Annotated in this window: 54 protein-coding genes (1 of these 54 running past the window's edge); 30 read left to right on the top strand and 24 right to left on the bottom strand. The window is 53.1% G+C overall.

Annotated elements, in window-relative coordinates; genetic code table 11:
* Positions 1–244, bottom strand: the 5' end (the start) of a protein-coding gene (locus tag PSCS_RS02710) for an SLC13 family permease (RefSeq protein ID WP_068810269.1). The gene continues 2,108 nt to the left of window position 1, outside the view; 244 of the gene's 2,352 nt are visible here — the first part of the coding sequence; it begins with the start codon at positions 242–244; the stop codon falls past the left edge of the window.
* A 148-nt stretch (positions 245–392) separates the two neighbouring features.
* Between PSCS_RS02710 and PSCS_RS02705 the strand changes: the two genes are divergently transcribed.
* The 10 genes from PSCS_RS02705 (at position 393) to PSCS_RS02660 (ending at position 13,385) form a co-directional block, all read left to right on the top strand.
* On the top strand, positions 393–1,097 hold the full coding sequence (locus tag PSCS_RS02705) for a hypothetical protein (protein WP_068810268.1): 705 nt from the start codon (positions 393–395) through the stop codon (positions 1,095–1,097).
* Positions 1,094–1,630 carry a FlgO family outer membrane protein gene (locus PSCS_RS02700; protein WP_068810267.1) on the top strand — a complete coding sequence of 179 codons (537 nt, stop codon included), beginning with the start codon at positions 1,094–1,096 and terminating at the stop codon, positions 1,628–1,630. The genes PSCS_RS02705 and PSCS_RS02700 overlap by 4 nt, the downstream gene beginning before the upstream one ends.
* A 145-nt stretch (positions 1,631–1,775) precedes the next feature.
* Complete coding sequence (locus PSCS_RS02695; protein WP_068810266.1) at positions 1,776–2,834, top strand: TAXI family TRAP transporter solute-binding subunit; 1,059 nt, start codon at positions 1,776–1,778, stop codon at positions 2,832–2,834.
* A gap of 8 nt (positions 2,835–2,842) precedes the next feature.
* Entirely contained in the window at positions 2,843–4,879 is a 2,037-nt protein-coding gene (locus PSCS_RS02690) for a TRAP transporter permease (RefSeq protein ID WP_068810265.1), read from the top strand.
* A gap of 42 nt (positions 4,880–4,921) precedes the next feature.
* Positions 4,922–5,350: a hypothetical protein gene (locus tag PSCS_RS02685; RefSeq protein ID WP_068810264.1), complete on the top strand. Its 429-nt coding sequence runs from the start codon at positions 4,922–4,924 to the stop codon at positions 5,348–5,350.
* Positions 5,347–6,645: a DUF58 domain-containing protein gene (locus PSCS_RS02680; protein ID WP_068893765.1), complete on the top strand. Its 1,299-nt coding sequence runs from the start codon at positions 5,347–5,349 to the stop codon at positions 6,643–6,645. Before PSCS_RS02685 ends, PSCS_RS02680 begins: the two co-directional genes overlap by 4 nt.
* A gap of 11 nt (positions 6,646–6,656) precedes the next feature.
* Positions 6,657–8,867, top strand: a complete 2,211-nt coding sequence (locus PSCS_RS02675) for a transglutaminase-like domain-containing protein (RefSeq protein ID WP_068810262.1) — start codon at positions 6,657–6,659, stop codon at positions 8,865–8,867.
* Between the two features lie 75 nt (positions 8,868–8,942).
* Positions 8,943–9,989 carry an AAA family ATPase gene (locus PSCS_RS02670; protein ID WP_082866475.1) on the top strand — a complete coding sequence of 349 codons (1,047 nt, stop codon included), beginning with the start codon at positions 8,943–8,945 and terminating at the stop codon, positions 9,987–9,989.
* Positions 9,989–12,127, top strand: coding sequence for a tetratricopeptide repeat protein (locus tag PSCS_RS02665; protein WP_068810261.1), 2,139 nt, complete (start codon positions 9,989–9,991; stop codon positions 12,125–12,127). Before PSCS_RS02670 ends, PSCS_RS02665 begins: the two co-directional genes overlap by 1 nt.
* Positions 12,128–12,179: 52 nt before the next feature.
* Positions 12,180–13,385: a multidrug effflux MFS transporter gene (locus tag PSCS_RS02660; protein WP_068810260.1), complete on the top strand. Its 1,206-nt coding sequence runs from the start codon at positions 12,180–12,182 to the stop codon at positions 13,383–13,385.
* A 124-nt stretch (positions 13,386–13,509) separates the two neighbouring features.
* Here PSCS_RS02660 and PSCS_RS02655 read toward each other — a convergent pair whose 3' ends face one another.
* From PSCS_RS02655 to PSCS_RS02645, 3 genes are all read right to left on the bottom strand, one after another.
* On the bottom strand, positions 13,510–15,177 hold the full coding sequence (locus tag PSCS_RS02655) for a Na/Pi cotransporter family protein (protein WP_068810259.1): 1,668 nt from the start codon (positions 15,175–15,177) through the stop codon (positions 13,510–13,512).
* Positions 15,178–15,302: 125 nt separating this feature from the next.
* Positions 15,303–16,241, bottom strand: coding sequence for a copper resistance D family protein (locus tag PSCS_RS02650; RefSeq protein WP_068810258.1), 939 nt, complete (start codon positions 16,239–16,241; stop codon positions 15,303–15,305).
* A 35-nt stretch (positions 16,242–16,276) separates the two neighbouring features.
* Positions 16,277–16,774, bottom strand: coding sequence for a copper resistance CopC family protein (locus tag PSCS_RS02645; RefSeq protein WP_068810257.1), 498 nt, complete (start codon positions 16,772–16,774; stop codon positions 16,277–16,279).
* A 249-nt stretch (positions 16,775–17,023) separates the two neighbouring features.
* Here PSCS_RS02645 and PSCS_RS02640 point away from each other — a divergent pair, with 249 nt between their 5' ends.
* Positions 17,024–18,127: a PQQ-dependent sugar dehydrogenase gene (locus PSCS_RS02640; protein ID WP_082866474.1), complete on the top strand. Its 1,104-nt coding sequence runs from the start codon at positions 17,024–17,026 to the stop codon at positions 18,125–18,127.
* 368 nt (positions 18,128–18,495) lie between these two features.
* Here PSCS_RS02640 and PSCS_RS02635 read toward each other — a convergent pair whose 3' ends face one another.
* Complete coding sequence (locus PSCS_RS02635) at positions 18,496–21,687, bottom strand: efflux RND transporter permease subunit (protein WP_068810256.1); 3,192 nt, start codon at positions 21,685–21,687, stop codon at positions 18,496–18,498.
* Between the two features lie 20 nt (positions 21,688–21,707).
* Positions 21,708–23,024 carry an efflux RND transporter periplasmic adaptor subunit gene (locus PSCS_RS02630; RefSeq protein ID WP_068810255.1) on the bottom strand — a complete coding sequence of 439 codons (1,317 nt, stop codon included), beginning with the start codon at positions 23,022–23,024 and terminating at the stop codon, positions 21,708–21,710.
* 474 nt (positions 23,025–23,498) lie between these two features.
* On the opposite strand from PSCS_RS02630, the gene speB reads away from it, so the two are divergent.
* On the top strand, positions 23,499–24,452 hold the full coding sequence (gene speB, locus PSCS_RS02625; protein ID WP_397387145.1) for an agmatinase: 954 nt from the start codon (positions 23,499–23,501) through the stop codon (positions 24,450–24,452).
* A gap of 159 nt (positions 24,453–24,611) precedes the next feature.
* Positions 24,612–26,570, top strand: a complete 1,959-nt coding sequence (speA, locus tag PSCS_RS02620; protein ID WP_068810254.1) for a biosynthetic arginine decarboxylase — start codon at positions 24,612–24,614, stop codon at positions 26,568–26,570.
* Between the two features lie 8 nt (positions 26,571–26,578).
* Here the strand turns inward: speA and PSCS_RS02615 are convergent, their stop codons facing one another.
* Together PSCS_RS02615 and lrp are read right to left on the bottom strand one after the other, a co-directional pair.
* Complete coding sequence (locus PSCS_RS02615) at positions 26,579–27,007, bottom strand: YqaA family protein (RefSeq protein ID WP_068810253.1); 429 nt, start codon at positions 27,005–27,007, stop codon at positions 26,579–26,581.
* A gap of 8 nt (positions 27,008–27,015) precedes the next feature.
* Positions 27,016–27,519 carry a leucine-responsive transcriptional regulator Lrp gene (lrp, locus tag PSCS_RS02610; RefSeq protein WP_068810252.1) on the bottom strand — a complete coding sequence of 168 codons (504 nt, stop codon included), beginning with the start codon at positions 27,517–27,519 and terminating at the stop codon, positions 27,016–27,018.
* A 221-nt stretch (positions 27,520–27,740) separates the two neighbouring features.
* Here lrp and PSCS_RS02605 point away from each other — a divergent pair, with 221 nt between their 5' ends.
* A complete protein-coding gene (locus PSCS_RS02605) occupies positions 27,741–29,063 on the top strand; it encodes a D-amino acid dehydrogenase (protein WP_068810251.1) in 1,323 nt (440 codons plus the stop codon).
* Positions 29,064–29,080: 17 nt separating this feature from the next.
* Here the strand turns inward: PSCS_RS02605 and PSCS_RS02600 are convergent, their stop codons facing one another.
* The 3 genes from PSCS_RS02600 to PSCS_RS02590 all read right to left on the bottom strand — a co-directional run bounded on the left by PSCS_RS02600 (position 29,081) and on the right by PSCS_RS02590 (position 33,981).
* A complete protein-coding gene (locus PSCS_RS02600) occupies positions 29,081–29,896 on the bottom strand; it encodes a sulfite exporter TauE/SafE family protein (RefSeq protein ID WP_317621776.1) in 816 nt (271 codons plus the stop codon).
* A 31-nt stretch (positions 29,897–29,927) separates the two neighbouring features.
* Complete coding sequence (locus tag PSCS_RS02595) at positions 29,928–32,924, bottom strand: DUF6701 domain-containing protein (RefSeq protein WP_068810249.1); 2,997 nt, start codon at positions 32,922–32,924, stop codon at positions 29,928–29,930.
* A 253-nt stretch (positions 32,925–33,177) separates the two neighbouring features.
* The gene (locus tag PSCS_RS02590) at positions 33,178–33,981 is read right to left on the bottom strand and encodes a hypothetical protein (protein WP_068810248.1); all 804 of its coding nucleotides are present in this window, start codon (positions 33,979–33,981) and stop codon (positions 33,178–33,180) included.
* A gap of 146 nt (positions 33,982–34,127) precedes the next feature.
* Here PSCS_RS02590 and PSCS_RS02585 point away from each other — a divergent pair, with 146 nt between their 5' ends.
* The gene (locus PSCS_RS02585; protein ID WP_068810247.1) at positions 34,128–34,790 is read left to right on the top strand and encodes a Fe2+-dependent dioxygenase; all 663 of its coding nucleotides are present in this window, start codon (positions 34,128–34,130) and stop codon (positions 34,788–34,790) included.
* Between the two features lie 34 nt (positions 34,791–34,824).
* Here the strand turns inward: PSCS_RS02585 and PSCS_RS02580 are convergent, their stop codons facing one another.
* From PSCS_RS02580 to yfbR, 3 genes are read right to left on the bottom strand one after another with little or no spacing between them, the layout of a single operon-like run.
* On the bottom strand, positions 34,825–37,410 hold the full coding sequence (locus PSCS_RS02580) for a phosphoenolpyruvate carboxylase (RefSeq protein ID WP_068810246.1): 2,586 nt from the start codon (positions 37,408–37,410) through the stop codon (positions 34,825–34,827).
* A gap of 18 nt (positions 37,411–37,428) precedes the next feature.
* Positions 37,429–38,673 carry an MFS transporter gene (locus PSCS_RS02575; RefSeq protein ID WP_106387067.1) on the bottom strand — a complete coding sequence of 415 codons (1,245 nt, stop codon included), beginning with the start codon at positions 38,671–38,673 and terminating at the stop codon, positions 37,429–37,431.
* Between the two features lie 33 nt (positions 38,674–38,706).
* Positions 38,707–39,303 (bottom strand): 5'-deoxynucleotidase, encoded by a 597-nt coding sequence (gene yfbR / locus PSCS_RS02570; RefSeq protein WP_068810245.1) that lies wholly within the window; start codon positions 39,301–39,303, stop codon positions 38,707–38,709.
* Positions 39,304–39,516: 213 nt separating this feature from the next.
* Here yfbR and PSCS_RS02565 point away from each other — a divergent pair, with 213 nt between their 5' ends.
* Positions 39,517–39,849 carry a hypothetical protein gene (locus PSCS_RS02565; RefSeq protein WP_068810244.1) on the top strand — a complete coding sequence of 111 codons (333 nt, stop codon included), beginning with the start codon at positions 39,517–39,519 and terminating at the stop codon, positions 39,847–39,849.
* A 53-nt stretch (positions 39,850–39,902) separates the two neighbouring features.
* Here PSCS_RS02565 and PSCS_RS02560 read toward each other — a convergent pair whose 3' ends face one another.
* Positions 39,903–40,232: a helix-turn-helix domain-containing protein gene (locus tag PSCS_RS02560; RefSeq protein ID WP_232790077.1), complete on the bottom strand. Its 330-nt coding sequence runs from the start codon at positions 40,230–40,232 to the stop codon at positions 39,903–39,905.
* A gap of 312 nt (positions 40,233–40,544) precedes the next feature.
* On the opposite strand from PSCS_RS02560, the gene PSCS_RS02555 reads away from it, so the two are divergent.
* Together PSCS_RS02555 and PSCS_RS02550 are read left to right on the top strand one after the other, a co-directional pair.
* A complete protein-coding gene (locus PSCS_RS02555) occupies positions 40,545–42,131 on the top strand; it encodes an AbgT family transporter (protein ID WP_068810242.1) in 1,587 nt (528 codons plus the stop codon).
* A 162-nt stretch (positions 42,132–42,293) separates the two neighbouring features.
* On the top strand, positions 42,294–43,475 hold the full coding sequence (locus tag PSCS_RS02550) for an acetyl-CoA C-acyltransferase (protein ID WP_068810241.1): 1,182 nt from the start codon (positions 42,294–42,296) through the stop codon (positions 43,473–43,475).
* 103 nt (positions 43,476–43,578) lie between these two features.
* On the opposite strand, the gene PSCS_RS02545 is transcribed toward PSCS_RS02550, so the two are convergent.
* The 3 genes from PSCS_RS02545 to PSCS_RS02535 all read right to left on the bottom strand — a co-directional run bounded on the left by PSCS_RS02545 (position 43,579) and on the right by PSCS_RS02535 (position 46,450).
* A complete protein-coding gene (locus tag PSCS_RS02545; RefSeq protein ID WP_068810240.1) occupies positions 43,579–44,289 on the bottom strand; it encodes a response regulator in 711 nt (236 codons plus the stop codon).
* An 81-nt stretch (positions 44,290–44,370) separates the two neighbouring features.
* Positions 44,371–45,774, bottom strand: a complete 1,404-nt coding sequence (locus PSCS_RS02540) for an ATP-binding protein (protein ID WP_068810239.1) — start codon at positions 45,772–45,774, stop codon at positions 44,371–44,373.
* A gap of 223 nt (positions 45,775–45,997) precedes the next feature.
* The gene (locus PSCS_RS02535) at positions 45,998–46,450 is read right to left on the bottom strand and encodes a VOC family protein (protein WP_068810238.1); all 453 of its coding nucleotides are present in this window, start codon (positions 46,448–46,450) and stop codon (positions 45,998–46,000) included.
* A gap of 490 nt (positions 46,451–46,940) precedes the next feature.
* Here PSCS_RS02535 and PSCS_RS02530 point away from each other — a divergent pair, with 490 nt between their 5' ends.
* On the top strand, positions 46,941–47,996 hold the full coding sequence (locus PSCS_RS02530; protein ID WP_082866470.1) for a S1/P1 nuclease: 1,056 nt from the start codon (positions 46,941–46,943) through the stop codon (positions 47,994–47,996).
* A gap of 40 nt (positions 47,997–48,036) precedes the next feature.
* Here PSCS_RS02530 and PSCS_RS02525 read toward each other — a convergent pair whose 3' ends face one another.
* On the bottom strand, positions 48,037–49,170 hold the full coding sequence (locus PSCS_RS02525; protein WP_068810236.1) for an FAD-dependent oxidoreductase: 1,134 nt from the start codon (positions 49,168–49,170) through the stop codon (positions 48,037–48,039).
* A 137-nt stretch (positions 49,171–49,307) separates the two neighbouring features.
* On the opposite strand from PSCS_RS02525, the gene ltaE reads away from it, so the two are divergent.
* The 3 genes from ltaE (at position 49,308) to PSCS_RS02515 (ending at position 50,765) form a co-directional block, all read left to right on the top strand.
* Complete coding sequence (gene ltaE / locus PSCS_RS02520; RefSeq protein WP_068810235.1) at positions 49,308–50,336, top strand: low-specificity L-threonine aldolase; 1,029 nt, start codon at positions 49,308–49,310, stop codon at positions 50,334–50,336.
* Positions 50,337–50,440: 104 nt separating this feature from the next.
* The gene (locus PSCS_RS15965) at positions 50,441–50,587 is read left to right on the top strand and encodes a hypothetical protein (protein WP_158662869.1); all 147 of its coding nucleotides are present in this window, start codon (positions 50,441–50,443) and stop codon (positions 50,585–50,587) included.
* Positions 50,550–50,765, top strand: a complete 216-nt coding sequence (locus tag PSCS_RS02515) for a hypothetical protein (protein ID WP_068810234.1) — start codon at positions 50,550–50,552, stop codon at positions 50,763–50,765. The genes PSCS_RS15965 and PSCS_RS02515 overlap by 38 nt, the downstream gene beginning before the upstream one ends.
* Before the next feature lie 94 nt (positions 50,766–50,859).
* Here PSCS_RS02515 and PSCS_RS02510 read toward each other — a convergent pair whose 3' ends face one another.
* From PSCS_RS02510 to PSCS_RS02500, 3 genes are all read right to left on the bottom strand, one after another.
* Positions 50,860–51,135: a site-specific integrase gene (locus PSCS_RS02510; RefSeq protein ID WP_068810233.1), complete on the bottom strand. Its 276-nt coding sequence runs from the start codon at positions 51,133–51,135 to the stop codon at positions 50,860–50,862.
* A 210-nt stretch (positions 51,136–51,345) separates the two neighbouring features.
* Complete coding sequence (locus tag PSCS_RS02505) at positions 51,346–51,756, bottom strand: type II toxin-antitoxin system VapC family toxin (RefSeq protein ID WP_068810232.1); 411 nt, start codon at positions 51,754–51,756, stop codon at positions 51,346–51,348.
* Positions 51,753–51,995: a FitA-like ribbon-helix-helix domain-containing protein gene (locus tag PSCS_RS02500; RefSeq protein ID WP_068810231.1), complete on the bottom strand. Its 243-nt coding sequence runs from the start codon at positions 51,993–51,995 to the stop codon at positions 51,753–51,755. The genes PSCS_RS02505 and PSCS_RS02500 overlap by 4 nt, the downstream gene beginning before the upstream one ends.
* A gap of 191 nt (positions 51,996–52,186) precedes the next feature.
* On the opposite strand from PSCS_RS02500, the gene PSCS_RS02495 reads away from it, so the two are divergent.
* The 3 genes from PSCS_RS02495 to PSCS_RS02485 all read left to right on the top strand — a co-directional run bounded on the left by PSCS_RS02495 (position 52,187) and on the right by PSCS_RS02485 (position 53,781).
* Positions 52,187–52,891, top strand: a complete 705-nt coding sequence (locus tag PSCS_RS02495; RefSeq protein WP_082866469.1) for a YoaK family protein — start codon at positions 52,187–52,189, stop codon at positions 52,889–52,891.
* A gap of 448 nt (positions 52,892–53,339) precedes the next feature.
* Positions 53,340–53,483, top strand: coding sequence for a type II toxin-antitoxin system RelE/ParE family toxin (locus PSCS_RS02490; protein ID WP_082866468.1), 144 nt, complete (start codon positions 53,340–53,342; stop codon positions 53,481–53,483).
* An 82-nt stretch (positions 53,484–53,565) separates the two neighbouring features.
* Positions 53,566–53,781, top strand: coding sequence for a HigA family addiction module antitoxin (locus PSCS_RS02485; protein ID WP_397387144.1), 216 nt, complete (start codon positions 53,566–53,568; stop codon positions 53,779–53,781).
* Here PSCS_RS02485 and PSCS_RS16400 read toward each other — a convergent pair.
* Positions 53,754–53,906: a helix-turn-helix domain-containing protein gene (locus tag PSCS_RS16400; protein ID WP_267890013.1), complete on the bottom strand. Its 153-nt coding sequence runs from the start codon at positions 53,904–53,906 to the stop codon at positions 53,754–53,756. The two genes, PSCS_RS02485 and PSCS_RS16400, sit on opposite strands and share 28 nt — an antisense overlap.
* Positions 53,907–54,087: 181 nt before the next feature.
* Here PSCS_RS16400 and PSCS_RS02480 point away from each other — a divergent pair, with 181 nt between their 5' ends.
* The 5 genes from PSCS_RS02480 (at position 54,088) to PSCS_RS15460 (ending at position 56,900) form a co-directional block, all read left to right on the top strand.
* Positions 54,088–54,327, top strand: coding sequence for a hypothetical protein (locus PSCS_RS02480; protein WP_068810230.1), 240 nt, complete (start codon positions 54,088–54,090; stop codon positions 54,325–54,327).
* A complete protein-coding gene (locus PSCS_RS02475; protein WP_068810229.1) occupies positions 54,324–55,115 on the top strand; it encodes an NAD(P)H-binding protein in 792 nt (263 codons plus the stop codon). Before PSCS_RS02480 ends, PSCS_RS02475 begins: the two co-directional genes overlap by 4 nt.
* A 96-nt stretch (positions 55,116–55,211) precedes the next feature.
* A complete protein-coding gene (locus PSCS_RS02470; protein ID WP_068810228.1) occupies positions 55,212–56,120 on the top strand; it encodes a lipid kinase in 909 nt (302 codons plus the stop codon).
* A 54-nt stretch (positions 56,121–56,174) separates the two neighbouring features.
* A complete protein-coding gene (locus PSCS_RS02465; protein WP_068810227.1) occupies positions 56,175–56,621 on the top strand; it encodes a hypothetical protein in 447 nt (148 codons plus the stop codon).
* Between the two features lie 102 nt (positions 56,622–56,723).
* Complete coding sequence (locus PSCS_RS15460) at positions 56,724–56,900, top strand: helix-turn-helix domain-containing protein (protein ID WP_082866467.1); 177 nt, start codon at positions 56,724–56,726, stop codon at positions 56,898–56,900.
* A gap of 11 nt (positions 56,901–56,911) precedes the next feature.
* Here PSCS_RS15460 and PSCS_RS02460 read toward each other — a convergent pair.
* The coding region (locus tag PSCS_RS02460) for an IS3 family transposase (RefSeq protein WP_068810216.1) at positions 56,912–57,671 on the bottom strand (760 nt) is incomplete at its 5' end.

Genomic DNA, 57,671 nt, shown 5'->3' with positions numbered 1-57,671 from the left:
GTTGCCCAAGCACATCGGCAATGCCGGCGCGTGTCAGGCCATCACTGAGAATGAACATCGCCCAGATCGTGACCACGGCGGGATGGCTAAAGCCGGAAATAGCCTCCTCCGGCGTCACCAGGCCGGTCACCGCCAATGAACAAAGCACTAACAAAGCGACAACATCCATGCGCAAGGCATCGGTGGCAAACAGCACAATTGCCACCAGAAGAATCCCCAACACCAACGCTATTTCCAGTGTCACGCCATATCCTTGTCATCCATGGACTTTCATCTGTCAGCATACTCCGGAAGCTCGCATTTTGCATCCCGTGATAGCTGCATCAGGGTCATACAACTTAAGTCTTTGCCTTTGCGCCCGATAACTCTAATAACAAGCAAGGAATCAATGCATGACCGGGATGAAACAAATCGCAATATTGCTGGCTGCCAGCCTGGCACTCGTCGCCTGTAATAGTGGTTATCCACCACATCCGCGTGCCATTAATTTTCCGGCCGTGCAACAGAACCATATCCGCTCGGCTGCGCACTGGCAGTTAATGGCAGACAATGAAGTACAGAGCCTCTCCGAAGCCCTGCCACCACAGGCAAGCGTGGCGATACGCCAGGCTGGACAGGAAAGCAGCCCGTTTGAGCAGGCATACCGGCGCATGCTCACTGCCGCGCTGGTCGACTCTGGCATACAGGTTGCTTTGTCACCCGCAGCTGCCTCGCATTACCTGGATTACAATCTGCAGATGATCCAGCACAGTGAAACGGATCGCGACTGGTTACCCAGGCCCGGCACGGCATCAGCCTGGATTGCCATCGCTACCGCTTCCGCCAATGTCCGCAACTGGACGAACCAGGAATATGCGCTGATCCCCCTGGCACTGGGACTGGACGTTTTTGCGGCACTCTGGCGGGACACCGACAGCAGCATCGCAGAAGTGATCATTCACAGTCAGCTTCAGGATGCTGAGCATATTGTCGCAGCAAATTCGCATGTGTATTACTTTAACGGCGACGATATGCAGCAATATCAGAATCAGGGCAGAACCTTCCCGGTCGTCTCGCAATCACCAGCGTCACCACACTATGCGGTGAGCGCCCCATGATTCACCTGTCATTACGCTTGAAGCCAACCTGCCTGCTGCTGGCAGTCATCGCGCTGACTGCCTGCGGCGGCGTGAAAACCTCAAATAATCGTGTCATTGCCTCTCACCATGACGCAGCACGATACCTGATCACCATGGCCGGGCAGGAGCTGCAACCGGGAGCTCGCATGATTGCAGCCTCTTTTGCTGACATAAACCATCTGGAGCAATCCTCCAATTTCGGGCGCATGGCAACACAGCACCTGGTGTCGCAGTTTACGCTGCAGGGTTATGACTTTGTCGAGATGCTGTTACGCAAGAGTGTCTACATCGATGCCAGCGAGGGTGAATTTCTGCTTTCCCGCGAACTTAACGAGATCTCCCAGACCCACAATGCTCCTATCGTACTGGTAGGTACCTACGCTGTGGCCGGAAATAACGTGTTTGTTACTGCCAAACTGGTACGCAGCAACAGCAGCGTTATTGTCGCCTCTTATGATTATGCCATTCCAATCACGCGGGACATGCGTGACCTGCTGCGACCGCCGTTCTGAATCGAACGGGCGTACTCTTCGACAAGCCCCCAATATCAACAAAGCCAGTATTTGCGCCGCACCCAGCCAGACACCCCGTCTGACGGGCTGTTCAATCTATCCCGGAGTGATTGAGGTTTATCAGCAAATATGATTATATCGCGCCATGATAAAACAACGATTGATAAGAATATTCATACTTTGTGCGCTGCTGGCCGGCTGTTCTGAACAGCTCTCCCAGCAGCGTCCCTATATTCTGACTACCGCTACCACCGGCGGTGCTTACTACCCAATCGGCGTGGCCATCGCCACGATTACCAAGTCTCAGTTGGCCCCGCGTGAAGGCGTCAGCCTCTCCGCCATCAGTTCCGCCGGATCGCTGGAAAACATCAAACTGTTACGCGACAACCAGGCCCAGTTTGCTTTATTGCAGGGACCGTTTGCGGCCTGGGGCTGGAACGGTGAAGGTCCGATCAGTCGCCCGCAAACCGAACTGCGCTCGGTGGCTGCGGTATGGCATAACGTCGAACATTTTGTGCTGATGTCAGAGCTGGCAGAAAGCGGCACCATGTCAGACCTGAACAACCTCGATGGCGAGCGGTTCGTATTGGGGGCCAGAAACTCCGGTGCAGAACAGACCGGTCGTTATATTCTCGATCAGTTGGGAGTCGACTATCAGGAAAAGATGTCACTGGCCTGGATGGGCTATGGTGGTACTGCCAACGCCATTCAGGACGGCAATATCGTTGGCATGAACATCCCCGCTGGTGCCCCGGTCAGCGCAATCACCCAGGCCTATGCGCAAATGGGTGACCAGATCAGCATCCTGAGTTTTACTGAAGACGACCTGGCAAAAATCAATTCCCGCTATGATCTTTGGGACTGGTATGAATTACCGGAGGGCACCTACCCCAACCAGCCAGCACTGGTCCGCTCAATCTCCAGCCCTAATGTGCTGGCAGTGCGCAGCGATGTGCCCGAAGAAGCGGTCTATCACATCACCAAAACCATCTGGGAAAACCTTGGCGCGCTGCAAGAGATTCATGCCGCCACCAAGGATATGCAAATCGAGCGCGCCGTTCGTGGTCTGGGAGCCCCCCTGCACCCCGGTGCTATCCGTTACTATCGTGAAATCGGCCTGGACATCGCCCCGCACCTGATTCTGCCTGGTGACGACCGCCCGGTTTCTGACAGCAACAGCAACCTTCAAACAAGCATGCACTGAGTCCTGACATGAACACTCCCTGGCTGAAATGGGCGGCCTTTGCGTTCGCCCTGTTCCACATTTACGTCAACGTGTTTGCCACTATCCCTGAACTGTGGTTTTCTGCCATTCACTTTGGTGGCTTTGTCGCGCTGTGTGCCCTGACTGCCAATGAAACCGGCATCAACGGCCGCAAGCCTGATTTGTGGGTACAGGTACTGAATATTGTGCTGGCCCTGGCCGGTGTTGCCGTGACGGCCTACCTGATTCTGTTTGAGGATGCACTCTATGCCAGGGAAGCCGAATTTGTTCTGAGTGACTACGTTTTTACCGCTATGGCGGTGTTGCTGGCTATTGAGTTCACCCGTCGCACAACGGGCTGGTTCATGCCGGTGCTGATCATCATCGCCATGAGCTACATTCTTTTCCTGGGCCGCTATATTCCCGGGGTTTTCCAGTTCCCCGGACTTAGCCTGGAAACCGTGCTGTACCGGAGCTATTTCAGCCAGGAAGGCATGTTTGGCCTGACCGCCAATATTTCCGCCTCATTCGTCTTCATGTTCATCTTGTTCGGTTCATTCCTGTTGCGCTCCGGCGCCGGTGATTTTATCGTCAGCCTGGCACGCTGCCTTGCGGGTCGCTTTACCGGTGGCGCCGGTTTTGTTGCTGTCGTGGGCTCAGGTTTAATGGGTTCTGTGTCCGGCTCAGCCGTGGCCAACACAGTCTCAACCGGTGTCATTACCATTCCGATGATGAAACGCTCCGGTTTCAATTCCCAGTTTTCTGCTGGCGTGGTAGCCGCCTCCTCAACAGGCGGCGCATTAATGCCCCCCATCATGGGCGCCGGGGCATTTGTGATGTCCAGCTACACACAAATCCCGTACCTGCAAATTATCTCCCTGTCAGTACTGCCTGCGCTGCTTTACTACCTGACCGTGATGTTCTTTGTGCGCATCGAAGCCAAACGCCTGGGTCTGCACGCCGACACCATTGAGCAGCGCGAAAGTGTGCTCAGTGTCCTCAAACAGGGCTGGCATTTTCTGATTCCTTTAGGTGTGCTGGTCGCCTTGCTGGTAATGGGCTACACCCCGATTCGTGCTGCCGCAGTGGCTATCCTGGCGGTGATTCTGGCTTCCTGGGTCTCAGCGACCCCAATGAAATGGGACGATATTTTTGAAGCCACTGTGGATGGTGTGAAAACCATGACTGCAACCGCTTTGTTGCTGGTTGCCGTAGGTCTGATAATCAATGTAGTTACCACCACTGGTGTGGGCAATGCTTTCTCGCTGATGATTGTGGACTGGGCCGGAGGTAACCTGTTGATTGCTTTGGCCCTGGTCGCCATTGCCTCGCTGGTGCTGGGAATGGGACTGCCCGTGACCGCCTCTTACATTGTTCTGGCAACCCTCTCCGCCCCAATCTTGTTTGACCTGATCGCCCAGGACCAGATGCTGGCTGCCTTGCGCTCACCTAACCTGCCCTCCAGTGTGACCACCACCATTGATCTGTTTGGCGGCAACCCATTGGTCGCACTGCGCGAAATGCCACTGGAAATGCGCCAGATTCTGCGCCAGGAACTGCTAAGCCCGGAGCTGCTGACCGGCATGCTGCTCAGCGCCCACCTGATTATTTTCTGGTTGTCTCAGGACAGCAACGTCACACCGCCTGTCTGTCTGGCAGCCTTTGCTGCCGCCGGTATCGCTGGCACCAAACCCATGGCAACGGGCCTGACATCCTGGAAAGTGGCCAAAGGCCTGTACTTGATCCCGGTTCTGTTTGCCTACTCACCGCTGATATCCGGCACCTGGCCGGAACGACTCACCACCTTCGGCTGGTCCTGCCTGGGACTGTACGCGGCAGCCGGGTTACTGCAGTGGCGTCTGGATCGTCCACTCAACCCGCTCAGCGCAGCCATGCTGGCGGTCAGTGCACTGCTTCTGATGTGGGCGCCCTTTGCCATTTACTATCACCTGGTCGGTTTCGTACTGCTGGCTGCTGTGATTATCTGGCAGCGTGTGGAATCCGGCAAAGAATCAGGTAAACTGCCAGACACAACACACCAGTAAGGCGCTGCGCAGCCCTTACGTTTTCACCTGGAAGCAGGATCCATGTTTTCCGAAAAAGAGCTGAATCTGGAGGAACATGAACTTCGCGACAGTATCCGGGCATTATCGGCGACCCAGCGTCGTCGTTATGACTTGCTGGAAGCCCGACTGCTGAAGCGGCCCAGCACCTATGTGCGGCTTAATATAGCCTTCCCGCTTGGCCTGCATCATTTCTATCTCGGCCGTCTGCTACGGGGTCTGATGAACCTTTCCCTGACGCTGACCGCCTTGTTTCTGTTGCTCTACACTGATTTTATCGCCTATGGTTGGATGGTCATGCTGGCCACCGTTTTGCTGGATATTCCGCAACTGATGAATGCACGACTCTTGGTGCACAGTCGCAATAATCAGATTATGGCCGATTGCCTGAAACGCGCCAGCACGAGCAGCGCGACGATGCAAAACGCAGACAAATCCAAGGAGCTTTCTTGAGCACCGTGACACAATCGCTACGCAATGTCCTGCCAAACATAGGAGATCGCTGGCGGGGTATGTCACGACGGTTTCCTCTGCATGGCAATGGCGTCATTGTTTTGCTGCTGGCTCTTGCCGCACTGCATCTGTTTGGTTACCAGCGCATGGACCTGGTGGTGTTTGCCCTGGCTGTCTGCGCAGTGACAATTGTATTGATCACCATGGTACTGGTCTTCGGCACCGGTATCTGGTTACGCCACCGGCTGCAGGCCGAGCTGGCCCGCCCCTTGCCTGGCCGCGAGCTGGAAGCAGGCTATGCAGCAGCAACCGGGTTTGAGCTGCCGGCCATGCCCTGGCTGCCGTTAATGGAGTTACGCTGGCAGGTGGTCTCTCCTGACAACATGCCAACCCGCATCCACCAGGATGAGAACTCCGGCCGGTTAACCGAGTTCATCACCCCGCCCCGGCGCTGTCGCGGCGAATCGTTACAGCGCGACTTCACGCTCAGTGATGTTCTGGGGCTGGCCCGGTTCACCTGGCGGACACGGCAACAGGTCCGGCTGACGATTCTGCCGCGTACGGGCAAACTGCAACAGTTACCGGCATTGCGAACCATGGATGCTGCGGACGGCATTCCAGGGCAAACGGGAACGCCGGTGGGTGACCGTATGGACATACGTCGCTATGCTGCTGGTGATTCGGTTCGGGATATTATGTGGCGTGTCTATGCACGGACCCGCCACCTCAATGTGCGCTTACCCGAAAAAAGCCTGTTCCACTCCGACCGCACCCTGGCCTACCTGATTGCCGACGCAAACGATGAAGCTGCTGCCGGCGTGGCAAGATTTGCGGTAGAAAACGGTCTGTTGGGAGAGAACTGGTTATTGGGCTGCGATGGCAGCCAGGAAACAGCAAACACCGTCACCCGGGCAACAACCTTGATTGCGGGCTCCAGACGACCTCAGCAGCCACCCGGTTATGGGCTCGATCACTTCATGGAGTCCAACCAGGGGGCTGGCAATGCCTGTGTGGTCTTCGCCTCGGCTCACCAGGGCCCCTGGTGCCAGGCTTTCCTGGATACCATCAACCGGCAGAAAAGCCCGTTCACACTGGTGCTGGCGACAGATGCGTTTGATAGTGACGGCCAGCGTCCCTGGTGGCAGGCGATGTTAATGGCCGATAAAGCCGACTCGCACTATGACAAAGACAGCCTACAATCTGTCAGCCGCCTGTTTGCCAAACGCTGTGAACGGGTTATTGTGATCGACCGGGACAGCGGGCAGTCTTTTGATCCTTACTGGAAAAAAGTTTAACGTCTTTGATTATGATGCAGACACCGACAGCAAACACTCACTCTCAGGCACAGCCCCGGCTGTCATTGAGCAAACGACTGTTCAGGGCAATCATTCTGGGCGGCGCCAGTGCCGTGCTGAGCTTGCCGATGACCACTACGACCGGCTCGGCCGCTGCATTTACTGGCGCTGCGCTGGCCGTCATGGTATTTGACAGCCTCCCGGCGTCAGCACGCATATTACGCTTGCGAACTTATCTGCTGCTCTTGCTGCCGGCACTGCTTATTGCTTTCGGGCAGTGGCTGAGCAGCCTGCTGGTGCAAACCTCGACACCAACCAACTCCCTGGGGGCACTTGGTAGCTTTCAGCTTGGCCAGCTGTGTTTCTGGTTCTTCCTGTCGGTCAGCTGCGTCGGCGCCATTCGGCTGCTTTCCCGTCGGTTCAGCTGGGGCGCTGCACTGGAACTGCTGTATGTGGCAGCCGCATTTGTGCTGACATTATCTGCCCACCAGAATGGCATGATAGACCGGCCCTACTTCATTGGTGATTACGCCCTGATTCGCGGGCTCGATCCCAGCTACCTGTTTATGGGGACTGGGGTAGCAGCGGTGTTAACACTGACTTTGCTGTTAATGCTCGAACAGCCCCTGAAACGCATTCCCTACCACCTGGCCGCACTCGCTGTGTTGTGCCTGTCGCTGCTGGTCTACATCAGTCTGCTGGGAATGCCTACGCCGCCGCTGACTGACGACCTGGGATTGACCGGGCAAAGTCAAAATGGGCGCAGCAACCAACCGGAAAATCCCTTCCGCGACGGCGATAATAATGCCGACAACAAGGAAACCCCGGTCGCCATCGTACTGTTTCGCGATGATTACGAACCACAAAGCGGTGCCTATTATTTCCGCGAGTCGGCCTATTCAGAATTCAACGGCCAATTATTGTGGACCGCAGAGACACCCGGGCTGGATCCGGATCTGGTCAGTGACTTCCCCGTCCAGAGCACGTCAGTCACTGACGAGGTGCCCGCGCTGGACAAGCGTCGTTCCGTGACGACCACAATCGGGCTATTAACACCGCATCGCAGCCCCTTCGGCCTGGATGCGCCGGTGCGTTTTGAAAACACACCTAACCCTAACAGCATGCGCTTCCGCCAGACGTACACCGTCGAATCAATGGTACCGGAATTTGAATTCCCCGACCTGATCGGTCGCAATGCGGGCTCGCCTCAATGGAGTGTCTCGCAATGGCAGAAGTACCTGGAACTGCCCGATGACCCGCGCTACCAGGAAAAAGCGGAATCCCTGATTGCCAATATCCGGGAAGAGTTTGCCGATGACCCGTATGCCAAAGCGCTCGCTGTCAAAGCCTGGCTCGACGACAATGGCATTTACAGCCTGGCTAACGAGCATGCCTATGCCAGCGACCCCGCAGCATCGTTTTTGTTCGGTGACATGACCGGTTACTGCGTTCACTTTGCCTACTCGGCCACTTACATGTATCGCAGCCTGGGCATACCGGCTCGCGTTGGTGTGGGTTACTCGGTACCTGCCAGCAATCGGGCCGGCGGCTCAGCATTACTGGTACAGGCTATCCATGGCCACGCCTGGCCGGAAATTTATCTGGAAGGACTGGGTTGGGTCATTGTCGACCCGGCACCTTCACAGACGCTGGTCGATATGTCCACAGAACCGCAGGACACACTGCAGCAAATGCTCGGCGACATGCTGCGTGACGATGCCAGCTTCGAAGATTTTGTCGCGGCCCAGGAAAGCAGCTGGTCGCTGAATCCGGCCATGATAATCAGGCCTGCTCTGACGCTGGCACTTTGTTTACTGCTCGCTGCCTGGCTGCTCCGGCTGTACCGGGCCAATTGTGCGACATGGTCACCTGCATCAGCCCAGTACCGCTTGCAATACCGGGCAGCACTGGACACCTTAAGTGCTGTGGGTATCTACCGTCGCTTCGGTGAAAGTCGCGAAGCCTTCGCCCGACGACATCAGGCCCAGCTACCAGCATTTGCAACATTATCTGATGCGCACCTGAGCAACAGCCCCGGTTATGCTTGTCGTCCGGGCGGCGCCGCCATCATGAATACAACAGCCGGTGATGACACGCAACCGGGGCAGCAATCATGGCAAGCATGGCGTAAACAGCTGGGCAATGAAATTGCCCTCACAGTCCCGTTATGGCGACGTTTGCTGGCCTGGGTGCATCCGGCCCCCTGGCTGCATAGCCGGTAATTCAAATCACCTGGACTTAGCAGACATTCTTTAATAAGTACGTATATTTTTGGAAAAGTGGAGTGGGAGTAAGCAATGGAAGAAGCAAACGCTGATCATCAGGCACCCGATCAGGAGTCCGGGAAAATTGCCGCTGCCTGTGATGTGCTCCGTCGTTTGGCCAGCTCGGTCGGCCAGCAGGTCATTGGTCGTGATGATGTCATCGAGCTGGTGGTAATTGCCCTGATGGCAGATGGTCATGTGTTGCTGGAAGATTTTCCGGGTTCCGGTAAAACCACGCTGGCCAAAGCGCTGGGTGAAACCATCATTGATGATCGGGCAGACAGCGACAAAGCTGCCGATGAGGTTCCCATTGCGGCTTTCCGCCGCGTCCAGTTTACGCCGGACCTGCTGCCTGCCGATGTCACTGGCAGTGCCATTTTTGATGCTGGCAGCAATGCCTTTCAGTTTCGTTTTGGTCCGGTTTTCACACACGTACTGCTCGCCGACGAGATCAACAGAACGTCACCGAAAGTGCAGTCCGCATTGCTCGAGGCCATGGGTGAAAAGCAGGTCACTGTCGACAACCGCACTTACCCGCTGAATGATCTGTTCTTTGTGATCGCCACCCAGAACCCGCTTGACCTGGTTGGTACCTATCCATTGCCCACTCCGCAACTGGACCGCTTTCTGTTTAAAATAACCATGTCTCACATTGATCGTGACGCCGAGCTGTCCGTGCTCGATACCTGGCAGTCGCGCCGGTCACCGCAGAAGCGTATCCAGGTCAGCCGTCAGCATGTCCTGGCGGCGCGTCAGATCATTGATAAACAAGTCTATATCGCCGATTCCGTCAAACAGTGTCTGGTCGACATTTCCCGACAGATTCGTGACGACGATCGGGTGATTCAGGGCAACTCCACTCGCAGCCTGGTGTTATTGTTACCGGCGCTTCAGGTCCGCGCAGCGATGTGTGGCCGTGATTACGTCAATGCTGATGACATCGACTTCCTGCTGCCGCACGTGCTCGGTCACCGGGTCGAACTGGCCCCGGGTGCAGGCAGTTTTGATGCTGTCCTGAAAGACTGCATGAAACCGGCCATGGAAGCACTGGCACGCAGTACCATGAAGCCAGCTGCCTGATGCCTGTTATGTGGGTCCGGTCATTCTTCACAGCACTATCCTCAGTATTAGCCACCGTACTGTTCTCAGCACTGTGTCCTTTACTGAGCCCGTTGCCATCTTCGGTGCTTTACGCCCAGGACAGTGGCAGCAGCGGGCTGGAGAGTGTGCCGATGAACCTCCCCCGCACCACCTGCTTCGGACTCAATGGCATAACTGACCCCACCGCCCTTTCTATTTGTGATGCGCTGGCCCTGGACCAGCACGTGCGGGCACGGGAACTGGCGCAGCAGTGGCTACAGGAGCAACCCGACTCACCGGGCGCCCAGTTTGCCATGGCAGAAATCCTGTCCCAGATAGAAGGCAACCTGCCCCGGGCGCTTTACCACCTGAACCAGGCAGAGCAACTGACCAATTATGACTCGTTAGGCCGGGCTCTTGAATCCGGCAATCTGGAATGGTTTTACCTGACCTTGACCGAGCTATCCTATCTGCATCAGCTCATCGGCAACCAGGAACAGTCGCTGGCTTACCTGGAGAAGCTGGAACAGATTTTTGGTCAGGAAACCGAATCCTTCCGCGGCTGGCCGCTGATCAAGCTGAAGCGCTTTGATGAGGCACGCGCCAGCGCAGAACAGGTGCTGAACAACAGCAACAATCCAAGGGAACGCAGTCGTGCCTGGAATACGTTATGTGCCGTTGAGCTGGCTGACCTGCGGCCCACAGAGTCTCTGCAGGCCTGCGAAAATGCCATGAACGAAGACAGCGAACTGGCTGAATCCCAAGGGCAGCGTCTCGATACTGTGCACCTGCTCAATGCCTCGGAAGTGTCACTGAACCTGTTGCGCTTTCAGAATGCAGAAAACTACCTGGATCGTGCCACGGAGTTTATGGATCCCACCAGTGTCGGCAACCCCTGGGTTAACAAGCTCTACCTTTACATGAATCAGGGCCGGTTCGATGAAGCCCGGCAGGCACTGGATAACATGATGGTCTGGCGTGGCAACCAGGAAGCACTGATAACTGTCATGAACCGTGCCGATCATTTTCTGGTCAGCGCCATCTTCCTGCTCATGTCAGGTTATCAGGATGATGCCGCCCGGCTCACCCAGGCAGCACTGAACCAGCCCGACAGAACCGGCTCCTACACGGCTGACGAAGCTCAGAAAGACTCTTATGCTGCTCTGATCAACAGTATCGCGCACAACCTGCGATACCAGCGTTTACTCGAAGAAATGGCTGTGACGCCTTTCCCGGGCAATTTACGGGTCTGGGTAGAAGCCCAGGCGGCTCGTTTTCGCGCCTGGCGTTCTGAGCGCCTGGCTGCGTCACTGTTTGCCAATGAAGAAACGCTGATTAACCGGATGCGCCCTTATGCGCCACTGGATGTGCATATCCCTGAGTGGATCGAACCTGACCTGGTCACATTAATGGGCGCGGGTGTCACGGGAAGACTGCTGGACACAGCAGCAGACCAGGGCGTGTTTGCATTGAACATGGGTTATTACCATGCCTGGCAAACGGAAGTCAGTTACCTGCAGTCGCGCCAGGATTCTTTATTGGAGCATGCAGCCCAGGCAATCGGACAACTCCCCAGCCAGGAAGTGTTGCTACGTTCCCGTGTCCAGGCCCGGCTGGCACAAACGCTGTGGCAACAAGGCAGTACTGAATCACAAGCCCGGGCACTGACGCTTTTCGCCGAGGTTTATCGACAGGACCCGAACCTGTTTCGACGGCTTGATATTTCTCTGCCCGTCAGATTAACGGGAGCAGATAATGCCTTTGCCCGGGAGCAGCAGCAGTGGCTGTCCGCTTCGCCGCGCTTTTCGCTGCAAGAGAATGGCCTGTTACTGGAGCTGGCACCATCCCCATCCGATGCCATCTGTCTGCGCACCGTGGAGCGCCTGGTGCTCAACTGCACACAGATCGCCGAGAATGGCGCTGATACTGGCAATGCTCCCAGTGCAGATGATACGCTTGCGCCTGCTGCCCGATTGATCCAACAATTACAAATGGCAGCCTTCCGGCTCGACTACCCTATCGAACAATCACAACGTCTGGCGCTACTCGGTACCAGTGTTGTTGTCAGCGGCCAGCAACGCAACCCGCAACAGCAGCAACGCGATACCGTCCTGCAGGGCTCACCCGAAAACCGCTGACCGCCTTTTTCTGCCCATTGTCCAGTCCGCACCAGCTTGAGAGACTTGATTTATGACCTCAGAAGTAAAGGGATTTTCCCGGCGTATGATTATTTTGCTGGCCTCGGTCTCGGCATTGGGGCCAGTTGGCATGCAGATCATGCTGCCAGCCATCCCGACCATTCGTGATGCCTTTGAAATCAGTAACGGTACGGCACAACTGACGCTCAGCCTGTCAATGTTCTCCATCGCTGTTGCCACATTGATCTACGGCCCGCTTTCCGACCGTTTCGGCCGACGCCCGGTCATGCTGGTCGGGATTTTCATTACCTTTCTTGGTTCACTGCTCTGCGTCATGGCTGACAGTATCGGCATGCTGATTTTTGGACGTATTGTGCAGGCCGCCGGGGGTGCAGTGGGTCTGGTGCTGGCCCGTGCCATTGTACGTGATGTCTATCCCGCCAATCAGGCGGCAGGCATTATCGCAACACTGGTCATGGTGATGGTAGTGATGCCGATGATTTCACCGCTGGTCGGCGGGGAACTGTTGGTGCGCTATGACTGGCACAGCATTTTTTATGTGATGGCTGGCATCAGTCTGCTACTGATGCTGGCACTGTTGATCAGCCTGCCGGAAACCGCCAGCCAGGCCAGCCGCGATGCCGGCAGTGCAGGTATGCTGCACAGTTTCGTGACCTTGCTCAAGTCGCGAGGCTTTTGTGCTTATGCCCTGAATGTCGCTTTTGTCTCTGTGGTGTTTTTCAGCTTCATCTCTGCCGCACCGGAGATCATGGTCTCTGTCTTTGAACGTCCCCCCAATGAGTATGGCTATTATTATATTGTCATACCAGCAGCCTTTATGGGCGGCAACTACCTGACGCGATGGTTAACCAAGCGCGTTGACGGACGGCGCATGATTGCGGTCGGCAGCCAGATCAGTATCGTTGGTATTTCTGCGGCCCTGGCACTGCACCTGATAGGTGTTGTTCACCCATTGGCACTGTTTTTACCCATATCAATTTGCACCTTTGGCAATGGTATCTCATTGCCGAATGCCCAGGCCGCAGCCATCAATGAATTCCCAGACATGGCCGGAGCGGCATCGGGATTATCCGGTTTTATGCAAATGGGACTGTCAGCACTGGCCGCACAGCTGGTTGCATTGATCTATAACGGCACCATTTACCCTATGCTCTCATTGATGCTGACAGCCTCAGTGATCTCGCTGCTGAGCTTTTATCTGGCCGGCCGTATAAGCACCAGCACAGCAAAACAGTAAAGTTGACCCTTCGGCAGGAAGTATTCTGCAAGACTTCGACAAACTACCCTTTTGCTGCCAATAGTAAAAACCCCCTGACGGTTGCACCGCCAGAGGGTTGTGTTGATTCACTAACCACCAGAGCTTACAGGCCAGCGTAAGCTTCAATGTAATTCACAGAGTGGTTTTTAACACGCTGTAGCGCCATAAACATATCACTGAACATTTGTGCCGTAGCCGCCTGATAATGTCCTTCACGCAGACGATCCAGGTGGCGATCACGCATTTGTTTGCCCAGCTTCTTGATGGATTTGGCGCCCTTGAGTCGCTCTTTGATGGTCGCTGTATCGAGATCCTGGGCTCTGGCATCAGATAATTGCTTGAAGTAAGCCTCAACTTCGTTGAAGAAGACCATAATGTCATGCCAGGCTTCTTCACCAATATCCTCATTGCGTTTGAACAGGCGGCTCTGATAGATACTGAAGGCCTGCAGGGAGTCGGCGATACTCTCAATCTCATCGGCCATGCGCATCAGACCATAGGCCCGCGATGACTGCTCCTGGCTGACGGTACCAGTTAACAGGATGGTGATGAACTTGATCATCTCCTCTTCAATGTTATCTGTCACATCTTCCAGGTGATTGATACGATCAAAACGTTCCTTGTCATGGCTTTTAGCCAAGGCATAATCGCGGGAGACACGGAACATTTCCTTGGTGATTTCCACCATGTTGTCCATTTCCAGATCTGCCTGCTGCAGAGCCACTTCCGGTGCCATCGTAGAACGGTTACCCAGATAGCGCAGTTTATGCTGCTCTTTCTTCTCTTTCTGCGGCACCAGCCATGTCACTGTTTTGGTCAGCGTATCAATCAACGGAATCCAGATCACCACATTGATCACGTTAAACATGGTATGCGCAATGGCAATATGGAAAGCAATGTAGGGTCGCTCACCATCCGCGTTCACGGCATCTGCAGCGCCTGTTGTCACCAGCCAGTCGATGAATTCGACATACCAGGGGAAGAGAGCCATAAAGACGATAGCGCCCAGAATATTAAAGATCGCATGAGCACGAGCAGCCCTGACCGCCGAAGTCGTTGCGCCTATCGAGGCCAACTGCGCGGTAATGGTCGTACCGATGTTCTCACCAATAATCAGTGCTACGGCCGTATTGAAATCAATCACGCCAGTTGATGCCAGCGTAATAGTAATACCCAGCATGGCCGAGCTGCTTTGAATCACAACGGTCAGCGCACAGGCCAATGCGATGCAAGCCAACAGTGACCAGATCGACTCGGCATCAAACAGGTAAAGATAGGAAATGAAGGTCGCATTATCACGAAGGGGGACAAAGGCACCACTCATGAACTCCAGGCCGGTAAACACCAGACCCAGCGCCACCGCTGTCTTACCCAGCGTTGCCAACCACTGCCGTTTGGCAGCAAACATGGGGTAAATGCCCAGGCCAATCAACAGCAGGCCATACTTGCCTACCTTGATGGAGATAATCCAGCCGGTCACTGTGGTACCGACGTTGGCCCCGAGAATCACACCGATGGCCTGCTTCAGCTCCATCAGGCCGGCATTGACCAGGCCTACCGTCATGACGGTGGAAATGGAACTGGATTGCACAAACACGGTAATACCGATGCCTGCCAATACCGCCATAACGCGGTTTCTGGTCAAGTGAGCCAGAATTCCCCTTATTGCGTCTTGTCCACTGGACTGGAGGGCTTCAGAGAAATATTTGAGCCCCAGGAAGAAAATAGCGAGGCCGCCGATAGCGGTATAAGAGATTTCAAAAAGATTCATGGGCAGTGACGTCTGGTGAATTTTGGCGAAGTCTATTCAATGCAACCTTAATTTACAACGCCAAGTTTGTCACACTTTTTTGACAGTTCAGTGTCTGGCCTGCAAAGGCCTTGAAATATTAGGCATTAATTCATCTGGTGCAGCAGTGATTGAGGACCAACAAATGTCGTCATGATGGCAACCAGGGCCAGGATTCCCACAGCCAGCATCCCCTCAACGAACAGCGAAGCTCGCATCCGACTTAATGCCGTTTGCCTGAGCGAGACACCCGGCTCATCCACACCCGGGCTCATCAGGGCAAGTTGAATGTCTGGTACCAGTCGGAATTTATGGCGGGCAGCCACAGCCAGCATCATGGCGACCAGTACCAGTTTGCCCAGCATCAGCCAGTGATAAGCATGATCCGGAATGACAGACCAGCCCAGCAGTTGAATGTAAAGATAGCCACCTGAGATCAGCATCACCGCCAGTACCGGCACTGCCAGGCGACCATATTGCCGAAAAAGATCATGCCATTGCTCTGTTGCCAGCTCATCTGCTGGCACGGGCCGAAGCAGGAAGCAGAGTAACAGGACAGAGCCTGCCCAGGCGGTGACCGCCACAATGTGCAGCACAATAAATAACTGGCTGATTCCGGCCAGTGTGGCAACATGCCCGGTCACCGCGAAAGACACCGCTAAACACACAGTGCCCAGAACGGCCAGGGGCAGCAGCAACCTGGGCAACCACAAACCTGCTATGGCCAGGCTCCAAAACAGTAAGCCGGCGAGCCGCCAATACAGACTGGTGCCATTTGGCGTAGTCAACAATATGTCGCGCATGACAGGATCAAACATGCCCATCACACCACGCTGATTGATTTCACCAACCTGGATCAGGAGAAGAGAGGAGGCCAACAAGGCTGTCAGGGCAATAACCAGAAAAAGTAAGCCTGCTCTTGCCAGCCAGGTCTGGTCATTGTCACGAGAGATGAATCGCAAAAACAGCCAGCCGGGCAAAATGACCAGGCTCAAGTAGAAAAGCCATTTTCCCAGCGCTGCGGCCAGTAACCAGTTAACAGCCATTTTGCGATTGTCTGATAATCAAACTGTGTATGGCATCAGTGTTCGTGCTGATGACTATCCTCAGCACCATGGGCGTGCTGTTCACCGCCATGGCTATGTTGTTCACCACCATGACTGTGGCTACCATTATGACTGTGCCCGCCATGTGTCATACCGGCCATTTCTTCACTGCCTTCGGCAGCATTGGTAAAGGTGAATGAGTCAGAGACAGTATGGCCGTCAGGGCCTATCGCGGTCCAGGTCACTGTGTGCTCCCCCATCATCAGCTCAGGCAAGGCAAAGCCGAACTCATCATGGCTAACTTCTGGCGCCTGAAAGCCAAAGTCAATGACATGGCGAGGCCCATGAACCAGTTTTACATCCACCAGACGAACAACATCGCCAAATTTCAACACCAGTTTATCTGGCGCTACAACTGTGGACTGGTTGCCAGGCATTGAAGAACTCAGTGCGGTGTGAGCCAGTGCCTGACCGGAAAGCAGAGCCGACAAAGCCAGTATCGCTGTTAGTGCCGAAAAGATTCGTTTCATCATGTGGATACCCTAAAAAGTCTGATAATTTCTCTACAACGTGTTAGATTTTACCGTCTGGAAGCCTGTGACTCCTAGTCTATTCTGCGTGACAAATTGTCGCAGGCTGCCTGTTCAGCCAAAACGCGACAAGAATCACGTCAACTGCCACCTGGATACGATAAACGGCAGTCAATCAGGCTGATGAAAGGCGACACCTTCTATACAATACTATACAATATTCTTACTATGCATAATGACTGGAGATGTGTCATGAATTCCAAAAAATGGTTCAGCGCTTTATCACTGTCCATCTTAGCTGTTACGGGCGCAGAGGCCCAGCAATTCCCCAGCTACACCACGGACGTTGTCACAGATGCGATTGAAATGCCATGGGGCATGGCCTGGCTGCCAGACGGCGATATGCTGGTGACCGACCGCAATGGTGAACTGTACCGCGTTTCTGATGGCGAAGTCAGTGAACCATTAGCTGGCGTCCCTGAAGTACACGTCAATGGCCAGGGCGGCCTGCTGGATATTGAAGCTCACCCTGATTACGCCAGCAATGGCTGGTTATATCTGACTTTTTCTGACCCGGAAGGCAACGGGGAAGGCAGTAACACATCAGTGATGCGGGCTAAACTGAATGGTAACCGGCTAACCGATCAGGAAGTCATCTACCGGGCCATGGAAAACAGCAATCGGGGCCAGCACTACGGTGGCCGCATGGTGTTTGATGCAGACGGCTACCTGTACTTCTCCATTGGTGACCGTGGCGACCATTTCACCAACGTTCAGAACCTGAGCCGTGACGGCGGTAAAATTTATCGCATCATGGATGACGGCAGCGTCCCGGAAGACAACCCTTTTGTTCACATTCCTGATGCCATCCCTGCCGTTTGGTCATACGGCCACCGCAATCCGCAGGGTATCGCCATCAACCCGGAAACCGGAGAGGTGTGGAACAGTGAGCATGGACCTCGTGGTGGCGATGAAATCAACATTGCCCGCGCTGCTAACAATTATGGCTGGCCTTATGTCGGTTACGGCATCAACTACAACGGTGAGCCATTGGCCGAGGATTCCCACGGTGCCGGCATGGAACAGCCAATCTGGTACTGGAATCCCTCCATTGCCATTGCCGGTATCGAGTTCGTCGACAGTGACCATTATCCGGAGCTAAGCAACAACCTGCTGGTTGGTGCTCTTGCCGGAACACGCCTGGTTTTGCTGGAAGTCTGGGAAGATCGCGTGATCCGCTCTACTGACATACTGACTGGCATCGGTCGGGTGCGTGAAGTGGAGCAGGGCCCGGACGGTTATATCTACCTGGCCATTGAAGGGGGCGGTATTCATCGGCTGTTGCCGGCGGAGTAAGTTCCCGCTGACCACTCCTCACTCGGCAGTCGAAAGCTCGGGTGGGGGGGGCAGTCAGGGCATCACTCCACATATCGCAGCCGACCACTGCCTAGCGCCCCTCATCCGACAGCCGAAAACTCGCCTGACGGCTCAAGCAGTTCGGCTGCTTTTTCGGATGAGGGGCGCTAGGCAAAACGTGGTCTGATTGGCTGCGATATGTGGAGTGATGCCCTTCCCTTGTGCTGTGTTTGGGTACTCATGGGGTGTTGTTAGGCACTGTGTGTCATGCCATGGCGGGCTGACGATTAAAAAGGCCCGGCTCATTTGGTGAACCGGGCCTTTTTATGTCATTGCCTTAAGCGTCCAGGTTTTCTGGTTGCAACGTTTTAGTCCTGGCGCTGTTGGCTAAAGCCGTGTTGCGCATCGGATCCGCCATGGGCACGGTCGGGTGTTGTATCAGCCTCGGCAGGGGGTTCTTTACGGAACACGCGTTTGAATGCATCGGGAACCAGGTGGTTTCCAATCCAGTCACGGGTATGGTTGGCTGTGACATAGAACACGGGAATGAAAACCAGGGTGATCAGTGTCGACGCCATCAGGCCACCGACCACGACACGTGCCAGCGAGGCTTGCATTTCTGCTCCGGCACCAATGCCCAGTGCCAGTGGAATCAGGCCCAGCACCGTGGTGAGGGTCGTCATCAGGATCGGTCGCAAGCGTAGGCGCCCTGCCTTCACAACGGCCTGTTCGATCGGCATACCGTCTTCGCGGCGCATGATATTGATATAGTCCACCAGCAGAATGGCGTTATTGACCACGATACCGATCAGCATCACCATGCCCATGAAACTCTGCATGTTCAGGGTGGTGCCGGTGAGGATCAAGGTTGGCACCACGCCAACAATAGCCAGTGGCACGGATCCCATTACGATCAACGGATCCAGGAAGCGTTCGAACTGGGCCGCCATCACCATATAGATCAGCACCAGCGCCATGACAATCGCCATGACAAAGTCGCGCTGGGACTCCATCTGCTCTTCGTATTCGCCACCGTAAACGATAGAAAACCCGTCAGGAAGCTGCATCTGGGACAGGTTCTCGCGAATACGCTCTACAGCATCGCCCAGCGCGACACCACTTTCGAGGTTGGCATTGATATATGTCACCCGCTGACCGTCAATGCGGCGAATCTCGGTTGGTCCCCGGCCAAAGGTGGTGGAAATCAGGGAAGAAACTGGCACAACCTCGCCATTAGCCGCACGAATGGAAATGTTATCGATATCCTGGGAATTCAACCGATCCTCAGGCCGCAGGCGAACGACAATATCAAACTCATCACCCCTGTCCCGGTAAACACCGGCACGCGAACCACCGACACTGGCCTGAATAGCTCGACTGACATCGCTGACGCCAATCCCCAGTGAAGCCAGCTTCTCCCTGTCAAAGCGAATCTGCTGCTCTGGCCGCCCTTCCCGGCGACTCAGATTGACGTCAGCAATGCCGGGTAAAACTTCGACACGATCACTGATGCGCTGGGCTATCTGATCTGCTGCATCCAGATCGTAACCTCGCAGTTCCACCTGTATGGCATCTTCACCACCGGAACCGAAAATCCGGCGCATGATCCACATGCCGGATTGCGCGCGAACATACACACGCATGCCTGGTATGGCATCCTCAACACGGGCACGAATGTAATCAGCCATTTCATTGGCATTCATGGTGCGCTCTTCCTGATCGATCAGGGTCAGTTCCAGTTCAGCATCACCATTTTGCGCATCGCGTGTGTAATTAACGACATTTTCCCAGGGCACAATATTGCGAACAATCTGATCCATTTCCATCATGTAGCTATGGATCACGGCGATATTGGTGCCTTCGTCCATGCGCATGCGGATGGAAAGCGTATCAGCCTCAGTCTGTGGCGCCAGTTCAACGGAAATCATGCGTATACCCAGCACCGACAGCAAGAGCAGCCCGGTTGTGGCAGCGATGACCACCGCCTTGTGCGCCAGGGCCCAGCTAACCACACGCTCATAGCGCTGCTCAAGTCCATACAGAATACGTTCGTTCCAGGTTGCTGTCTGGTCATGTGCGGGTTCATGTGCTGGCACACTGAGAAAGCGGCTCGACAACATCGGCACCAGCGTCAGCGCGACAAACAATGAACACATCAAGGAGAAGACAACCACCAGGGCCATTTCCTGAAACATGGTCCCGGTCAGGGTCTGCATGAACACCACAGGCAGGAAAATGACTGAGGTTGTCAGCGTTGAAGCGATAACCGCGCCTGTCACCTGCCGAGTTCCTCTCTCGGCGGCCTTTTTCAGCGGTTTACCCTGTTGCCGGTGCCGGACGATGTTCTCAATGACCACAATGGCATTATCAACAATCAGGCCAACCCCAAGCGCCAGTCCCCCAAAACTCATCTGGTTGAGCGTCAGACCACCAAAATACAGCAGTGCGAACGTGGCGATGATGGCAATAGGGATGGAGACAGAAATAATACTGGTAATAGAGCCATTGCGGAAAAAAGCCAGCAACACAATCACAGCAAGGATGCCGCCCCAAAGCGCGGAGTTTCGAACGCTATCGATTGAGTCCTGAATAAACTCGCTCTGATCGGTCACCATGAGGATTTCCAGATCATTGCGCTCCGAATTGATTCTTTGCAATTCCTGGTTAACCTGTTCGGCTACCGCAACGGTATTGGCACCGGTTTGTTTGCGAATCCCCATACGAATCATGGGCAACTCATTGATTTCGATATACCGGCCAATATCTGCCCGATCATCACTGACATCCGCCACATCACCAACGCGCACCGGCACGCCTTCAACCGAACGAATGACGACATTCTGGATTTCATCTACCGAGTTGAACTCACCCATCGAGCGTATATATAGCTCAGACATGCCGCGCTGGACATTGCCACCGGGAGAGTTGTTACCCTCCCGGCCAATCGCCTGGCTGATATCATTCATGGTCAGCCCGCTGGCCAGCAGGCGGTCGCGTCTGACATCAACACGAATCTCGCGATCAATTCCGCCCCAGACATCAACGGCACCAACACCGGCAATCTGTTCAAAACGACGACTCAGGTCCCGCTCCATGATTGTGGTCAGGTCCATCAGGTCCATGTCAGATTGCACACCCAGAATCACAATCGGTGAGTCATCCGGGTTAAAGCGACGGATACGAGGTGGATCGGCATCTTCCGGCAAGCTGTTCCGCAAACGATCCAGCGCCTCACGCACATCATTGGATATCACATCGATGTCCACGCCCTGAGAGAAGCGCAGACTGACCGAACCACTGCCCTCCTGAGATCTCGAAGACATACGTTCAATATCGGGCACAACAGCCAGTGCATTTTCCAGTGGCTCGGTGATCAGCAATTCAATGTCTTCCGGGCCGACATTGGGATAGCTGACCTGAACCGACAGTTCAGGCATCTCAATAGGAGGCAACAGGTCTACTGGCAGGAAGCGAAAGCCCAGTGTCCCAAGCGTGATGATGATCAGGAATATCATGGTCGTCGCAATAGGGCGACTGATGGATTGCTTCGTAATAGCCATGACTCAGTCTCCTGTCGGGATCAACTATCAGCCGGGACAGCGTTTTGACGTTGCTCCCGGGCCGCATCAATGATGTCAAAAATATCGCGATTCTGTTTGCGTTGCATTTCTTCCATGCGATCCCAGCTCATGACCCTGGCTCGCGCCTCAGCCACATTGCCCATCAGCAGGTTCTGCCCAATGGTCACGACCCAGTCACCTTGCTGGATACCTTCGACACCACTGCTCATGCGACCACTGGCAACAACATCAACGGGGACAAACTGCACGGGGGCAGCAGGCAGCATGGCCGGGGCGCCATCCACCTCGGAAACCGGGCGCGCTTCTGGTCCCGGTGGCGTCATCACATAAACCCCCTCAACACCGGTTCGCGGATGACGATAAATGGCACTGTTGGGAATCAGCACCGCATCCTCAGTTTCACCGTAATAGATATCGGCATTGAGAAACATGCCCGGCCTAAGCATGCGGTCCGGGTTTTCCATTTCTACATAGGCCTGGGTACGCAGGGTATTTGCGTCGAGAAAAGGCGAAATGCGTGAGACGGATGCGTCGAACCGGAGATCCGGCCAGTTTTCGGAATAAAGACTCACTGACATGCCTTCGCGGATATAGGTCAGCATCCGCTCTGTTAGCAGCATCTCGATACGAACATCATCCAGATCGCCAATGATAAACAAGGGCGCACTGGCAGAAACGATCTGGCCACGCTCGACATTGCGTTGTCCGACCATACCACTGATTGGTGCCCTGACCGTTGTATTGGCCAGTTCCAGCCGACGCTCCTCGACAACCGATTGTGCCTGGTTTTCCTGGGCACGGCGCAACTCCACATTGGCCTGCGCCACGTCCACTTGAACCTGGATATCTTCCAGCGCAGACACTGTCTCCAGACGCCTTTCGGTCAATGACTGTATTCGTTCGAGCTGGTTTTGCAGTGCAGCCAGATTCGCCTGGGCCTGACGTGTCTGCGCTTCTGCAACCTGCAGTCCCGCCTGAGCTTGATTGAGGCGTTCTCGATATTCGGTATCACGAATCTGCACCAGAGGATCACCAGCTTGCACTGCGTCACCGCTATCAACAAAGACCTCAGTAACAGGGCCGCCCACTTCGGCTATTATCTCAGACTGGTTTTCTGCGATAACGCGCCCGGTCAGGCGCTCTTCCAGTGGCAGACTGCCGATGCGAGCCTCAACCACTTCAACAGCAGGAACAGGCATCTCCTGCTGACCACCCGGACCGAACCCACCCGGGAAGCCACCCGGTCTCTGGCCCTGGGCACCGGCATTGCCGGTTTCAGGTTCTGAGCCGCCGCAAGCCGCCAGTACAATCACCATACCGGCTGTGCAAAAGGATTGGCATACGCGTCTAAAACGAACTGACTGCCTGACCATAGAAAACATTGACTGACCTCTTAAATGCGCATGCCCTGGACCGCGCGGCTTTTCTATCTGAAGGAATCGTTGGCATTCCTGATGATAAAATGGCTGATTAGCTAGCAAAGTGTCGTTCTCAATACGTCTCATAACGTTGAGCGGATTAATAAACTGGCTTTATGCCCGGGTATTTTGACAATTCATTCCAGCCTACCCCCAAGACATTGACCCTACAATGATTATCGCACGCTGCTTATCGTGAATACGGGATGTTTCATGGAAAGTTGCAACAATCAGTGTCGATGAAATCGCAATTGTCAAGGATTCTCCTAAATTCCATGGATTAAGGACAAAAAGGACTGTATTTGCTTGGCATTTCAGCCGCCGGTAGTTTACTTTAGGGCCAAATTTCCGGGCAAAACACAGGTCACGAATATGACGATGGACAGTTGGGATAATGCCATTACCGGCCAACCTGGTGGCGGTGCAGTAAATTCGCACAGTTTTGGTGGCGCAGTCAGCTTTTTCCGAACTCCGCTTGGCAGGCAACTTGACGGTATGGATGTCGCAGTAATGGGTGTCCCGATGGATATCGCCACTACCAATCGCTCTGGTGCCCGGCTTGGCCCGCGAGCCATTCGAAACGCATCCATGTCACTGGCCTGGGAGCGCCCCTGGCCATGGCAACAGGATCCTTTGCAGGCATTAAAAGTCGTCGATTATGGCGACTGTGAAAATCACCTTGGTGGTGGACTCACCAGCGTCAAACACATTGAAAGCTGGATAGATCCGATTCTTGCAGCGAACTGTGCCTGCCTGTTACTGGGCGGAGATCACTTTATCAGCTACCCGTCTTTGCGATCACATTTTCGTAAACACGGTCCTATCGCGCTGATCCACTTTGATGCCCACACCGATACCTGGCCCAGTTCGGGTGAAGGGATCAATCACGGCACCATGTTTTACCAGGCCGCAAAAGAAGGCATTGTGCTTCCAGAACACTCAGTACAGATAGGCATACGAACTACAAATGATGACACGCTGGGCTACCAGATCCTTTCCGCAGCCGATGTCTACGAAAACAGTGCAGCCGATCTGGTCAGCCGGATCAAGCAACGTGTCGGCAACCACCCGGTTTATCTGACATTTGATATCGACTGCCTGGATCCTGCATTTGCCCCCGGCACCGGCACCCCGGTTCCTGGCGGGCTGAGCAGTTTTCAGGCACTGAATATTATTCGCGGCCTGACCGGTATTAATCTGGTAGGGATGGATGTCGTGGAAGTCGCTCCCGCTTATGATCACGCCGAAGTCACTGCGCTGGCCGGTGCCCAGATCGCCATCGAGTTGCTGGCGCTCTATGCAGCCTGCCGCAAACCCAGAGCTTAAGCAAGCCTTGAGCGTAAAGACAGCCTTGAGCGTAAAAACAGCCCTGAGCGTAAAAAACAGCCCTGAGCGTAAAAAATAGCCCTGAGCGTAAAAAGCACTCTTGGCCCCAGAATGACTGACATGACAACCGAACTTAAGAACCGGGGGAGCAGTAGATCCATGACGGCAGACAGCACGGCAGCACAAAATATTCAGCAGGCACGAGACACTTATGGCATGGATGTCTGGTCTGACGGTTTCTTTCAGATCGATAGCAATGGTCATGTCACGGTTACACCGACCGAGAACCCCGATCTGGCCATCGACATTAACAGTGTTGTAGATGCAGCACTGGAAAGCGGCTCAGCATTGCCGTTGATCGTCCGCTTTCAGGATATTATCGCTGCCCGCGTACAACGCCTGAACCGTAAATTCCGTGAAGCCATTGCCGAAGCACAATATCCCAACCAGTACCGAAGTATTTACCCCATCAAGGTCAACCAGTTACACGAGGTGGTGGCCGAAGTGCTGGAGGCTGGCCGTGAGTTTGACGCTGGCCTGGAATGTGGCTCCAAAGCAGAACTGATGGCAGCCCTGCCATTAATTGGCGATGACACATTACTCTTGTGTAACGGCGTGAAAGACCACGTCATGCTGTCGCTGATGCTCAACGCTCAGCAATTGGGTCAACAGGTCATCCCGATCATTGAGAAATACAGTGAGTTTGAGCAGTTGCTACTGCTGGCATCGGAGCAAGAGCAAACACCCCGCCTGGGTGTCCGGGTCAAGCTCAACACCAAAGGGTCAGGGCGCTGGTATGAATCGGGTGGTTCACGCTCCAAGTTTGGTCTGACCATTCCTGAAGTCGTCAAACTGGTACAAACCCTTAAAGCACGAGATCAGACCGACAGCCTTGAACTTTTGCACTTCCATCTGGGCAGTCAGATATCAGACATCCAGGTGTTGCGAAGTGCGGTTAAAGAAATCACCCAGATCTATACCGACCTGATTAAACGTGGCTGTCAGATCAAATTTCTGGACGTCGGTGGCGGACTCGGGGTGAATTACGGTGGTGACTATGAGAACTCGGAATCTTCCATCAACTATGGCCTGCGAGAGTATGCCAATGTCATCGTTTATGCGGTCAAGGAAATTTGTGAAGAACGCGATGTTGCCGTGCCGACGTTGCTGTCGGAAAGTGGTCGTGCACTGACCGCCCACCATTCCATGCTGGTAGTGCCGGTGCTCGGCGTTCACCGCCCGGACAGCCCGCCGCTGACAGATGAGCTGAATGAAGACGAAATTCCTGCGGTACTCTCGCGGATGCAGTCGACACTGGCCGACGCAGAGAAACATGATGTCCCCGGCATCCTGCTGGAGTGTTATCACGATGCTGAAGAGTTACGCTCAGAAGTGGATCAACTGCTGAGGCTGGGCTACATCAGTCTGGAGCATGTCGCTCAGTCAGACCGACTCTATTGGCATACCTGCCGGGAAATTTTACGCAAGCTCCAGGCAGCGGAACTGTCACCGCCACCACAAGAGCAACTGGACCTGGAAGAGCAATTGACCGATCTTTATCTCTGTGATTTCTCGGTCTTTCATTCCATTATCGACCACTGGGCAATTGACCAGGTATTTCCCGTCATGCCATTACACCGGCTGGATGAACTACCCACACGCCGTGCTCAGGTCGTTGATCTGACCTGCGACTCTGATGGGAAAATCAAGAATTATGTTAGCGGTCAGGGTAATGCCAACTGGCTGCCTTTGCATGAACACCAGTCTGGCGAACGTTACCATATCGGCATCTTTCTGGTCGGTGCTTACCAGGAAATTCTCGGCGATGCCCACAACCTCATGGGACGCGTGGATGAAGTTCACGTCTACGCCCGGGATGATGAACCTGGCAATTTCTGGATTGAAGAGTCTCTCAAAGGCTTAAGCACTCAGGAGATGTTAAGTCAGGTCCAGTATTTTCCAAATGATCTGGATCGTCGCCTGAATGAATTCATCCGCAAGCAAATTAACACTGGCGTTATCAAGCCAACTGCAGCCAGCCGCATATTAAACAATTACACCAAGCGACTGACCGAAACCACTTACTGCAGCACTGAAGTGATTCATAACCACAAATGATGCCTCTATCAGCGGCTTAACACCCAGTAACTGAACGCTATCAACACGGCATAGCGTGCACCTTTACCGACTGCTATGAGCAACAACGCCAACCGCCACCGTGTGCCGGCCAGACCGGCCACGAATGTGAGTGGATCCCCGACGATGGGGAGCCAGGACCCTAGCAACGTCCAGACTCCGTATTTGCGGAATAGACCTGCTGCTCGTTCTCGCTGTTTTTCACTAAAGGCACGGTCAGCCCATCCCGAGAAATGACTGATATAGACTCCCAGGCAATAATTCAGCATGCCACCAGCGGTATTACCCAGCGTGGCAACCAGCCACAACATCAAGGCATTGCGATCTCCCTGCAGGAGATAGAGCAGGTATGCTTCAGAACTTGCCGGCAGCAATGTGGCAGCCAGAAAAGCACTGGCGAAAAGCGTGAGATAGACCACTGTAAGGGTTACACCAGATCAGACTGGTCAAGAACGGGCAATCGCAAGGTTTCCTTGATCTCTTCCATGACAATATAACTCTTGGACTCGCGTACCGATGGCAACCTCAGCAAAATATCACCCAACAGCTTGCGGTACGATGCCATCTCAGAAATGCGCGCTTTTACCAGATAGTCAAAATCCCCCGACACCAGGTGGCATTCCAGAATTTGTGGTAACTCCAGGACAGCACGACGAAAATCCTCGAAAATGCTGGCAGATTTTGACGAGAGACTAATTTCCACAAACACCAGCAAAGGTGCCTGCAGCTTATGGGGGTTCAATCTGGCACTGTAGCCCAGTATGAACTTCTCGCGCTCCAGTCGCCTGACACGTTCGAGACAAGGGGTCGTCGACAGTCCTACCCGCTCCCCCAGTTCCACATAGGAGATACGACCATCCTCTTGCAATACCTTTAGTATATTTCGATCAATTTTATCCAGCTCTCGGCTACTCAATCGTTTGGTTTTCATGGTATCTCCAGCCGTATCGGTCGGGCCTTCATGGTAGGGGATTTGGACTATCTGCCTGGCATTCTAATATTCAGCAAAACAGTAGAAATTATTACTGCTAATCCATTTTTATCAGAAATATTAACCATAATACTACAATAATCTGAAAAATATCGACTACCAGTAACAATTACAATAGCCACATTAACTAAACAGCTACTCAAACAAAGGAGATTTTGTAAATGCATACGCTGGTTATTGGTGGCGGTGTTATTGGCATGACCACTGCCTGGCACCTGGCCAAAAGTGGCCATCAAGTCACTCTCATCGAGAGACAATCAGGGCCCGCACTGGAAACCAGCTTCGCCAATGCTGGCATGCTCTCAACTGGCTATTCCACGCCCTGGGCAGCACCCGGCGTACCTCGCAAAGCACTGGGCTGGCTATTATCCCGTCATGCACCACTGCGTTTCCGACCCACGTTCGATTGGCAGCAATATCAGTGGATGTGGCAGATGTGGCGACAGTGTTCTGTAGCTGACTACAAACGCAACAAATCCAGATTGCTACAACTGGCCTTGTACAGCCAGGATCGCATGCAGGTATTGGACAGCGAACTCGGCTTGAATTACGAGCAGCGCCAGCTGGGCACACTGCAGCTGTTTCGTTCACAAAAACAGTGGCTCCAGGCTCAGCAGGACTGCGACATTCTGGACCATTACGGCATTCCCTACCGCTCACTTTCTGCCCGGGAACTGGTTGAGGCAGAACCAGGGCTGGCATCAGGGGGTGAGCGCACACTACCGTATTGCGGTGGCCTGCAAATCACCAATGACAGCACCGGAGACTGCTATCAGTTCACCAGAAAGCTGAGTGACGCCTGTGAAAAACTTGGCGTAGAAATGCGTTATGGCCACCAGATCGAAGGGATGAGCGTAGCCAATGGTAAGGTCAACACCATCCAGTTTCGTGGCCCTGACAATGAGATCATGACCATGTGGCCGGATGCTGTCGTCATCGCGGCAGGCAGCCTGTCACGTAAGCTGATGAAGAAGTCACTGGGCATCAACCTGCCCACTTATCCGGTCAAGGGATACTCCCTGACACTGGACGTTGACGATGAGGCTGGTGCACCTCAGTCCACACTCATGGATGAAACCTTCAAAGTCGCGGTAACGCGCTTTGATAACCGTATACGTGTCGGCGGTATTGCCGAGCTGTCAGGCTATTCATCGGGACTGCGACAATCCGCGATCGATACATTACGCAAAGTGGGTAACGATATGTTCCCCACTGCCACCAACTGGCAAACCGGCAAAGCCTGGACAGGCTTGCGGCCAATGACACCTGACAGCACCCCCATTATCGGGCCGTCCGATATTGAAGGGCTTTATCTGAACACCGGTCATGGCAGCCTTGGCTGGACATTGGCCTGTGGGTCAGCGCAATTATTGACCGACACGATCAACGGTCAGTCAACCGCACTCAATCCGGACGGCTATGCCTTGTCGCGCTTTGGCAGGCCCATGGTCTCAGGTGTGACTTACCGGCCATTGCAGGTCTGACTGCCCGACGTATAATTTCAGGCGGCCAGTGTCATCAGTAACATCTGCAATGCGAGCAGAACCACCAGTAAGGCAAACAACCGACGCAACACGCCAACAGGGAGCCGGTGGGCCAGGCTGGCCCCTAACGGTGCCGTTAACAAACTGGTGGCGGCAATCCCCAGCACACCCGGCCAGTATACAAACCCGGTGCTCCAGGCAGGCAGATCAACCTGCTGAAAGCCGTTCCACAGATAGCCCAGGGTCCCTGCCATTGCAATCGGTAAGCCTACGGCAGCCGAACTGCCAATGGCTGTTTTCAGGGGCAAGCCACGAGAAGCCAGATACGGCACCGTTAATGTGCCACCACCAATAGCCGCCAGTGCCGAAATCGCACCAATGCCTGAGCCAACCAGGCTTAGCTGAGATAACCGCGGCAAATTAATCTGCCTGTCACCTGTTTCACCCGGTTTCCCTGATCTGAGCAGGCGCCAGGCGATGACACACATAAAGACAAAGAAAAACAGCGATAGTGGCTCCGGCTCGAGGTTACTCGCCACAAACGTGGCTGCAAACGAGCCTAGTATGATACCTGGCGCCAAACCTCGAACTGCATTCCAGTAAACACCTCCGCGCCGATGATGTGCGCGCAAGCTGGCAATGGCTGTTGGAATGATGGCTGCCATGGAAGTACCCAGTGCCAGGTGAACTACCCACAGCTCACTGAGATTAAAGCGGTAGAACAGCCAGGTCAGAACCGGGACCATCACAGCCCCGCCACCGACACCAAACAGCCCGGCCAGCAACCCGGTGACCGCACCAAGCAGGGGCAGCAAAAACATCAACTCGAACACGACCATTCCAACCTTGCCCCAACCTTACACCTTAGTTGTAAACTTCTTTCCAGACAGTAATACGATCGTGCCCATCCTGACGGCCAAAGGTGGCATAGGCACGCGGGTTGTTGCTGGGCGTCTCGTCATTTTGCAGCCAGGCGGGGACATCCAGTTCAAACAGGATAGCACCGGTTGCATCCGGAGCAGTCCAGAAAAGATCAGGGTAGTAGTTACGACCGGTAATCAGTGATGCAGTCGCCCCGTCTGCCGACGTAGACAATGAGCTGGCATTGCTCAAAATGCTGATATCAGCCGGTTCGATTTCAGTGCAATTATCATCAACGTTACGAATGAAGTAACTGCCCTGCCAGTATTGTGTCGTCACCAATATCGGCAAAGCTTCATTTTCAGGACCGAAAGTGTCGGGAACCACAGCCAGCCCAAAGCGAACGTCCTGGGTGTCATCTACCGCAATGGCGTTGCAATTGTCCGGCGTTGTGCAATCAGATTCATCTGCTTTGAAGTCCGGATCTGCCACAACCGTATAAGAGCCACCTGTCTCATTATCATCCAGCATGATACCAATCCGGACATCAAATGGACCATCCGGATCACCACTGCTATCTCGATCCACCTGGAAAGCTTGTGCGGCAACAATGGCCTCCCCTTCATCCCAGACGGGGGTAAAACTGTCTCCCCCCAAGCGGTCACTGATATCCGAGCCACCAGCCTCATCCCTGGCACTTAACATAACAGTAGCACCCGTGCCGACATCCGGATAGTTCAGTGTGGTATTGCCGCCGCGGTTTTCAGCCAGTACTTCCAGCGACAATTCCAAGGGTTGACTCATATAGGTAAACGGATCACTCAGGTTCTGGCAGGCTGGTGTGACCCAGGCATCCACCAGTTCAAACTGCCAGGGAATAAAACGACCAATGTCTGCAGAGACAGTTGACACATTACCTGTGCCCAAATAATCCAGTGACGAAACACGGGCAGTAAACCGCGCCGTCCCTACTTCACTATAACGCACTTGTGAGCTGCTGAATTCTCCGGCACCGGTTTTACTGAAAGGCGCAACCAGGCTGATATCACCACTGTAGCCTCCGCTGGGAACGACCGCTGTACCACTGGGCGCCAGCGTTAAGGTTTCAGGCGAGGTCTCGTTGCCAAAATTCGGCGTTACCTGACCGCTGCTACTTCTGGCGGTCAACACAACACTAAAGTCTTCGCCTGTTTTGGCAAAGATGCCAGCTGAGTAACCGCCAGGACCGGAGACAGCAACATTGATAGACGCAGGCCGGACGACAAATGCATTGGAAACACCGGCAAGCGTGTCGCCATTATTTGCTTGAGCACTCGCATACAAACGTATTTGCCCGACATCTTCCAGCTCAGTATTAAGTGAGGCTGTGCCCGTGCCACCAAAACTGGCAGTCACCGCAGTATAAGTCGGGTACTCACTGGCAGCGGTCCCGGCCACACTGAGCAGGGAGCCGCCACTACTACATGAGCCAGGATCCAGGCATTCCACACTGACATCAATTTCACTGACACCGGTCAATGCTGTGGCACAGGCACCGGTATCAGTATCCGTCCTGATGGCTTCCAGAACGGTAGTAAATGCGGTACCTGCGGTTTGGGTAGGAATACTCTGCCAGCGTAACGCTGTGTCGACCACTTCCAGCGTACAACCTGAGGGGCTTTGACATTGCGTTGCATTCGCTGCGGCTTCGGGGACAGTAGATAAAGAAAGCGTATAAGAACCTGGCGTCGATAATTCCACGGCAGCAGATGCCGTCGTGGAGGCACTGAAGCTGCTGTTGAAATTAGTGGATGACCCCGATGTTGCAACCAGGGTAACACCGCCAGTCAACGTCGACTCGGTGGTACACCCGGCATCTTCACAGGCTCTGATAATGACAGTTTCAGCTTCACAGGTCAGCAGTTGCCCGCTATGTTCAATACGATAATGATCCACGCCACCACCGCCACCACTACAGGGGCCTTCATTGGAGTTCTGATCACAGACAGGGCCACCGACGTTGCCAGTGTTACCAACCTGCTCTTCGTTAGGTGCGTTGACATAGCCATTAATGGTGCCATTGTCCGTATAGACAGGCCCATCGGAGTTAACGTTACCATTGATGGTACCCTGGTTCGAAACCTGCCCTTCGGAATCAACACTACCGCCAATATAGCTGCCATTGCCTATATTTATGTTATGTCCGTTCACATCTCCTGATATGTTGCAGTTACCACTCATATTGAGGTCACCGCCACTGGTGACACTGCCATCAAGGTCCATGTTATTGCCCAGATTCGCGTTATTACCAACCTCAACATTGCCGTTGATAGTCACGTTATTGCTGCTGGCATTCAGGTTGTTCGTCGCTTCGATATTGCCATTTACCGTACTGCCCTGTGACATATTGACGTTGTTAGTCGCCGTAACCGGGCCGTTCACAGTGGCATTTTGATTGATATTGACCGTGCCACCATCCACATTGCCTGTGACTTCGGTACCACTGCCGATTGTGAGCGTTCCTGACGCCTGCAGGTTGCCGTTCACTTCACCATTACTGCCTAGCTGCATGCTGCTGGCGGTGATATTTCCGGTGTAATCGAGGTTATTGCCATTGAGGTTGGCAGCACCCGTAACATCAATGTCACCGACCCAGGTCAGGTTGCCACCAGAGGCGTAGATATTTGACGCTTCAATATTCGCCACAACATCCGTGTTATTACCTACGTTCAGGCTACCGCTCATATCAATGGTCAAGTCAGCAGGAGAGCCTCCGACATTAATACTTGCACCATTAAAGCCGCCATTACCAAACACCCAGGTTGTTGGAGAACTAACGGTAATTGAATCACTGTTACCAAGATTAAGGTAACCGCTGCAGGTCACGGTTGCTCCTGACGAGGAGCAGCCACCCGGCAACGGGCCACCCGGGAAGGTATAACTTGCTGCATAGGCATTACCTGTCACTACTGAAAGCAACCAGAATAGACTTAATTTAATCAGCCAGGGCCGAAACAGCATAGTGCTCCTGAAGCGCATAATAGTGGATACATCGTGGGAAAGGTCATCGATTTCGGTTTCACCCACTATAGAAGGTATACCAGAATAAGCGAAATCAATGAAAGAAGTAATAACAGGTAAGTACTAGTTTTATCTAGCTGAAAATACCCATGACAGAAGGGCGAGATAAGCACGAAAGCAGCACCTCAACAGCTGTTACAGGGACTGCGAAGCGATACCCGTAACAGCAGTGAGGTCAGAAATGTCTGACTGACTAGAGACCAGAAACGCTTAGCTCAATACGACTGGCTGCACCGTAGATAACTGATGGCTGAACGTGTAAGCGTGCGGGTGGCTGTAAACCAGTCCAGGCCGGCATGATGGTGTCCATACGCTCACGAATCGAGCTGGTAATACCACTATCAGTTCCCATGGCCTCTAACTGAGCCAGCACATCATAGGCAATGCGCATGAAACCAAAGGAGTCCTGGTATTCATGACCGTTTTCAAGGCCCAGGTCATCTCCTGCGGCAATATCATATTCAGCAGCAGCAGTACTGACCAGGTCTACGATCACATCACCAAGCAGTCTGGGAGTCACTGGAGCAACGGCTCCTTCTGCTCTGGCGATGGCTGACATCAGGTCATCAAAGGCGGCCGTAACCGTTGATACCGGCTGCCTGTTTTCAACGGCCAGTGCCAGCGCACTTAGCTGACCCGCAAACTCTGGCGCATTACGCACCTCCAATGCAGGAAGCAAGGCGGCGTAAATTTCACTCTCCGGATGCTTCATATGCGTTTCAGAGGCCTCCGCATCACCTTCCTGATACAGTTCAACACCGACCAGCAAATGTCCACGAATAAATTTCAACTGGCCAAGATAGACCGCATCACTGGACACTGAGTCTGCAGAGCTGGCACTTTCACCGCCTTCACCACCCTCACTGGCCGTCATTGCCATGGCGCTGTGATCCATGGTGGAAGACATGTCACCGCCCTGGGTTGAGGTGCATGACACCATAGCCCCTGATGCACATACGACGCCGAGACCCAGCCAGATCTTGCTTGTTGAATCCATAAACACTTCCCTCAAATGCTTTAAAATTTGCGTAATTTTACACGCTTTGTAGCCCACGATCAGTAAACAGCATTGCCCTGAGAGCGGCAAGGCACTAAACTGGTGACAGAGTACAACAATCAAGAATCATTCTCAATTAAAACACTATGATACTTCCGATCGGTAACGCCATTTCTCCTGCCCTGCTGCAGGAAATCACCAGCAAAAGCCAGCAGGAACTCGAATTTGCTGATGGCCGTAAAACGGCCGGCTGGCATGCACGTCAGGTCAAGAACAATCGCCAGGCCAGCAACAGTCCAGCACTCAACGCTGTCTTTGAGCAGGTTTCAAAAGCATTATTGGCACACGAACTGGTGCAGGCCGCTGCCCGTCCCCGGCATATTGTCAGCCTGATACTGAGCCGGTATGGCAAAGGAATGTCTTATGGCAGCCATGTCGACGATGCCATGATGAACGGCGCCAGAACGGATCTGTCATTTACACTGTTTCTGAATGAACCTGCGGAATATGAAGGTGGCGAGCTTATCATCGACGATCCTGCCGCTGAACGGCCATTTAAACTCAGCGCAGGCAGTATGTTGCTATATCCTTCCAACACGCTCCACCGGGTGAAAGAGGTCAGTTCAGGAGAGAGACTGGTGATCGTGGGCTGGATTCGCAGCCTGATCCGTGACCCGGGACAACGCGAGGTTCTGTTTGATCTGGATCGAACGATCGCCGCCATACGCAACAAACCGGAATCAGCAGAACTGTTACCACTCCTGCTGAAATCCCGCAGCAATCTGATGCGCATGTGGATGGAGGACTAGGGCCTGTTGCCAGACCCCAGTCAGATAATAGCCTCTAGGCTGAGTTTCTTGACGCATTGATGTTACCAAACAGCGTACGAACAACCATCTTTTCGTACACATCAAGGCGCTCAGCATCATTATCCTCACGACTTTCCCGAATGCGCATCAATGCGTATTGCTGAATCGTTAACAGCGGCAACACCACATTCTCTCGCAGACGAATGCTAAGGCGACTGCGCGGGTTATCCTGCAACAGCTCCTGCTGCCCTGCCACTTTCAGCACCATCTCTTTGCTCAACTGATATTCCTGGTAAATATCCTGCCAGAACTCGCCAAACCGGGGATCCTTCTCCATATAACGAGTCAGGGCGAAGTTTGTCTTGCTCATGCTTTGCATACTGTTCGCAATCAGAGCCCTGAAAAAGCGCGAATTCTGGTAAAGCTCAAGGCAGGCATCCAGTCGCCCCAATTCTTCCAGAGACTTCAATGCCGTCCCCAGCCCATAGAAACCGGGCACATTCTGTTTCAGCTGGCTCCATGAACCAACAAACGGAATCGCACGCAGATCTTCAAAGCGCAGTTTGCCATCGCCACCACGTTTGGATGGCCGGCTGCCGATGTTACTCATTGCATAATAATTGAGCGTACTCATCTCTTCCAGGTAAGGCAGGAACAGCGGATGCTGTTTAAATGCCTCGTACTTTTCATAACTACGCTCGGCCAGATCCCTGATCAGGTTGCGCTGCAAGTCATCCAGTTCTCTGTCCGGACGTTCCTGCAGATTATTCTCCAGCCCGGCAGTTAACAATTGCCCCATGTTATGACCGGCGGCGGCCTTGATGCCATAGTAGGAACTGATGGTTTGTCCCTGTACCGTCATCTGGATCTGGTTGCTTTCTATTGCCTTGCCATGGGCTGCGTAAAACAGATAAGCATCACCGCCGCCACGGGCCGGTGGGCCACCACGACCGTCAAAGAAAATCACTTCGACCTGATTCTCCCGCGACACTCGCGTCACGTCTTCTTTCGCTGTATAAATCGCCCAGTTGGCCATCAGATAGCCACCATCTTTGGTGCCATCGGAGAACCCAAGCATCACGGTTTGCTGGCCACGGCGGTGACTCAGATGTTGCTTGTACTCAGGGTTGGAGTACAGGCGTGTCATCGACTCGCCAGCTCCCTGCAAATCATTCACTGTTTCAAATAGTGGCACGATGTCCACATCCAGCGGATCATCACCCCAGCCTCCGAGCCGGAACAGCGCCACGACTCTCGCAATATCAACCGGGCCGCGGCAGTTGCTGATAATATACCGGTGTGCACCACGCTCGCCATTGCTGGCCTGGATCTGACGGATAACCCCGACAGACTCGATGGTATCCCGTATAACCGGGTCATCGAACCGGGCAGGATCTACCTGACCTTTACAGCTAAACAACGCTTCAACCAACTCGGCTTCTTCCAGATCTTTGAAGTCAGCTGGCAGACTGTCAGGATAGGCAGTAGCAATAGCATCAATAGTAGATGCGATAATGCGGCTATCCTGCCGGATATCAATACTGGCAAAGTGTAAGCCGAACAGGTTGACCTTGCGTCGGAAAGACTGCAGTTTCTCCAGGTACATGGATTGATACTGATCCTGCAATTTTTGCTCGACCAGATCCAGACAACTGAAGATATCGGCAACAGTTACATTTTCACCTTCCGACTCTTCCGTCTCTGGGTGTGTGAAACGCTCTGCTTTGATGCGTTTTTCCAGCTTATCCAATTCTTCATAAATATCCCGAAAACTCAGCCGTCGCTTCAGCTCACGAAGGTCCTGGTGATAGCAACGCATAATGGCATCTTTGAGTCGGGCTGCCACTTTCAGCGTCGTCTCGGTGGTGACAAAGGGGTTACCATCGCGGTCACCACCAGGCCAGAAACCAATGCTGACCAACTGACTGTTACTGCTGACCTGCTCCGGAAATTTCTCAGCCAGCGGATCAATCAGTTCACCAATGGCGGGGTAGAAAATATGTCCCAGATACCAGGTTAAAAGTACGGCTTCGTCATAAGGTGAGGGTTTGGATTTCTGGAAGAAAGGCGTATTACCTAATTGTTGTAACAGATCCCGTATTTCACCAATTCGCGAACCGGCAATCGCCTCTGTCAGGTCAGAAATAATGGCCAGTACCTGCCCGGGATAAAACTGCGTCGGGTGCGCCGTCAGCACCACCCTGACACCAAAATTGCGTAACAAATTTGCCAGTTGCTCGGTACTGCCATCCTCGGCTGCCCGCTCGGCCAGTTTTACCAGTGCATTTTTACTGTCTAACTGGTGAATACGGCTGTAGGAAGAATCTTCCAGTGCATCAATAAGTACGACCTGGCGCTCTACATATTGAACAATTTTAAACAGAAACTGTGCCTGCTCTTTTTCAGAAAACTCTGGCCGGTGCTGTTCGAAAAATTCATCGATTATCGTGGTCGGATCTTTGCCTTCCTGCAACCCTTCCTCACAATCTTCTACCAGCAACGGTAATAATGTACCGGTCTGTTCCACGGCATCCAGTGGTAACTTCAGAAACAAACTACTGTAAAGCTGGTAGTTCAGATCCACTAGTTCTTCAAATAATCTTGCAGTTTTCTCGCTCATGCTTCACCTGTGTGAAATTCAAGAATTAGCTACCGGGCGACTGTTTGCCGGATAAGACAGGCACATCAGCACCAGTGCAACGGCGACAAAGACCGAACAGGCACCATACAGTTGCGCTCCGCTAACAGACCGGTCTATAAAATAACCGAACAAAACCGGCGATATGGCCGTCGACAGTACCATTATCGACATATTCATGGCACGGATTGCTCCCAGTCGGGCGGTCCCATAGATCTCTGGCCACAACGAGCCTGTCACTGGCGGCATGGCCCCCGCCGCCACACCCAGTAAAGCCATCATTAATGGCGCAGACCACTGCCCCGGCACGAATGCTGCTGTCAGCATACAGGCCAGCAGGGGCACCAGAATCCAGGGCAGCATACGCGGCGCCCGCAGCCGGTCAACAACAGCGCCCGATATCAGGGAACTGACCCAGTGCACCGTCCCATAGATTATAAAGCAGGTCGCCAGCCAGTTCATGCTCCAGCCTTTTTCGCTCAGCAGAAAGTTTTGATGGATAAACAGCCCGGTGAGCAGGAAAGGCCCTGCTATCAGACCCGGCAATGCCAACCAGAAGCGATAATCGCGCAACACTGCGCCGCGCCCTGGCGGCTTGTTCAGTTGACCGGGAACCGTTTTATCTTCAGCCGTTTGCTCCGGACTTGATGTTTCATCCAGCCGAGGGCTTTTGCCCAGCAGCCATAAGAACAACGGCAACATCAGCAGTAAAACTGACAGGGACAGGCCCAGATAGGTGTATTGCCAGCCGACCCAGGCAATACTGGCCACAGCGAGTACCGGCAACACGACCTCGCCAATCGGCATACCTGATGAGGCCAGACTCAGTGCTTTGCCCCGGCCATCTTTGAAATAACGACTCATGGTAGTGCTGCCCGTGTGTGGCAGCAGTGACTGTCCGAACAACCGCAGCAGGAAAAAGCCCAGCAGCAGCAACGGCAGTGACTGTGTTTGTGATAACACCAGTAACGCCAGCGCCAGCCCCATACTGATCAGCACCACATAACGACGCAGGGGCATCTGGTCGATCAGACCTCCGGCCCAGATAACTGTGATTGCCGAACACAAGGTTGCAAAGGAATAGGCGCTGCCGTAAACGCCGGCAGACAGGTCAAGTGACTCCTGGATACCCGCACCAAACCAGGCAATAAAGAAAGATTGCCCCAGATTGCCGGTGAAGATCGTCATAAAACCAAATGTCAGTAACGCCAGATTCTGTCTGACAAACAGCAAGTAATCGCGCAAAAAATCTGTCTCCGTCGATCGAACCGAGTGGCTTTAGCGAAGCAGTTCATCCAGCGTCAGCCCATAGCTGGGCGCAAACGTTTCCAGAAAGAATGTCACTTCGGGGCTATCGTAACGCTGCAAACGGGCGCCGACATCCAGCTCCGCCTGACGGAACTCCTGATTACCGGCCTGTACTTCGGCCTTACATTTTAAATACGCGCTGATAGTATCAGCCGCCTTGATCAAGGACATCTGCTCCGGGTCCATCTCAGCCTCGACCAGCACCGGCCGATAATCATCCTGCAAACCGGCTGGCAGCAGATTCAACAGCTCTCTGTCAGCCTCATGTTCGATGGCTTTGTAGGCCCGGGTTAACTCCGGCGTATGGTACTTGACCGGTGACGGCATGTCGCCGGTGATCACCTCACTGCAGTCATGGTATAGCGCTGCAACCACGACTGCATTCACATCAACCTTGCCATCGAAATAGCGATTTTTGATCAATGCCAGGGCATGGGCAATCGTAGCCACCTCCCAGCTGTGTTCCATCACATTTTCATTAATGACATTACGTTTCATGCCCCAGCGCTGCAACCATCGCAGCTTGCTGATATAAGCATAGAAATGACTCTTCACCTGGGTTGGCATTGCCACTCCTTATGATCAAATAACCTGTCGAGTATATCGTTTCACCCTATGCGCTGGCGAATTTGCTGTTCCGGCGTGATATTATTCACCACTCTTAGTATCAGCTCAGGACCAACTCAGGGCCAGTTAACAGACCCAGGAAAGGCAACTCGGATAACGCTGGCGGCACTGGTTAACGCTGGCGACAATTGTAGACTTCGGATTAAGACAGTCATGGACAACTCATCAAAGCAAACAGGCAGCCCAACCACATCCGGCTTTAAACGTATCATACAGGGTCAATTTGGCCTGGCTGTGACTTACTGGACCCTTTATCTGGTCGTAGCGGTCTTGTTTTTTATCCTGGGAAGCATCGCCGTTGCTGACGAGCGCTGGGGGCAATACCTTACCCTGCTGGGCGGAACGCTGGCCTGGACGTTTCTTCTGGTTTGGGGAGTGAGCAAAGGGTATCAGGGCAAGGACCCCGGCAAGGCAATCGGCCGTGTATCAGTCTTGTTTTTACTGTTGAATATTACCAATGCGCTGGCCACGCTCAGCTTTATCTAACATCTGCCTATCATTAGACCCGTTTTAATCCGGCAGTTAGCGCAAGGCCTGTTTTACAGGTCCTGGCTTTTTTTCTTGTGCCCAACTTTCGTGGGCTGGCCAGACTTCGCACCCGTCTTTTTGCCAGCAACCGGCTCATGGACAACCTGTTGAACAGGGGTGACGGGCCGGCTGGTATGGCGACCGGCATACTCGGTTGGGCCCTTTTTCATATCTTCAGCAAACAGTCCAGCCACATCAACATGAAACGCTCTGCATAACTGTTCAAGTGTATCAAGCGTGACATTCTGTTCCTGATTTTCAATGCGCATGATGGTCGACTGCGCCACACCAATACGGCGTGCAAAGCGACGCTGCGGGGTATCGCCCCGTTGCGTTCGCACATATATCGCTAATCTTTCGCGCAAGTGAACCATGTATGGTTTATACTGCTAATAACGAACCACATGTGGTTCATTTGACTCCCAGCCAACAGGAAGCAAGGCCGGGATGTCCGGCAACCGGATCGCTTCCGGTTGCCGGACGCCTTCTATGCTCTCATCTCACGCGCCGCTTTTAAGTCGAATGCCACCGCGTCGAATGGCATCATTGCGTCGACTGACACCAGTCCCGAGAAACATGTCCTGGCCGTTTGCCCACACTGCCGTGCTGAATTATGCTAGAGGCATAATAATCACTGCCATGGAACCCAGGTTATGTCAGATCCCCAAACCTCCCGACAGTCCGGTATTCTTGCCCGCATCGAACGTGCCGGTAACCGGCTTCCCGACCCGGCCTTTATCTTTATCTGGTTGATGCTAGTCGTTGTTGCCATTAGCGTGCTGGCCTCATTTTTCGGGGTTCAGGCAGTACACCCGACCCAGCAAATGGATGACGGATCTCCGTTGATTATTGAAGCAGCCAGCCTGCTCTCGGCAGAAAATATCCAGCGCCTGCTGGTTGAAATGCCTACCACCTTCACGCACTTCCACCCCATGGGTTATGTACTGGTGGTTATGCTGGGTGCGGGCGTTGCCGAGCGCAGCGGGTTGTTTGGTGCGGTGATGAGTCGTGCGGTGAAACGGGCCCCAATGGCATTACTGACCCCCGTCGTAGCCCTGCTGGCAATGGTTGGCAACCTGGCCGCTGATGCTGCCTATGTTGTATTGATTCCCCTGGCAGGCGTGATTTTCGCAGCGGCCGGCAGACACCCGGTGGCCGGTATCGCAGCCGGTTTTGCCGGTGTTTCCGGCGGCTTCTCAGCCAACCTGCTGCCCGGCCAGCTCGACGCACTGTTGTTTGGTGTCACCGAGGCTGCAGTAGATACGCTGGACAGCAGTTGGGTCATGAATATTGCGGGTAACTGGTATTTCATTGCCGTCATGACACTGATCTATTTGCCGGTTATCTGGTACCTGACGGACAAGGTCATCGAACCCAGACTGGGGCGTTACCAACCCGCTGACGGCGATGATACGGCAGCAGCCATGGCTGAGCCGACCTCCTCAGAGGTGCCGGAAACAATTGATGAACGAGAGAATGCGGGCATGCGTCGAGCAGGCATTACAGCCTTGCTGGTCATCCTGGCCTGGGTCGGCATGTGTTTCGCACCAGGCACACCATTAATCAATGAGGGTGCTGGCCCCGCCACCATGCAACCGTTTTATCAGTCACTGGTAGCGGGCTTCTTTATTCTCTTTCTGGCCAGTGGCTGGGCTTATGGCAGTGCATCCGGCTCGGTCAAGTCACACCGGGATGTCGTGCGCATGATGTCCGAAGCCATGGCAGACCTTTCATATTACCTGGTGCTGGCTTTCGCAGCCGCCCACTTCGTGGCCATGTTTAACTGGTCGAACCTCGGTCTGATATTCGCCATCAACGGGGCCGGTGTCATTCAGTCTGCCAATTTGCCGTTGCCGATATTGATGACGCTAATCATTATGCTCACCGCCTCTATTAACCTCTTTATCGGTTCCGCCAGTGCCAAATGGGCACTGCTCGCGCCGGTTCTGGTCCCCATGCTAATGCTGCTGGGTATCAGTCCGGAAATGGCAACGGCGGCTTACCGGGTCGGTGATGGCGCAACCAATATCATTACGCCACTGATGCCCTATTTCCCGCTGATTCTGACATTCTGCCAGCGCTGGGATCGTAATTTCGGACTCGGCTCACTGGCAGCCACCATGATTCCCTACAGTATCTGGATGTTGGTCACCGGCATGATTCTGGCCGTGATCTGGGTCGCTGCCGGGTTACCACTGGGGCCAGGCGTTGGCACAACGTATGAGTTGCTGCAGCCATAAACTGATGTCAGTTTAAGTACGGTATTGGCTGGAGCAAGGAGCGCGACCAGCGCCGAACTGAATCAGTTCAGTTGTGTGGGCAAAGGCAGACAAATCCGTTACACTGCCATACCGAACAAACGCTCAGTTTTGTAACCAACAAGGTCAGTTAAAGGATTCATCATGAGAGAAGCGGTTATTGTTTCCACGGCAAGAACTCCAATTGGCAAAGCCTATCGTGGCGCATTCAATAATACGGACGGCCCCACTCTGGGCGGTCACGCCATCCGGGAGGCGGTCGCTCGCGCGGGTATCGATGCAGCACTAATCGACGATGTGGTCATGGGCTGTGCAGTCCAGCAAGGCACGACCGGATACAATATTGGTCGTCTGGCCTCTGTTGCGGCCGGATTACCCAATACGGTTGCCGGCATGAGCATGGACCGGCAATGTGCCTCTGGCATGATGGCAATCTGTACAGCTGCCAAACAGATCATTACTGATAATATGGACATTGTGGTTGGCGCAGGTCTGGAGTCCATCAGCCTGGTGCAGAATGACCATCGCAACAAGTTCCGCACTGCCGATGCGAATGTTATCGCCAAATCTCAGCATGCCTATATGCCAATGCTGCAAACAGCTGAGGTGGTCGCCAACCGATACAACATCAGCCGTGAAGACCAGGACGCCTATGCTCTGCAAAGCCAGCAGCGCACAGCGGCAGCACAGGCGGCAGGCAAGTTTAATGATGAAATTGTACCGATGGAGTCGGTCAAGATCGTCGTCAACAAGGAAACGGGCGAACAGTCTGAGCAAACCGTGAAGCTGGAAAAAGATGAAGGTAACCGTCCCGAGACCAATGCCGAAGGGCTGGCCAGTCTGAAACCTGTTATCGAAGGCGGCTTCATCACGGCGGGCAATGCCAGTCAGCTTTCTGATGGCGCTTCTGCCAGTGTGCTGATGGATAGCAAACTGGCCGAACAGCAGGGTCTGTCTCCCCTGGGCGCCTACCGTGGCATGGCCGTTGCTGGCTGTGAACCGGATGAAATGGGTATCGGTCCTATCTATGCCATTCCCAAACTGCTTAAGCGCTTTGGCCTGAGTATGGACGATATCGGCCTATGGGAACTGAACGAAGCCTTTGCCGTGCAGGTACTGTACTGCCGCGATAAACTGGGCATCCCTGATGAATTGCTGAACGTCAATGGCGGCGCGATTTCCATCGGCCACCCTTATGGCATGAGTGGCGCACGCATGGTCGCACACGCCCTGATCGAAGGTAAGCGACGCGGCGCCAAATACGTTGTCAGCACCATGTGTGTGGGTGGCGGCATGGGTGCAGCAGGATTGTTTGAAGTTTTCTAAGCGGCGCCTGACGGGACATCGTTATGCTCTGGCGGGATCCATAGCCAGAACATGCGCAAACTGATTAAAGGCCACCTTTGCAGGTGGCCTTTTTTATGCCGAATCATTTCGGCTCGTATTTATAACCTACCCCATACACGGAACGGATCAATGTCTGGTCTGGGTATGCCTGCTCCAGCTTGCGGCGCAGATTCCGGATATGACTATCGACCGCACGATCAGTCACCACCCGGTTATCAATATAGGCATGGTCGAGTAATTGATCACGCGAGAAAACCCGGCCGGGCTGATCTGCCAGCGTCTTAAGCAGCCGCATTTCGACCGGTGTCAGCGCCAGCTCACGTCCCATTAATGAAACACTGTAGCGGTTCTCATCAATTTGCAACGCATCACTTGATGCTTGAGTACTGCCAGTATCGGTCTCTTCACTATGCCTTTTCACGCGACGCAATATTGCCTTGGCACGTGAAACAAGTTCACGTGGGCTGAAAGGCTTGCACAGATAATCATCGGCCCCCAGTTCCAGCCCCAGCAGCCGGTCAATTTCTTCAACCCTCGCTGTTACCATAATGATGGCAACATCACTAAACTGACGCACCTCCCGACAAATATCCAGCCCGTCTTTTCCCGGCAACATTAAATCCAGCACAACCAGATCAGGTGAATCCCGACGGATTTGTTCGACGGCTTCATCACCGGTTTTGAGGCTATCAACGAAGTAGCCTGCCGAGCTTAAATAATCCACTGCCAGTTGGTTCAATCGCGGCTCGTCTTCTACAACCAGAACCCGGGCTTTGTGTTCGCTAACTGACATGAGGCCTTTCCCTGTTTACGTGTTTTATCATTAGACTCTGACAGCGTTTATTGGTCTTTTTTGAGACGAAGATGCCTACATTCAACTCAAGGTAGCAGGAAGCGCCACTCGCATATAGATCCCGCCCAGGCTGCTATGACCGGCACTGATCTCACCGTCATGACCTTCAACGATTTTCCGGCATATCGCCAGCCCAAGGCCAGCCCCGCCATTATTCCGGCTTCGTGACGACTCAACCCGGTACATCCGGTCAAATAACTGCTGCAGCTGTTCATCAGTCACACCAGGAGCAGAGTCTTCCAACTGGATAACAACATCCCCGCTCTCCCGCTTCATTGTCACCAGAATGCGCCCTTTGACATCCGTGTAGCGGATAGCGTTTTCCAGTAAGTTAATAAATAACTGTTTCAATCTGTCCGGGTCCGCCAGCACTGTGTAATCCGCATCGCCGGCTTCAAATAAGAGGATCAATCCAGCCAGCTCAACCCGATGCTGATACTGCGAAAGCACTTGTTCCAATAATTGCTTCAGGTTGATCTCGTGTTTTCGGTAAGTCAGTGCCCCGATATCAGCCAGCGAAAGGTCATACAGGTCATTGACCAGTTTGTTCAGCGAAGTGACTTCAGATTGCAAGGCTCTGATGTTATCGACGGACAATTCACGCATACCATCTTCCATCGCTTCCATTTCACCTTTCAGAACAGACAACGGCGTTCGAAGCTCATGCGAGACATCCGCCATGAAGTTACGGCGAAGCTGCTCATTGCGTTTTAGCGAAAGTGCCAGAAGATTAAAATCATCGGCCAAACGACCCAACTCGTCACGGGAAGATACCTTGATGCGTTGATCAAAGTTCCCGGCTGCAAGTTCACGTGTTGCTCCAGCAATTTTCCGAACCGGCGACATTAGGGTTCGTGCCAGTATGATAGCCACAACTGCCGCGACAAGGATGGAAAGTATGCTAATGATCCAGGTACTGATGCGCTGCTGACGCTCGAAGGTTCTGGCCGCATCCGTACTGACCTGGGTAAATGGCAGCAACGCTACATAGGCGACGATTCTGTCATCAACAATAATGGGTCTTAATGTCGCATCAGGAATGGTACTGCTGGAGGCACCCACGATGCGTTCCCGGTTTTCATCGACCAGGCTCAGACGGAAGTTAATCCCCATCAGGGTTTCGTCGGCCGGACCCAGCCGCTCTTCTTCGTTTTCCATGACATTCACATCAACCATGCGAATCATGTCATACCAGTTGCCCCGGTTGCGGCCTTGCAGGAACTCCCAGTTTTCGTCGTTTTCAACATAAGCCTGCGCCAGCAATGGAGCCAGACGCTCAACCCGTTGCAGTTCCTGTTCGTTCAGATACCCCAAAAAGCCGCGGGTAAAGTTAATCTGCACTGCAAAAGCCAATGCCAGTGCCACCAGCGAACTGGTAGCCAACAGACCAAAGAACAACTTACCAGTGATACCTAGACGTAGCACAACGCATTAACCCCAATAGATTTAGCCAGCGCATAATTAGCGCTTATCTTGACATTTGAATCAAGTCACAACAGATGAACCTCACAATTTCTCCCATATTTATGCAAAGTTGATCTCTATAATTCATCCGTGCAGAGCTTGAAACCTGGTGGGCCTTACCTGATTTATATCTGCAGCTGTAAGGCTCACCGGATTTCATTATTGACCCGGTTCGGACCTGCCGTTACTTGGCAAACAATTGAGATTCAATATCCCGGAACGCTTTGAACTCCAGGGCATTGCCAGAAGGGTCATAAAAAAACAGAGTCGCCTGCTCGCCGGGTTGCCCCTGAAAGCGAATGTAAGGTTCGATGGCAAAGCTTACCCCTTCGTTCTTTAGCCTTGTTGCTAATTGCTGCCAGGCTTGCATTTCCAACACGACACCAAAATGTGGCACAGGCACATCATGTCCGTCGACGGCATTGCGCCCTGCCTCTGGGGTATGGGTCGCATTGCCTTTTTCTGCCTGCTTACCCAGCTCAACCTGGTGGACCACCAGTTGATGCCCGAACAGATTGTAGTCAATCCAGCAATCTGAACTGCGCCCTTCCGCCAGTCCCATGGTGCCCCCATAAAAGTTTCGGGCGGCCACGAGGTCATGAACAGGAATGGCTAAATGGAAAGGTGTCAGTGACATGTCTGTCCTCCAAATGATTTGCACCAGTGCTGTGCAAACAAGGTGATATCTGCGCCATTTTTAAGCTGAAATGTTCGTCGGCTGGCTTTTTTGTAATGTCATTTTAACAATAACGGTTCCTGTCGACGGAAAAGCCAGGAGTATTTTGCAACGATAGCGTTTAATTGACGTGGTAATAGCAGCCACATGCGCTCAAAACAGCATTTAATGACAACACGTTGTCAGTTATTTATATATTTTTACTTCCTCAGAAAAAACTGGCACGGCAAATGCATTTACTAAAGTGAGTGGCTGATCTCAACATCAGCAGACTCAAATGGAACTGACTCTCCCCTTTTCCATTGATGGGTGACCTCGCCCACGCCGCCCCCCGGCGTGGGCTTTTTTTTGCCTGAAACCCTCGTCACAATACCGACAACGTTGCCGAAATACCATATCCTGTAAACCTGTTAATACGACAGGCCATACCTGTTGCCGGAACTTATTATCTATGTTCGCTCACTTAACACCCAGACCCTCTCCCGCTCGCTGTCAGTACCAGGCATGTTTTCTGAAAGCGTTACCCGCCCTCTGCATCATGGCACTGACGTTTCTGTTATCGGCACCCGCACATAGCTGGGACGCGTTGGGTCATGAGCGATCAGCGGCGCTGGTGTTTGACCAATTAACGGAGCAGGAGCAGGATTATTGGGTTGCAGTCTTGCGCCACCACCCACGCTTTGCAGAAGACTTTTTATCGGCTATGCCTGAACGGTTGCGTGACGCTGATAATAAAGATCAGCAGCGCTGGCTGTTTGCCAGAGCAGGATACTGGCCAGATATAGCACGTGGTATTCCGGATGCGGCCAGAGCTCAGTTCAACCACCCGAACTGGCACTGGATCGATGGCCGCTGGGTGCGCGCTGATGTGCCTCTGCAAGGTAACGTTTATCTGGACGGTACCTTCTTGCCAGACATCAATGGTCCGAGCGACAGCCGCATCCGCGAGAGCAGACTCAGTGACAACGTGCTGACAGCTCTGATCACCTCTGAGTCAATACTAAAGCAACCACTAGACAGTGCCAATGCGCAACAGCAGGCTGAGTTGGCCATTGCACTGTGCTGGTATTTACACCTCGGCGCCGATATTCACCAGCCATTGCATGCCGGCGCCTCCTATCACGGAACACATTTCCCTGAAGGAGACAGGGGCGGCAACATGGTCAGGCTGGCAACGCGGGGTAACCTGCATTCACTTTGGGACCAGGCATTACGGGGAAGCAGCTGGGAGCAACTGTTATCTGTATTCGAGCAACTTGATCCGCAACCGTCTGCTCAGGGATTCATACCCGGCACATGGTTGCTGGAGAGCCGGGAGTTCCTGCATGCTGATGTATACACAGCCCCCATCAAGAACCAGGTGCTTGAAACCCCTGCCAACACGGATGAAGTGACTGTCAGCATCGAAGATGATTACCGCAATCGCATGCAAGAGATTTCACTGCAACGAGTGGCCTTGTCTGCCGCTCGGCTGGCTGGCGCGCTTAAGGCGATGGGTTTGCCGTAGATGGATTTGCAGTAACAGTATCGTGCAATTCGCCTGGCGCTTACCGGTAGGCGCCGTTGACAGAATGATCCCGGATGTAGCTTTTATCCAGCTGATCCTTCCAGAGTCCCAGTATCGGCCGTAGCAAGGGGTGACTGGCACCAGAGGTCCCATAGCGGGCAACAGCGCCGCCATTACCCGTGGACAATAACGCCAGCGCTTTCGTTTGCGGGTAAAAATTCTGCAGGGGATTGCCTTGCAGTTGTGCCGGAATATTCCTGGCCAGTACGTCACCATGTCTCACCGCATAAACACCTGAGCGCGGATTATTGGCCAGGCTGCAGGCATCACCACTGACAAAAATATTGCTCTGCCTGATTGCCTGAAGTGTCGGTTCAACAAGAATGAAACCATCGCTATCTGTGCTCAGTTGTGAATTATGATACCAGGACAAAGCGGCAGATCCGGTTGCTGCAATAACGACATCAGCACTGGCAATACGGTTATTATCGGAACGATACAGCATGCCATTTTCAATATAACCGACACGAGCCTGTGGCTGGATCTTAACGCCACGACGTCCAAGTAATTTTTGCACTCTACCTGAAACATTAGCGGGGAAACCTGCCAACACATCCCGGTCAACATATACCGTAACTGTGAGACCATGTAGTTGTGAATTCGCAGAAACCGCCAGGGCAATTTCAACAGCAGCAGCCCCGCCACCGACAATCGCCACATCGGTTGCCTGAGGATTATCCTGACGCCAGGTCTGCCAGCGACGGTAGAAGTCAGCAAACGGCTTTACTGGCAACAACGCGATAGAGCCATCCGAGGGCAGTGCATGAGTGACAGAGCCGGAATTGATGGATAGCAGGCTGAATGGCAAGTTGCCCCCATCACGAAACCAGACACATTGCGACTGGATATCCAGTGACACGACTCGTCGCAGTTGCAACTGTATGCCCAACTGCTGACACAACGGTTCCAGTTCAATCAGACAGTCTTCGCGAGCAAACCGACCCGCTATCAGCCCCGGCATCATGCCCGAATACCAGGCTTCGGGCTCTGGATTGATCAGGATAGTGTCTTTGGGCAACACAGTCCCCTGCTCCAGCCACTGCCGAATCGCCACCATGTGCGCATGTCCGGCACCGAGCAACAGCAGCCTTTTGTTGTGATTATTGTTAGTCATTATTCCCAGCTATCGCTTTACGGCACGACCTCCCAGTATGGTATCCCGTCACTGCATTACCAGATTGCATTCCTACATGATTAGCGGACTGATACCATGAAAGCATCAATCTTAGCCTATCGGAGTGTGTAAACACTATGAGCAACTCAGTAATTGACCTGCGCAGTGACACCGTCACCCGCCCTGGCAAAGCCATGCGTGATGCCATGTACCAGGCAGCCGTAGGCGATGACGTCTGGGGGGAAGACCCGACGGTGATACAACTGGAATCCAGGCTGGCAGAGATGAGTGGCAAGGCAGCCGGACTCTTTCTGCCTTCAGGCACCCAGTCCAACCTGGTGGCTCTGCTCTCACACTGTCAGCGCGGCGATGAATACATTGTCGGCCAGGATGCGCACACCTATCGCTACGAAGGCGGCGGCGCAGCCGTACTGGGCGGCATTCAACCACAACCGATGCTGATGCAAGCCTCCGGCGAACTGGATCTTGAGCAGGTTGAAGCGCTGATCAAACCGGACGACTTTCACTTTGCCCGGACCCGTTTGCTGGCGCTGGAAAACACCGTACACGGCAAAGTGCTATCGCCGGACTACATTCGCCAGGCCAGCGAGTTTTGTGAGGACCACAACATCGGCCTGCACCTGGACGGCGCCAGACTGTTTAATGCCGTGGTTAAAACCGGCTGCGGGCTTGCCGATTACACCCGTCCGGTTGATTCTGTTTCTATCTGCCTGTCCAAAGGATTGGGCGCTCCTGTGGGCTCGGTGTTGCTGGGCAACCATGAGTTCATTACCAATGCCAGGCGTTGGCGCAAAGTGACCGGCGGTGGCATGCGTCAGGCTGGCATACTGGCAGCAGCCGGCCTCTACGCCCTGGAACACCATATCGACAGACTGGCCGATGATCATCGTCGCGCTGCCTGGCTGGCCGAACAACTCAAAGACAACGGCTACTCCCTGACACCCCCTCAAACCAATATGATTTTTCTGGAAGCCGAGAACCTGCCGCGCAAGGCCCTGTCAGACTGGCTGGAAAAGCATGGTGTCATGGCAGACTGCCTGGGTCGTGATCATATTCGGCTGGTGACGCATCTGGATATCAGTGATGCCGATATTGAGCGGGTGGCAGAGGTGTTTACTGAGTTTACCCGGCAGCATCGGTTGTAAGAGCCCGACACCTCTGAGCGAATTTTCCAGTCGCGTTCAGCTGCCAGTCAGCAATGCACGACTAAACTGCCACCATCCTTTCAACATAGTTGTGGTTAAACACGATGAGCTCAGTGCAACGTTCAAGCGCCTTGATAATAGGTACATCCCTGTTTCTTGGCCTGTTGGGTCTGGCATGGGTAGCCGGTCATTATACCCTGGCAGTTAAGGACTATGAACGCACGGTCACCGTTCGCGGCCTGGCTGAATGACGTCAAACCCACCATGATCGAGGAGGCCATCAAGGAAGCCCGCACCGCCGCCCTGAAATTTGCCGACGACTCAGGCAGCCAACTGGGCAAGATCAAACAGGCGTCTCAAGGCCAGTTCAGTATCGCCGATCGAGACCGCAACAACCCCCACCTGAAGAAAATTCGGGGGTGGGAGTGAGTGTGGAATATTACCTGTCTGACTGACACCAAAGCGAACTCAATGGGCTTCTGACACCTCGCGCAGCGTGGGACACATTACCTCTTTGCGGATGTCAGCCTGCTTTGCGGCTCGTATAACCAGTGTCACCAAACGACGCTTGCCTTATTTCCCAAACATGATCCTGGGTACCCGGTGATACATGGCGCCTGACCGCCAAATACGTCAAAAAACGCTCTACATCAGTTTCACTTAACCTGTCAGGATGTTGTTTATCGCAAAACAGTATGAAATGCTTTATCCAGTAAGTATAAGTTTCAATGGTACGTTTGCTATAGCCGCGCGTGCGCATGTGATCTGAGATCGACTGTAGGAACGGTGATTTCGACATGACGTGGCAACCCTCCCTGGTGCTAGGCGTCTATGGATAGCTTAGCAGGCTGCTGAGAAGGTATTGACATGAATAATTTCAAAGCCATCCAGGAAGAGTTAATTATTACATACATTTCAAGCGGTTACCTATAAACACTTTAACTAATAAAAGATTATGAGGTAACCTGCTAATAATAATTAGGAGGTCGCAGACCTCCTTAACAGACTGTTAGGGTTCAATTCGTAAGTAATCCCCGGCAGTCATTGCGACTTGTGGGAAAATTTGAATTAGTTTTTTATCGCCCGTAATCAATTTTAAACTCAATGAATTTGCCAGCGATATGAATTCGCAGTCATAAGCTGAGCAGCCGCTGTCAGAAGCAAGTGCCAGCACGTCTATGGAGTTAACGGTGTATTCGTTATCGGCAAGCTGCTGTTCCGCCTGTGATTGCATAGCAATTGCGGTGCTTACATCAATAATGCCCTTTTTAATGTACAACGCCAGTACGTTTCGGAATTCGCTTCGCCACAGCAAAGGCGCAACCCAATGAGGATCTTGGTGCAGCAACGAGACTACATCATCTGTTTGTGCCGTTGGCAGGTACAGATATGCGATGGTGTTAGTGTCCGCTACAATCATTCTCTGCCCTGGTTCTTGGCCTCATTGATTTCGTCAATATCCAGTCTTGCTACTGTTACGTGGCTGCGAAGCTCGGCTGCTTTGCTGGCAAGCTCGGCTGCAGAGAACTGGGTTGGTTTATATGTCCTTTCCAAGCAATAAATCAGTTCGCTGTTTACGCTTCTATGGTGCGCATTGGCGGCCTGCTTCAGTTGCTCGTATAGGTCATCGGGTATGTTTTTAAAGGTAACATTGGCCATGCTCAAGCCTCATATGGTTGCATATCGGTTCCATTATGGTTTCCAGATGGGTGCTTGTCAACCCACCCTAACCATCAATTGCACGCGACCAGCTGCGCTGGCGCGTGAATACGGACGCTAGCCACCATATCTGATAGGGCTTTTATTCGTGAGTCGGGCTGTTGCTGGCACTATACGACAGGAATTTTTTAATGCCATTTTTTGAGGTTGAGCAGAAGCATGATGACTTCATGCAACAGAGCCGGATCTGGGTGTTCTTCGGAGCGGCCCTACTTTCCCTGGTCGCAGGCTATGTGAATGTAGTTATGCTTAGCTTTTTTGCGGTGCCTGTAAGCCATATGAGCGGTGCCGTATCACATCTTGGTATTGTTTTATCCGATGTCGACTTCAAAGATCTTTTACTGGTCACTTCCATTGTGACCGGTTTTTTCAGTGGTGCCTTGGTATCCGGGATTATTCTACGTGACACCTTATTCAGAATGAGGCGTCGCTACGGTGCGATCTTGCTGATTGAAGGCGCGTTGCTGTTCGTGACAATGTTTCTAGCATTAAAGGGCTTGAATGCAGCAATCCCGATCGCGGCAACGGCTTGCGGGTTACAAAATGCAATGGCGAGCAGTTATCGCGGTCTGACACTGCGCACGACTCATGTTACTGGAATAGTCACCGATCTGGGAGCGTTGCTCGGCAATCGGCTTCAGGGGCGTGAAGTTAAGAGCTGGAAGTTCGGCCTGTTGCTGTCTGTGCTGATTGCCTTCTTTGTCGGTGGGCTGGGCGGTGCGCTTTTTTTGAGCCTGTTCGGAATGTGGGCCTTAGGTGCAGCGTCTGGGGTATGCTTAATAAGTGGTGTTACAGTGATTTTTATCGCGATGGCTACGGACGTGGCAGGAACATAATAATTGGTGACTCCGCTGGTATACTGCTATGGAGTTCGGCTAATCGGATAGCCGAGGGTATCTAACCCTCAGCCCCCACAACACCCTGCATGCGGATCCGCACAGGGCGTTTCACTTAGTACAATGAAGCTTGACCCAGTCATCACGCAGCGCGAACAACCCTTTGGATTTTAAATAGCCATCAGATAGAACCTGATTAATCCCTGGAGTCTTCGAGCTACGCCATGGCCCTTTGCTGGTAGTTCCACACGCAACGGCGGCTTGCACCCTTACACCTCGGGCCATCAAGTTTCTTGCTTTGGTGCGCGGCCTTCGCCACTGTCGCCAATAGGCCGTCCGCACTTTGCGCCGAATCCAGTGATCTAGCTCGACGCAGACAGCCCCTCGCGGGTCTGCCCATGCTGGGCGTACACAAGTCGCAGCAGTACGCGGCTGATGGCCGCCGGATATGGATCTGCCAGGGCTTCGGCCACATGAACTCACTGGCAACCGTTCCGGCACTTGGTCAGTAATGGTAAGCGGGAACTGGCGAGTCACATTTGTTTTTCACGGTGAAGATGCTGAGGCCGTCAATTATGAAGATTATCATTGAGGTATCATCATGTTAATGCACAATCCTCCTCATCCAGGATGAGATCATTAAAGAACTGTGCCTTGAGCCGTTAAGCATCTCTGTGACGGATGCGGCTGAGGCGCTCGGCGTCAGCAGGAAGACTCTCAGCGCAATTCTCAACGGTCGCGCCGGAGTCAGTCCAGAAATGGCTGTGCGACTTTCCATCGCATTCAATACGTCAGCTGAAAGCTGGCTCAACCAACAGTCCCAATACGAACTTTGGCATGCCGAGCAACATAGAGGTGAGCTTCAGGTTAAGAAATTGGTTGCTGCGTGAGGCTCGCCAGCTTCCATTCTCGCTATTCGTGACTGGCTGGAGTGAACCATTTTAGCTAATTCGATCTGACTCAACTTGTTGTGGAGTCTGTGCGGCCTCAGGTTATGGCTTAGCGCAAGTTTCATCTCAATGTACGCAGCCTCTTCCGGGGTCAGCCCCAGAAATTCATCAGTGCTGCCGACTTTCCATCTGGGTGCTGCATAACCAGGCCGTCAAGTCTCTCTGCGAGCTCGGACGACAATTGCGTTGCCGACTCCTACAGCGGCGTTATGCGCTACGTGGAATTGCATTGCCCAGGGAGGCATAATGTCTATCGAAACACATATACTTGATGTCAATCGAAATCTAGTCGCGTGCTATAACCAACTTCTGTCGATTGTCCCTGAGCCCGCAGCGAAAGCTGCCAAACTATTCAATGCGGAAGGAATCAATATGTCACTGAGTCCGTTTAAATCAGGGGATGCACCCAAGTCTGGTATTGGCGGTTTCTCATTCTCTGCTTACAGGCTCGACCAGATTTGTCATAAAATTAAGGATATGAATTGAACACCATAAGCATACTAGGCACCGGATGGCTTGGCTTGCCATTAGCCCAGGATTTCATCAAAGCAGGGTATGAAGTCAAGGCTTCAACAACCTCAGAGAATCGCATCACGGACCTGGCATCGATTGGCGCCAAGCCATTCATCGTCAACATTGACACGTTGACCGACAGCGTTAAAGACTTTCTTCAATCTGATATCCTGATCGTTAATATCACTTCAAAAAACATTGATGGTTTTTCTAATCTCGTCGCCAGGATTGAGGCTTCCAATATCCAGAAAATCATCTTTGTGAGTTCCACTTCTGTTTATGAAAACAGTAAGAGAATAATGACTGAGTCTGATACTGAATATTACAAAGAAAGCCCGTTGTTAGAAATTGAGAGTTTGTTCCAGCACTGCCGTGGCACTGAAACCACTATCGTCAGGTTTGGCGGGCTCATCGGTTATCGTCGACACCCGGGGAATTTTTTTAAATCAAAACGTGTCGTTCAGAATCCAGATGCGCCCGTTAACCTGATTCATCGAGATGACTGTGTTGGGATTCTCAGGGAAATTGTTGAGCAGCAAATTTGGGACGAGATTTTCAATTGTTGTGCTGACACGCACCCTGGCAAAAGGGAGTTTTATACTCGTGCAGCGAATCTGATAGACAACACGCCGCCAGAATTTGGGGAATCGAATGCCAGTGTTGGCAAGATAATCAGCAATCATAAAGTAAAGCAGTTGTTAAACTACGAATTTAAGCACCCCGATTTAATGAAACTGGTGTTCAATGGAAGCACGGTGTGAGTGAGTTGGGAGTGTGTTAGTGTACATTTGCCCTCTGACGTGCTCGCAGCGGGACCGCACAGCGCCCAATGAGCAAACAGGGAAAGTATAGGCCGAATGAATTCTACAAAAATACGTCAAGCTCTGCTGATCATTAATCCCAAAGCCCGCCAGGATGTCGGCGTACAATTGGACGAGGGAATTGCACAATTAGAGCAAGCTGGCATTGCGATTGAGCGATTGCTGTCAAATACCCCCGAAGATAGCCGCCGGGCGGTTTTGGAGCGTAAAGACCATCTGGATTTGGTGATTGTCGGCGGCGGCGATGGCACAATCAGTTCGATGGCTGGAACGCTTCATGAGTGTGGTTTGTTGCTGGCCATATTGCCCCTGGGCACGGCCAACGATCTGGCGCGTTCATTAGGGCTTTGCAATGGGCTTGAAGAAGCCTTTGACGCCATCGTATCGGGTGAGCGTCAGTGGATTGACCTGGGTATGGTTAACGACAACTACTTTTTTAACGTCGCGCACCTGGGGTTGGGCGTCAAGGTGACTGAAGAGTTAACCGACGACGTTAAAAAGCAGTGGGGCGTATTTAGCTATCTGAAGGCGTTTTTCGCCGCAATAGCCCGAATCAAGCAATTTAAAGTCACTATCACTGCCGATGGTGTCCCTCATCGTCAGCGTTCTATCCAAATCGCAATTGGTAACGGACGCTATTATGGTGGTGGTAATGTCATTGATGAAAAGAAACGCATCAATGATGGCAAATTATCATTGTACAGTTTGCGCCCGCAGACGGTATGGGACCTGTTGACGTTAGCGCCATTGTTACGTGACGGCCGACAACGGTACAACGCGCGAGTGTTTAACCTTCAGGCCGAGAGCATTAACGTGTCTACCGGGCGTAAAGTGATGGCAATTCATGCTGATGGCGAACCGGTAACCAACACACCGGCGCATTTTCGTGTGCTACCCAAAGCACTCGAAATCCTGGCCCCCAAACCAATCTCTATGGTCGAATAGAGGCAGTAGAATTTGCCAGGGTCGATAACAGACCCTGAAAAAAGGAAAATGAATATGAGTGTACTGCGTAGTGATTTACAGGTTGCACTGGACGACTTACACGTTGCGCTTATGGCCAGTGCCGACGATTATCGAGACGCTGCCGAGTTTGTCAGTGATGACACCGTTAAAGAGCTGTTTGTGCAGATTGCAGAAAAACGGCAGGTTCTGGCGCAATCCGCAGAAAAGGCAATCCGGGCCAGTGATGATTTGCCCTCAGCCCCCGATCCTGACCGGCAAACGGGCCAGCACTTTTTGCAGAGGCTGGAGGCCGCGTTTTCTGCAGATCAAACTGTTGAAATTATTGAACAAAGGCTGACGGAAGAGTCTCAGCTTGAACAGCTTGTGAGTGCTGCTGAAATGTCTGTTATGGATAAAGAGTATCCATCTTTACGACCTGATTGTTTGAAAAGTATCAAAGAGGCAAGAGAAGAGTTGGACCGAGCAAAGAAGAGGCAATGATACAAAACAAGACCAGTCGCTATTGAGAATCATTTTCGTTACAATGCCTTGTATACTATTACTCCACATTGGCGTTACTGATTTCACTCACAGGTAGCAAGCATGAACCCGCTGTATCGAAGCATGGAAGCGTTTGTCATCACCGTGGATTGCGGATCCATGTCAGGCGCCAGCAAACAACTGAACCTCAGTACATCGGCCATCAGCCAGCAGATTCAGAAGCTGGAACAACAGTATGACATTGCCTTGCTGCACCGCGGTGTTTTTCAAGATAGTTGACACCTTTTTCTTCACGCGGCCTGTTTCTCCGCACTGATAATCTGATCGTCTCTTTCCGGATTCAAACACACTGCTCCGACCGGCGTACAGTTCCTGGTTGGTCGACTACCCCAACGTGACGGCGTATTCAGTTTTGCTCGCTCCAGGATCTCTTTACGATTGTTCAGTATCGTCTGATCCTGACCACTGTGCCGCTGCTGCGGTGTCACAAACCGGATCTTGCTGTGCTTGTGTTCATGGTTGTACCAGTAGATAAACCGTTCAACCCATTGCCTGGCTGCTGTCAGATCCACAAACCCGTTTGACGGCCACTGTGGTCGGTATTTCAATGTTCGGAACACCGACTCTGCATAAGCATTGTCGTTGCTCACTCGCGGCCGGCTGTACGATGGCATCACGCCTAGCTCTTCCAGTTTTATTTTCAGTGTCTGAGACTTCATTGGCGAACCATTGTCGGAGTGCAGAACCAGCGGCGTGTTAAAGCACTGCTCACTTAAAAGTGAGCGCTGCAATAGTGCTGCCGCATGCTCACCGCATTCCACCTCATACACCTCGTAGCCAACGATTTTCCGGCTGTACACGTCCATGAACATGTACAAGTAGAAAAACTGACCACGGACCTGGGAGGCGAGATAGGTTATATCCCAAACCCACACCTGGCACGGCGCTCTGGCAATATGTGTGCTCAGTGCCGTTTTACGTTGCGGCGCATGTGCCTTGCCTCTGTGGTGTAGCTGTCCTTTTTCTTTGAGCACCCGATAAAACGAGGAC

Source organism: Pseudohongiella nitratireducens (assembly GCF_001642735.1).
Classification (GTDB): Bacteria; Pseudomonadota; Gammaproteobacteria; order Pseudomonadales; family Pseudohongiellaceae; genus Pseudohongiella; species Pseudohongiella nitratireducens.
The sequence above is the reverse complement of the archived record's forward strand: the minus strand, read 5'-3'. Positions and strand labels throughout refer to the sequence as shown.

Excerpts from the sequence above, each read along its gene's own strand:
- PSCS_RS02705 (WP_068810268.1), top strand. The coding sequence starts at position 393 with ATGACCGGGATGAAACAAATCGCAATATTGCTGGCTGCCAGCCTGGCA.
- PSCS_RS02700 (WP_068810267.1), top strand. The coding sequence starts at position 1,094 with ATGATTCACCTGTCATTACGCTTGAAGCCAACCTGCCTGCTGCTGGCA.
- PSCS_RS02695 (WP_068810266.1), top strand. The coding sequence starts at position 1,776 with ATGATAAAACAACGATTGATAAGAATATTCATACTTTGTGCGCTGCTG.
- PSCS_RS02690 (WP_068810265.1), top strand. The coding sequence starts at position 2,843 with ATGAACACTCCCTGGCTGAAATGGGCGGCCTTTGCGTTCGCCCTGTTC.
- PSCS_RS02685 (WP_068810264.1), top strand. The coding sequence starts at position 4,922 with ATGTTTTCCGAAAAAGAGCTGAATCTGGAGGAACATGAACTTCGCGAC.
- PSCS_RS02675 (WP_068810262.1), top strand. The coding sequence starts at position 6,657 with ATGATGCAGACACCGACAGCAAACACTCACTCTCAGGCACAGCCCCGG.
- PSCS_RS02670 (WP_082866475.1), top strand. The coding sequence starts at position 8,943 with ATGGAAGAAGCAAACGCTGATCATCAGGCACCCGATCAGGAGTCCGGG.
- PSCS_RS02665 (WP_068810261.1), top strand. The coding sequence starts at position 9,989 with ATGCCTGTTATGTGGGTCCGGTCATTCTTCACAGCACTATCCTCAGTA.
- PSCS_RS02660 (WP_068810260.1), top strand. The coding sequence starts at position 12,180 with ATGACCTCAGAAGTAAAGGGATTTTCCCGGCGTATGATTATTTTGCTG.
- PSCS_RS02655 (WP_068810259.1), bottom strand. The coding sequence starts at position 15,177 with ATGAATCTTTTTGAAATCTCTTATACCGCTATCGGCGGCCTCGCTATT.
- PSCS_RS02650 (WP_068810258.1), bottom strand. The coding sequence starts at position 16,241 with ATGGCTGTTAACTGGTTACTGGCCGCAGCGCTGGGAAAATGGCTTTTC.
- PSCS_RS02645 (WP_068810257.1), bottom strand. The coding sequence starts at position 16,774 with ATGATGAAACGAATCTTTTCGGCACTAACAGCGATACTGGCTTTGTCG.
- PSCS_RS02640 (WP_082866474.1), top strand. The coding sequence starts at position 17,024 with ATGAATTCCAAAAAATGGTTCAGCGCTTTATCACTGTCCATCTTAGCT.
- PSCS_RS02635 (WP_068810256.1), bottom strand. The coding sequence starts at position 21,687 with ATGGCTATTACGAAGCAATCCATCAGTCGCCCTATTGCGACGACCATG.
- PSCS_RS02630 (WP_068810255.1), bottom strand. The coding sequence starts at position 23,024 with ATGGTGATTGTACTGGCGGCTTGCGGCGGCTCAGAACCTGAAACCGGC.
- speB (WP_397387145.1), top strand. The coding sequence starts at position 23,499 with ATGACGATGGACAGTTGGGATAATGCCATTACCGGCCAACCTGGTGGC.
- speA (WP_068810254.1), top strand. The coding sequence starts at position 24,612 with ATGACGGCAGACAGCACGGCAGCACAAAATATTCAGCAGGCACGAGAC.
- lrp (WP_068810252.1), bottom strand. The coding sequence starts at position 27,519 with ATGAAAACCAAACGATTGAGTAGCCGAGAGCTGGATAAAATTGATCGA.
- PSCS_RS02605 (WP_068810251.1), top strand. The coding sequence starts at position 27,741 with ATGCATACGCTGGTTATTGGTGGCGGTGTTATTGGCATGACCACTGCC.
- PSCS_RS02595 (WP_068810249.1), bottom strand. The coding sequence starts at position 32,924 with ATGCTGTTTCGGCCCTGGCTGATTAAATTAAGTCTATTCTGGTTGCTT.
- PSCS_RS02590 (WP_068810248.1), bottom strand. The coding sequence starts at position 33,981 with ATGGATTCAACAAGCAAGATCTGGCTGGGTCTCGGCGTCGTATGTGCA.
- PSCS_RS02585 (WP_068810247.1), top strand. The coding sequence starts at position 34,128 with ATGATACTTCCGATCGGTAACGCCATTTCTCCTGCCCTGCTGCAGGAA.
- PSCS_RS02580 (WP_068810246.1), bottom strand. The coding sequence starts at position 37,410 with ATGAGCGAGAAAACTGCAAGATTATTTGAAGAACTAGTGGATCTGAAC.
- yfbR (WP_068810245.1), bottom strand. The coding sequence starts at position 39,303 with ATGCCAACCCAGGTGAAGAGTCATTTCTATGCTTATATCAGCAAGCTG.
- PSCS_RS02565 (WP_068810244.1), top strand. The coding sequence starts at position 39,517 with ATGGACAACTCATCAAAGCAAACAGGCAGCCCAACCACATCCGGCTTT.
- PSCS_RS02555 (WP_068810242.1), top strand. The coding sequence starts at position 40,545 with ATGTCAGATCCCCAAACCTCCCGACAGTCCGGTATTCTTGCCCGCATC.
- PSCS_RS02550 (WP_068810241.1), top strand. The coding sequence starts at position 42,294 with ATGAGAGAAGCGGTTATTGTTTCCACGGCAAGAACTCCAATTGGCAAA.
- PSCS_RS02545 (WP_068810240.1), bottom strand. The coding sequence starts at position 44,289 with ATGTCAGTTAGCGAACACAAAGCCCGGGTTCTGGTTGTAGAAGACGAG.
- PSCS_RS02535 (WP_068810238.1), bottom strand. The coding sequence starts at position 46,450 with ATGTCACTGACACCTTTCCATTTAGCCATTCCTGTTCATGACCTCGTG.
- PSCS_RS02530 (WP_082866470.1), top strand. The coding sequence starts at position 46,941 with ATGTTCGCTCACTTAACACCCAGACCCTCTCCCGCTCGCTGTCAGTAC.
- PSCS_RS02525 (WP_068810236.1), bottom strand. The coding sequence starts at position 49,170 with ATGACTAACAATAATCACAACAAAAGGCTGCTGTTGCTCGGTGCCGGA.
- ltaE (WP_068810235.1), top strand. The coding sequence starts at position 49,308 with ATGAGCAACTCAGTAATTGACCTGCGCAGTGACACCGTCACCCGCCCT.
- PSCS_RS15965 (WP_158662869.1), top strand. The coding sequence starts at position 50,441 with ATGAGCTCAGTGCAACGTTCAAGCGCCTTGATAATAGGTACATCCCTG.
- PSCS_RS02515 (WP_068810234.1), top strand. The coding sequence starts at position 50,550 with ATGAACGCACGGTCACCGTTCGCGGCCTGGCTGAATGACGTCAAACCC.
- PSCS_RS02510 (WP_068810233.1), bottom strand. The coding sequence starts at position 51,135 with ATGTCGAAATCACCGTTCCTACAGTCGATCTCAGATCACATGCGCACG.
- PSCS_RS02505 (WP_068810232.1), bottom strand. The coding sequence starts at position 51,756 with ATGATTGTAGCGGACACTAACACCATCGCATATCTGTACCTGCCAACG.
- PSCS_RS02500 (WP_068810231.1), bottom strand. The coding sequence starts at position 51,995 with ATGGCCAATGTTACCTTTAAAAACATACCCGATGACCTATACGAGCAA.
- PSCS_RS02495 (WP_082866469.1), top strand. The coding sequence starts at position 52,187 with ATGCCATTTTTTGAGGTTGAGCAGAAGCATGATGACTTCATGCAACAG.
- PSCS_RS02490 (WP_082866468.1), top strand. The coding sequence starts at position 53,340 with ATGGATCTGCCAGGGCTTCGGCCACATGAACTCACTGGCAACCGTTCC.
- PSCS_RS16400 (WP_267890013.1), bottom strand. The coding sequence starts at position 53,906 with ATGAAACTTGCGCTAAGCCATAACCTGAGGCCGCACAGACTCCACAAC.
- PSCS_RS02480 (WP_068810230.1), top strand. The coding sequence starts at position 54,088 with ATGTCTATCGAAACACATATACTTGATGTCAATCGAAATCTAGTCGCG.
- PSCS_RS02470 (WP_068810228.1), top strand. The coding sequence starts at position 55,212 with ATGAATTCTACAAAAATACGTCAAGCTCTGCTGATCATTAATCCCAAA.
- PSCS_RS02465 (WP_068810227.1), top strand. The coding sequence starts at position 56,175 with ATGAGTGTACTGCGTAGTGATTTACAGGTTGCACTGGACGACTTACAC.
- PSCS_RS15460 (WP_082866467.1), top strand. The coding sequence starts at position 56,724 with ATGAACCCGCTGTATCGAAGCATGGAAGCGTTTGTCATCACCGTGGAT.